The organism is Marisediminitalea sp., from assembly GCF_984433645.1.
This window is the reverse complement of the sequence record NZ_CFIDRX010000015.1, coordinates 1-43,767: the sequence shown is the minus strand read 5'-3', so window position 1 is coordinate 43,767 and position 43,767 is coordinate 1. Positions and strand designations below refer to the sequence as shown.

Genomic DNA, 43,767 nt, shown 5'->3' with positions numbered 1-43,767 from the left:
ATCATCGGAACTTACCTAAGCTGGGCACCATTAATATTTGTTTGTTTCAATTGTCAGATCAGCACCCGATTGTCAGCGAGACGTTGGGCAATTTTATTATTCACCGTCTGCGGGCACAGCAATAAGCAGAAACCTGATACAGCGTGCAAAAGAACTGGCTGTTTTTACGCCTGACGGCCAGCTTTCTCAGCAAAGTAACTTCGATAGAGTGAACACACTGCCCGAATCCAATGTTGCAAGGGCAGCCATTGACTAACTTTATCGGAGCAAAAAATGAAACAAACAACATTGAAAGAGTTGAATACCGAGGCATTACACCAGGTTCAGGGCGGTTTGATCAGCCTGCCAGGCTTTCCTTACAGCCCAAAACCCATGCCTGCGCCAATTGAGCCACTGAAGCTGCCAACGCCATAGGCATCGTGACACACACCGGGTATTCGATTATGAATACCCGGCTGTCGCCCCGGTTAAGAAAAGGTGGCGCTTATACCGACTGAAGCGGGACCAACTTGCCCAACGGATCTTCCAGTGAAGACGGCGGCTCAGTAAAATACACTGGGCCATTGTGGGTCATATACAGGCAGTCTTCCAACCTGACGCCAAACTCTCCCGGAATATAAATACCCGGCTCATTAGAAAAACACATACCTGCGTTTAGTGGCGTGCTCTCGCCGCGAACGAAATTCACACTTTCATGCCCTTCCATACCAATACCGTGTCCGGTGCGATGCGACAACCCCGGTAAAGCATAATCAGGGCCGTATCCTTCGGTAAGGTAATAGGCACGCACTGCGTCGTCCACACTGCCTGCCGGTGCACCGACCTTCGCGGCGGCCAAGGCTACGCGTTGCCCTTCGCGCACCATGTTCCACACCTTTTGTTGCTTCGCATTTGGTTTGCCAAACACAAAGGTACGGCTAATGTCGGCCTGATAACCTTGTACCGCACAACCACAGTCCATCAGCACCACCGAGCCATTACTTATTACCTGCGACTGTTTGGTACCATGTGGATAAGCACTCGCTTCGTTAAACAGTGCCAGGCTCCAGGGGCGTTCGCCGCCCAAGGCTGACATAGCCCTGTTCATCAGGCTCTTCACCTCGCCCTGTGACATGCCTTCCTGCAGTTGGCTATACACAAATGCATAGGCTTTTAAAGTAATCGCATTGGCCCGATGCATTAATGCAAGTTCGTGATTTGTTTTATACATGCGGCAACCGCGCGTAACGGGCTCAGCGCTGACTGCAACCAGCTTGGAATTTGCTTCTGTAATGCCTTGGCTAACAAAAAAGCGAACACTGTGTTCAAACCCTACACGGCCTGCACGAATTCCCCGATCTTTTAAAATAGCCACTACCTGTGCAAACGGGCTTTCATGCTCCTGCCATACGCGCACGTCTTCCCCAACCTGCAAAGACTCACGAATACTGGGCTCTTCAAAGAACGGACACACTACGGCCACGTCACCTTTTCTGGGTATCACGACGGCTGTCAGTCGCTCGCTGCGCCACCATTGAATGCCCGAGAAATACACCATGGCCGCGCCGGGTTCCAGCACAATAGCGTCGATATCCTGCTTTGCCATAATCGCCTGTGCATTGGCGATCCTCGCCAGTCGCTCCTCGCGACTTATGGGAGAGATATCATCCACCATGGACGTCAGGCTTTCCAAACCTGACTTAGCAGAAGTTGGTGAGTTTGCCGACACTGTTGTGGCAAATAATCCGGCTGTCGCCAGGCCGCTGAACTTTATAAAGTCTCTTTTATTCATGTTAAAACCGATGTGAAAAAGTAGATTGTGACGGGATCACGTGCAATGCACGCTGCCGCCCGTTGAAATACCAAACGCCGCTGGCATCAAAAAAGGCATCTTCCTCCAGCATGATACGAACGCTTTTACCCCAGGCTTCCAGTTCAACCGCGTTGTTCAACTCAATGCTGTAAGCACTGTTTATGTGTAATGGGTAATCGCCGTCACCCGGCACGCCGCCTTGTTTGTCCCACATACCAAGCGTAGTGCCGGCCGCATGTCCGTGTAACCCCAACGGATGGGTATAAATTGTAGGTTGAAGCCCTTCGGCTTTGGCCTCAGACAAACTCATGGCCAGTACCTCATTACCCGTTCTGCCTGCCACAAAATTGCCGGTAAAAATATCCTGCAGTCGATTCGCTTTATTCAGCGCATCGGTTAAATACGCCGGCGGTTTGCGTTCGCCAGGTCTCAACACATAAGCGTGTTGCTGTGTATCCGTGTTCAGACCCATATAGGTAATACCGAAATCCACATGCAGTAAATCGCCCGGAATAACCGTTTGTATGCCATATCCGGCAGTAAAGCTGCTTTCGTGATTGAAGGCTTTTTCGTCGCTGCGCTGAATAGACACCGACGGATGAAACCAGGTATCCAGCTTGAGCGACGCCACCTTCTCACGGAACCACCATACAAGGTCATCCGTTGTGGTTACGCCCGGTGTAACCACCTTCTCAGAAAAACCTTCGGCAATGATAGCGTGAGCCACTGCCACCATGGATTTCATTAATTCAACTTCTTCAGGCATGCGCGTTTCCAGCCAGCCAACGGCTAAGGGCTCTGAAGACACAACGCGTTTTTGGTATTTCTCTGACAGCGAGTCCATGAGTTTGCGGTGCTCAGTGAGGGTAATACCATCGGCATGCGCCCAAATAGCCGACTGATTAATAGCAATCTGCTTTGGGTCGTGTTTAGCAACAAATGCGCTTAATGCCTGCCATTGGTCGGGTTGGGCTTTTTTGTCCCAGGCGCGCTCGAATAAATCTCCGACTTTGTACGGTGCGATTGCATAGGTACCTATACTGTTGTCACTCTCGCGGGTGATCACCAGCATGGTAGTGCGCCTGGCGGTTTCCAGCCAGGTCGCCGGCAGCAAGGTTTTGATCACCGGATCTTCATTGTATTCACGGCTGATCAAAATCCACATATCGATCTTGGTGCGCTGCATGAGGTCGGGCAGTAACTGTTTTACCCGTTTCGACAATATATCGTCATAAAGCGCCGCCCTTTCTCTGAGCGGCAGAAGGGTGTTGTAGGGTGTGTCCAATGCCGCCGTTCTGGCGGGCGTGGCAAGCGCACTGCAGGTTGTAAGCAGCAGTGCACCGAACAAACAGGCTAGCTTTTTCATTCTTGTCAGTACCTTGGTCAAACAGACCAAACTACTCTAAGCCGTTACTTTCGCCTGCGCAATGGCACTGGTCTTATGAAATACCTTACCAGCCCATGGCCTGAGTAATGAATTTTTGTTTAATACCTGGAATGGCATCTGCTGTGCGCATACCCACGCCGCGGATCAGTTTTTTCAATGGGTTGTCGCCACCAAATAGCTGCTTGAAGCCTTCCATCGCGGCAATCATTTTTACCGCTTCCGCTTTGCGGGCGCGCTCGAACGGCCGCAAATGACGCGCTAAATAGAAGGGCTTTTCATCACATACTAACTGCTGAATACTGTCTGCCAGGGCAAAGGCATCCTGTAGTCCCAGGTTCGCGCCCTGTCCGGCCAAGGGGTGAATGGTGTGCGCTGCGTCACCAATAATCACCAGCCCGTCGCTAAGCCATTGACGGGCGTAGCGCATGGTTAACGGGAAGTGCATTCGTGCACTTTCCACTGTGATATGCCCTACCTCGCCATTCATGGCAATCTGCAGCCCTTTGGCAAACTCCGCATTGTCCTGCGCTAGCAATGACTGTGCTGTTTCACTGGTTTGCGACCACACAATTGAGCACAGATTCGGGTCTCGTAACGGCAACAGTGCCAACGGTCCACTTGGCGTGAATACCTGTCTCGCGACTTTTTCATGGGGTAATTCAGTGCGCACCGTCGCCACAATGGCGGTGTGGCCGTAATCCTTAAATGTAAGCGGGAAATTCCCATGCTGACGAATGGCTGAATTCGCGCCATCTGCGCCAACCACCAAGCGACAAGACACCACGTCATCGTTATTCAGCATTAACATGGTTTCGGACTTCCCGGCCAGTACTTTGTCGATGCGAACTGACGGCAGCAGAGTCACGTTTTGCTGTGTTTTCACCACCTCAGACAACGCATTCACTAAAGCCTGATTTTCAACAATATGGCCAAGGCTTGGAGCGCCTAAGTCATCGCAATTAAAGGCAATGCGGCCAAAGCTGTCATGATCCCACACTTGCATGTGCGTGTACGGGCTTAGTCGGTTTTCCGGCAGCGCCTGCCAAACCGCAAGTTCGCTCAATGCCTGCTGATTGGCCGCATTGATGGCTGACACCCGCAGTTCCGGTTCATCTGACAGCGGCTTATGAATCGGTGACGTATCTATGACCACAACAGAAACCGGCGCATCTTTAAGCGCTCTGGCTAACGCCAGTCCCACCATGCCAGCGCCTACAATTGCAATATCTGCCTGATACATACGTTTAATCCTGCTCTAATTCTGAAACGGGCGCGTGGCGGGTCCGAATCCCGTCGTTTGTCGCACGAATTGCCCGGCCATTGCGACACAATATTCCATGGCCAGTAATCCCAGATTACGACCAACGACCATGGGCCAGAAATGATTTGAAAACACGGTCACCAGACCGTCGGTTAATCCAATAGTGGCGGCTTTGTCTGCCTGACGTTGTTGCCGGTAGCCATTTAGTACCGCAAAGGCGCCGGGATCCGGCTGCGATTTCAATGCGCTCACCAGGTCCATTACGTCGCGCAGGCCCAGATTAAAACCTTGCCCGGCAATAGGGTGCAGTGCCTGCGCGCCATTGCCTACCACCACAGTGCGGTGGCGCACGCAGTCATCGGTTTGTTGTAACGACAACGGATAAGCATAACGCTCACCCACTTTCACAATGTGCCCGTGTCGAAATCCAATGGCTTGCTGTAACTGCGTTGCAAACTCTCCCTCTTCCCACTCACAGGCCTGCTGTGCGTCATAATGAGGTAACGTCCATACCACAGAAAAGCCGGAACCTGAGTCGTCTCCGGCCGCGCCGGTTGCAAACGGCAGCAACGCCAACGGACCGTGCTCGGTGAACCGTTCATGCGCCCAGTTATTGTGCGGCTGACTCATCTGGATATTGGTAATAATGGCTGTTTGCCCGTAGTCCCGCTGCGTGCGGCTGAATCCCAGGTTAGCGGATACCGGGCTTCGCCCTCCGTCGGCCAGCACCAGCAATTTTGTACTGATTTGCTCACCGTTACTCAGGGTTACTGCCACAGACTTATTCATTTGCGTAGCATCGGTAACCGTGACGTTGTCGATTAAATGAAACCGCGGTTGTGGTTTGGGCAACAGTTGCGTGCCCAACGCCTGGATACTGACTACCCGTCCGAAACTGTCCAACTGATGTTCATGGGCATGTAAATGCGTTTTGCCCAGAAAGCCCTTGTCTGACACCACAATATGCTCAATGGGTGTAGACGGACACATAGGGGTATTGAGATTCACGCCCATGTCAAATAACGCGTCAACAGTACGTTTGGCTAACGCGATCACACGGGCATCAAATCCGGGTGTAGACAAGCTGTCCTGCTGTAACGCGTTGGCGTCAACCAGCGTTACGGTCAGGTCCGTCGACTGAAGAAGTCCGGTTGCCAGTGTGCAGCCAACTGCACCACCACCAACAATAAGGATGTCTGTTGTATCCACCGGTTGTTATTGCTCCATCAGGGCTTCAATGTCTTGAATGGTTTTCGGTACACCGTTGGTGAGCACCTCGTTACCGGTTGCGGTGATCACCAGGTTATCTTCAATGCGTATGCCGGTGCCGCGAAACGATTCTGCTATGTCAGGCTCATTAGGGACATACAATCCCGGTTCAACCGTAATGACCATACCTGGTTCGAGCGGCCGCGGGCTTCCCTGTTGGGTATACTCTCCGACATCATGCACATCTAACCCGAGGTAATGCCCGAGTCCGTGCATAAAGAACCGTCGCCAGCTTTTATTTTCCAGCGCGTCTTCAACTGATTCTTTGAGTAACCCCAATTCGCACAACCCGGTTGTGAGTACTCTCACCACATTTTCAGTAACGCCGGGTAAGGTTGCGCCAGGCACCAACTGGTCAATGGCTAGCTCCTGAGCATCCAGAACCAGTTGATAGAGTGCTGCCTGAGCTTTACTGAATCGACCATTTACCGGAAACGTTCGGGTAATATCCGCAGCATACCCGTTATATTCTGCTCCGGCATCGATCAGGATCAATCTTCCGTCTGCAATGGCATCCTGATTCTCGGTGTAATGCAAAATACAGGCATTTTCTCCACCGCCTACGATGGTGCCATACGCAGGGTACCGCGCACCGGCCATCGCGAACTCGTGATGAATTTCAGCTTCAAGCTGATATTCGAAACACCCCGGGTGAGCAAACGTCATGGCCCGGCAATGAGCGCGTGCTGAAATATCCGCGGCGGTGCGCATGACGGCAATCTCATCACTGGATTTCAGCAACCGCATCTCGTGTATTAACGGCCTGCAATCTACCAGTGTTGCTGGTGCTTTATTTTGTTTAGGGGTGTTGCGAAGCGTTGATAACGCATCAAATATCGCGTCATCTGCCTGAGGATATTCGCCCTGAGGAAAATACAGGTTGTCGTGCTCGGCTAACCACTCTGTTAACACGTCAGCCAGCGATTCAGTGTCATACGCTTCGTCATATCCCAATTCGCAGACAGCCTGCTCCGGCCCCAGTCGACGACCATGCCAAATCTCCATGGTGGGATCTTTCGGCAGGCACACCAGCGCCCGATAGTCGCCGTCAAACCGGCTGTGGTTAGACAACAACAACCAGGCCTGAGGCTCGTTAAATCCGGTTAAGTACCAGAAGTCGCTGTGTTGCCGAAAACCAAATTCGGTGTCTCTGCTGCGGGTCTGCAAATCAGCCCCGGGAATAACACACACGCTGTTTTCAAGGAGTTTTGCCAACAGACGGGTCTGGCGCTGCCGGTATTGCTTGAGGGTAATCATGTGCTGAGCGCCCTAGTGCACCGACGGGGTATCTTGCTGATCGTCCAGTAACGACTGCCCCAACTCGTTAAAGCAAAGCAAAGACGAAATTTTCACGTATTCGATAACTTCAAACAGCGCCTGTTCAGACTCTTCGTCATCGTTCATGGGCTCTTCCATGCGGGCGATATCGGAAAAGTCTTCCAATACTTCACGCACGTCGTCGGAGCAATTGCTGAGTTTTTGCTGGTACAACCCAAACCCCGCCATAAATCCTTGTACCCAGTTGATCAACGCCAGTCCACGATCGTTAATCGGGCTGCTATCGTCGGGCAGCAGTAGCACTAGACCAAACTGACCATCAACGAGTTGCTGACAGGTTTGATTAAATAAATTCTGTAAGCATTCTGCCACCGGCTTATCCAGTGTCTGGCCCTGATTCATGGTGTCCTGCAACACCTCAAGCCATTGCTGCTCACTTAATGACATACCGCCGCACAACATGCCACACATCATGCCGTGGATCTCGGCACCGTCTACTACCATGTCGTGATTGGTCAAACACTGAGTGACCGAATCGAAATCTGCTGTTTTATTCACGCAAAGAATGTCCTGATAATTTTCACAAGATACTACCAAAACCACCGAATTATTGCCAAAATTGCGTGGTGTACAAGTCAGCCAAGGCATTTCCTAACCATTTGGTCAGGTTTTTTACTTTTAGGGGCTGGCAGTTGTGCGTTGTTTACACTATGATCAGGCGCTGAGTGCCATTTTCAGCACTCTTGCAAGGATTCACTTGCAACCCAACGAAGAGGGCGTACACTATGCGCCCTTTCACGACGCATACAACAATGTTTCCTGGGGTGTTTGCCAGTCTATTCATGTCCCTGGCCGATGCTTTAAACCAAGGAAGTTGACATACAGCTATTGTGCAGGCTCGGCGCGTATCGAGAAGCCTACGGTTGTAGAGATGCTTCCGCCCTGAACTTTTCGGTTCACGGGCGAATAATAGACAGCGGCACTCTGGGAAGCGCCATTTATCGACGGATACAATAATGGCAATAATAAACTTTGGTTCGATAAATATTGATCATGTTTATCAGGTAGACCACTTCGTAGCGCCCGGTGAAACACTCGCCTCAAAAGGCTACCAGCAACTGTTAGGTGGCAAAGGCGCGAATCAATCTATAGCGCTCGCGGCCGCAGGCGCTGAAGTCCGCCACGTAGGTAAAATTAATCAGGCCGATGTCAGCTTCAAACAAACGCTGATCAAGCACGAAATTGACTGTCAGTACCTGCAATGCACCGAGACACCATCGGGCCACGCCATTATTCAGGTTACGCCATCGGGTGAAAATGCCATTGTGCTTTTCGGCGGTGCCAATCAGGAAATCAACGATAAAGACGTCATGCGCGCATTGGACAAAACCAAGAGCGCCGACTGGGTACTCACGCAAAATGAAACCAGTTGCCTGGAAGAAACCTTGCGTCAGGCACACGACAAGCACCTGAAAGTCGCCTTCAACCCGGCGCCAATGAGCGAGTCGGTGAAATCCTTGCCTTTTGAGTGTATCGACCTGCTAATCGTTAACGAAGTTGAAGCCGCCGCGCTGTCGGGTCAACAATCACTCGACGACATCGTTACGCATTTCAAAACTCACTGGTCACACGCTGAAGTTATTATTACGCTGGGCAAAGCCGGTGTCATGATGCTGAGAAAGCACGACACCCTGCAGGTCGACGCCTTTGTGGTAGATGCAGTAGATACCACCGCAGCTGGCGACACCTTTATTGGTTATTTCCTGGCAGCGTACAGCAAACACGCTGATGCCAAACAGGCGTTAAAGCGCGCTTGTGCAGCATCTGCAATCTCCGTTACACGCGAAGGCGCAGCACAGTCCATCCCAAAACGAGAAGAAGTGGACCGCTTTTTGGCGAAGCACGGCAGCTAACGAAAACAGAATTTAGGAACCCCTATTCATGACCCACAAAATAATTATCGACACAGATCCGGGCATCGATGATGCAATGGCTATCTTTTTTGCTTTCCAGTCTCCTGATATTGAAGTACTGGGGCTAACGACCGTTTACGGCAATATTCCGGTTAGCATGGCAGCCCGCAATGCACTTACGTTATGCGACGTAGCCGGGCGCCAGGACATTCCGGTAACGGAAGGCGTTGGCATGCCATGGGTGGGACCTGAATCGGGTTATGCCCACTTTGTTCACGGCGATGATGGTTTTGGTAACATTGGTTTTCCGCCTTCAACCCGCGACGTCGATCCGCGCAGTTCAGCCGAATTTATTGTAGAGATGGCGCGCAAGCACCCGGGTGAAATTACGCTGGTCGCCATTGGCCCGCTAGGCAACATCGCGTTAGCACTGCGTCTTGAGCCAAATCTGCCTAAGCTGGTTAAAGGCTTGAGTATTATGGGCGGTGCCGCCTTTGTACCGGGTAACGTGACCCCGGTTGCAGAAGCAAACATCTGGAACGACGCACACGCGGCAGACATCGTATTCTCAGCAGACTGGGAAGTAAAAATGTTTGGTTTGGACGTAACCCTGTTCGCACCCACCGACCCGAAATTTGTGGACGTGCTGGCCGATAAAAACCCCACCATGGGCGGTTTTGTGCAAAAAGCAGCACAATTTTACATTGAGTTTTATTCTCAGGGTCGCGACGAAAAAGTTTGTTATTTCCATGACGCCTTCCCTCTGGCGCACCTGGTACAACCGGATTTGTTCGAATTTACCCAGGGTAACATTCGCGTTTCAACCGACGACCTGAACCGCGGACAAACCATTGTCGCCCCGTTTGGCACTACAGCCAGCCCGCTGTGGACGGAAGCCAAAACCGTTCAAGCAGCCACAGGCGTCGACCACGAGCGTTTGTTCCAGCTGTTCGTTGATACCTACGCCCTGTAATCAATACGCGCTGTGAGTACATTCTCACAGCGCACTCACTTATCGCCCTGTTTCACTATGTCAGAGCCATCGGTAACCAGCAGACAATCACTGCGCAAGTCACTGCGGCAAGCACGTCGCGCACTTTCAGCTGATGCACAGCAACTGGCGGCACAGGCGTTACAGCAGCAATTAAGCGAATATCTGCCATCCCATACAAAGCAACTCGCCGGCTACCTGGCCAGTGACGGCGAAATTAGTCTGTTGCCCACGCTGTCGTGGTGCCATCAACGAGGCATCCTTACTTCACTGCCGGTTATCCACCCGTTTACTGGTAAGCATTTGCTGTTTCAACACTTTACCCACGACACGGCAATGACCCGCAACCGGTTTAATATTGAAGAGCCCGCGCTTGATAGCACTGCGATCATTGAATTAACCGCACATGACTGCTTACTTATGCCGTTAGTGGGCTTTGATGCAAAGGGTAATCGACTTGGCATGGGTGGCGGCTTTTACGACCGCACACTCGCACCATTGCAGCAGCTGCGCGATGGCACACCCAGACCTCTGCTTATTGGCGTTGCCCATGACTGCCAGCAGGTGCCGGTCCTGCCCATTGAGCCCTGGGATATTCCGCTGGACGTGATCATTACCCCCACACAATGCATCGAACTATAAAAAAATCACAATAGTTGTTTAATGATCCTGCAGTTTCGCTAAAATAACGCCTCATTTTCAGGCGGGAACCACTATGGATCAAAATGCGAAGAAGCAGGCCGTAGGCCGTGCAGCCCTAAAATACGTTGAACCAGACACCATCATTGGCGTGGGAACAGGCTCAACAGTCAATCATTTTATCGACGCGCTGGCCGACATTAAACACACCATTACCGGTGCAGTATCCAGTTCTGTTGCCTCAACAGAGCGGTTAAAAGCACTGGGTATTGAAGTGTTCGACTTAAACAGCGTTAACAGCCTGTCGATTTATGTAGACGGTGCCGACGAGGTAACCGAGCACAAGCATATGATCAAAGGCGGTGGTGCAGCGCTGACACAGGAAAAAATTGTGTCTGCGGTAGCCAAAACATTCGTGTGTATTGTCGATGACAGCAAAGAAGTCGGTGTATTGGGCGACTTCCCGCTGCCGGTTGAAGTGATCCCCATGGCCCGCTCTTACGTGGCTCGCGAACTGGTGAAACTGGGCGGCGATCCGGTTTACCGTGAAGGTGTGGTAACCGACAACGGCAACGTGATCCTGGATGTGCACAACCTATCTATTGTGAACCCAAGAGAAATGGAAAAGACCATTAACAATATTGCGGGTGTGGTCACAAACGGGATTTTTGCCCTGCGTGGCGCAGACGTTGTGTTAGTTGCCACCAACGAGGGTGTGGTAACGCGTTAAGCATTCACTATTTAGCCGGGGCCGGCAGTCAATTGCCGGCCTATAAGTTAAATAAATGCATATTATTCCAAACTGAACTATACAAACCGCTTTCACCGCTGGAACAGTTTGTGTTATTTTAACCATATAGACGTCCAGATGTCTCTTAACCCCTGACTGAGAAGCGATGTAATGAGCAAATATTCACTTTCTAAAGACAAGATCCGTATCCTTTTGCTGGAAGGCGTGCACAAAAGTGCCGTTGAAACCCTTGAGGCAAATGGTTACACCAATATTGAATACCTGAAAACGTCTTTGCCTGAAGACGAACTGATTGAGAAAATCAAAGATGTTCACTTTATCGGTATTCGCTCGCGCACGCACATCAGCGAAAAAGTGGTTGAGGCTGCCAGTAAACTGGTTGCGATTGGCTGTTTCTGTATTGGTACCAACCAGGTGGATTTGTCTGCCACTAAAGCACGCGGTATCCCGGTATTTAACGCGCCTTTCTCGAACACGCGTTCAGTAGCTGAGCTGGTATTAGGCCAGTTAATTCTGTTGTTACGTCGCGTACCAGAAAAGAACGCGCTGGCACACCGCGGCGGTTGGGACAAGTCTGCTGTAGGCTCTTACGAAGCGCGTGGTAAAACACTGGGAATTATCGGCTATGGCCACATTGGTACACAGTTGTCGATTCTGGCTGAGCACCTGGGCATGAAAGTCCGTTTCTACGACATCGAAGACAAGCTGGTGTTGGGTAATTCAGAACAAATCAAGACCATGGACGAGCTACTGGCGATGTCTGACGTGGTGTCACTTCACGTTCCGGAAACGCCACAAACCAAGAACATGATTGGCAAAGCACAGTTTGCCGCTATGAAGCCTGGCGCTATCTTCATTAACGCTTCTCGCGGTACTGTTGTTGATATCGATGCATTGGCTGCGGCAATGGCTTCTGGTCACTTAGGTGGTGCGGCGATTGACGTATTCCCGGTAGAGCCTAAGTCAAACAACGAAGAATTCGTGTCACCGCTGCGTGAATTCGACAATGTGATCCTGACTCCACACGTTGGCGGCAGCACACAGGAAGCGCAGCAAAATATCGGTATTGAAGTTGCGGGTAAACTGGCTAAGTACAGTGACAACGGCTCTACCCTGTCTGCGGTTAACTTCCCGGAAGTATCTCTGCCAGAGCACGTTGGCCGTTCTCGCCTGTTACACGTTCACGAAAACCGCCCGGGTGTGTTAACCCAAATCAACCAGGCGTTTGCAGAAAAAGGCATCAACATCGAAGCCCAGTACCTGCAAACCAGTGCCGATATTGGTTACGTGGTTATTGACGTGGAAGCAGACAAAGCCGACGACGCATTGGCTGAGCTGACAGCTATCAGCGGCACCATCAAGACCCGCGTTCTGCACTAAGGCGTCATTCTCTGAATAACAGGCGCTGTAAAGCGCCTGTAAAAAATCCCCGCTGCGTTGCCGCAGCGGGGATTTTTTTATCTGTTCGCAACGAGCGTATATTTCGCTCTGAGTCGTTCTTCTTAGAAGAAGTTGTAAACCAGGGTAACAGCCGTTTCAGTATCCAGGTTTTCAACACCCGGGTTAACGTCGCTGTTGTGGTCAAGGCGCAGTGACACCTTCATCGACAATGAACCACTGATAGTGGCCGTCAAAGCAGACTCTGCACGTGATTTTGTGTTCTCAGAACCCACTTCCGTACTCACGGTTTGAGTGAATTTAGCCGTGTCAGAGATAAACCATTTGTAAGCCAGTGAACCACGAACAATGAAGCTACTGGTGTCTTCGCCGGTTTGAGTTTCAGAGAACGAGTAACCCGGACCAATGCTGTATTCAAACGCAGATTTATCTGTTTTCCATACTTTTTGTGACCAACCGCCAGCGATTGTCGCCTGGTAGTCGAAGTTGCTCAGACGGTCATCTTCATATGAAGAAAACACGAACAAACGGTGATCAGGATTTTCTAACTTGTAGTTACCCTGAGCAGAGGCGAAAAACTTTTGTGCAGAGGTACGTTCTACTTCTACGCCATCTACCGGAACGGTTTCTTTTTTATATAAACCTTCCAACGCGTAATCGTTTGACCAGTTTTCGAATTCCTGCTGCGCAGTAATACCGGCAGTCATTGAAGATGTTTCGGTGTTACCCGTAGTCACAATGAGGCCGAACTCGCCGTCCATTGTAAAAGGCTTGGTTTCATCCTGAGCAACTGCAGATGTAGCAACACCCGCAATAGCAGCGGCAAGTAATAGTTTTTTCATGGGATTTCCTAAATTGACTCAATTCCTGGCAGGCCAGACTGAAAACAGGCCTAGAACGCGCTATGTTAAAGCAAACTAACGCAAAATCAATTAATCAATTTGATAATATTCAGAAAAATCTATATACCACAGCAACTGAGGTTTCTGTATTCAACGCCGTATTGCTATCGGTGGGATTGCTGTTGTGCTGCATAATAAAAGACAGCTTTAGTGCCAGTGACTCAAACAGGTTTGCCGACAACGAGGTTTCTGTTCTGGATTTGATATTGTCTTCTCCGGCTTCGGTACTCACAAACTGTCTGAGCTTCGCGCCGGTCGGCCAGATATAGTGGTATTCGGCAGATGCCCTGACAATAAAACCGTGAATATTCTCGGCCTTCTCCCCAGATTCAAGTTTAGCCAGACTGTAACCCGGTCCAACAGAAAATCGAAAATCGCTGATTTCGTTACGCCAGACCAATTGTGACCAACCACCAGCAATAGACGAGCGGTAATCATAACCATTGAAGCGATCGTCTTCGTAGTCGCCATACACAAACAATCGCTGGTTTTCGACTTTAAGCTTATAGTCAGACTGTACATAGGTATACAGGCGCTGAGCAGTCGTTTTTTTTACCCTGCCTTCTTCGCCATCGACTTCTGATTGCTTGTAAAGGAACTCTACCCAATACTGATTGGCAAAAACATTGGTCTCGTGCTCAGATTTGAGGCTACTTTTTATCGAGGATGCATTGGTATTACCCGACGCAAAAATAACGCCTAACTCGCCATCCAGTGTGAAGCGGTCTTTGGGCTCATCGTCGTATTCTACAAAATCGGCGTGATAGAGTGTTCTGATCAGGTCTTTATCGGCAGCGTTCGCGCTAAAGCTGCTCAATACCAGTGAAACTAATGCACTGACAATTATTCGGTGTACCATTAGAAAGCGTTTTGTTTATTGTTTTATGCCTGTTGGTGCTACATCACAGACACTGCCACTTTATTGGTTTCCTTTTGTGCATAAAGTTTGGCGTTTTGTAGCACTTCTTCGTCAATCGGCAATAAGCGGGTCATATCAGGCGTAATGATATCCAAATCTGCGTATTTATCGCGCTGATAACATGCTGTTGTAAGCCGTATGGAACAGGTTAACAAAGACACGTCTAAGTCGCTAGCCAATTTCACTCTATTGTGGGCAAACTTCACCGGATAATACAGCGGCATGGGTAAACGCCATAATTCCATGATCTCACCGCTACATTCACTAAAGCAAAATCCGAAGTGGGATTGTTGACGTTCCCACGGCAAACCTGGCTGTTCATCCTGCATATAAGCCTGGTATTTCTTCGGATCTTTTTTGGCAACAACCAACTCACTGAGGTTTTGCAGGATCCCCATAACAAAGAACCGGTCACTGCCGCGCACATTCAATTCTTTGCCGAGGTATTTAGCCACCATGCCGGTGAAAACCGACTGTCGCCAGTGTTCATCCAAAATCAAGCACTCGTTGTCGAAGTGTTTAAATGCAATATTCGCGGTTTCGGCCAGCACTAAATTGTACAGCGCTTCCCCACCAATCACGCTAACCGCTTTGGTTATAGAGTCAACCTGTGATGGAAACCGAAACAACGCACTGTTTGCCAATCGAAGGATTTTTGCAGTAAGGGAAGGATCAACACTGATCAACGCGGCAATATCATCCATATCAGAACGAGGATCGTCCAGCACATTGCGCAGCCTCAAACAAATATCAGGCAACGTAAACGAATTGGTCGCGTATTCTATGTATTGATTCATTAATGCTAAAACCTCTCACTTTTCAAATTAGTATATCAGCGAATTTGAAGTTTACCGTGATTTTTAACGCGAAAATTATCGAAAATACTGACGCTTACCACTCACTACAAGCAACTAATCTTCATCCGGGAATAAACTCCCTTGTTGCGTTAGTGCATTGCTGGCAGCATCACTGCCAGTGGACTTTTTACGCTGCGCATAGCGCTTTCTGCGCTGACAGGCGTCCAGAATAACCCGCCGTGTTGCATCGTCAATTTGCAACCAGTACAAACGCTCTTCCCGCGAACGAAAGCAGCCTTTGCAATAGCCTTTGGGCCCGCTTTGGCAAATGCCTATACACGGGCTTTGAAGCGCAAAAAATTCGAGTTGGGCCGGTTGTTGGGAGTCCGCCATAATCGCATACATAAGCTATTAACTATAAACAGCTTAGCATGGCTTTGGTTATCGTTCCTATACTCGCGGTACCGACTAATCGACCAAGGTATATTCAATGGTCGACACCACCCGCACTTTTTTAATATGTGGATGCTGGCTGTCTCGATCAAAAATGGAAAACTGCCCTTGATTAGCACGCTTGATTTTTCCCAGCGTGCTGTTGGAATCCTGAGCAAATTTTTCGGCCACTTCACGGGCATTGACCGTCGCTTCTTCAATCATGGCCGGCTTAACATCGTTTAACCGGGTAAACATAAACTCCGTGCGCGCCTGGTAGCTTTCGGTGCTCAAGGCGACGCCTTTTGCCAGCAATGCCGACATGTGCTTCATAGCTTCGCGAACTTTGAGTACCTCATGAGTAAATACCGTAACCGTTTGTGTGGCACTATAGCGAAACTTAATGCCTTCATTACCACCGTAGCGCTGTGCAAGCTTGTCGGTAATTTCGGGCAAGCCAATACTGATGGCTTCCTCGTCGATTCCTTGCTGAACCAGAAACTGTTTAACCAGCTCACTATTTTGCGCAGTAGATGCGTACAAGGCGGTCAAGTCATTCCCGGCTTCTACAAATTGTACTGGCCAGATGACCTGATCAGCCATATATTCCTGCTCGGACAGTCCCTTAACAACAATGGAACGCTCCCATTGCTTTGCCTCCAGCAGAGCATTACCTGTTAAGCTCCCCAATGCTGCCAACCCAATAACTAAGCCCACCGCCAAAATGGTCGCTGCACCTTTATTCATCTGTTCATTCCTTTTATTTTGGTATTACGCAAATCCTACTACCTGATTCTGACCATAAAGAGGCAGCTTAGTGCAGATCCAATTGCATTTGTATATCGCAGCGACTGTATGGCGACGGTGTGCTGTCAGTCACTTCGGTAAAACCGAGCTTTTCATAAAGATGAATAGCAGGAGTTAATTTGCGGTTGCTTTCCAAAAACAGACGTTTGGCTTTTAGTCGTTTTGCCAGGCTAATGGCTGCCAGACCGAGTTCAAAGCCAAGTCCCCGGCCTTGGTGGGCATCACTGACTGACATTTTTGCCAGCTCAAAGGTATGCTTGGGCATGGAAATAAGGGCAACCGTACCGCATACCGAGCCGTCGGGTGCTAACATCAGCAAAATATGACCACCTTTATTCACTATGTAGTTTTGGGGGTCCAGCAAGGCGGCTCGGTCTGAGTCCTCCATTTCAAAGTGGCGTTCGATCCAGATTTTATTTAGTGTGTAAAAGGCGTTTTCGTCTCCCTGCCGGAAAGGAACCACACGATACCCCTCCGGCAACCTGCCACGCTGTGTCACAAGGTCGATTAAGCTGGTGTTGTTCAGCCCGTTCTCGAGTTTTTCCAGTGCTTTTAGGAAGTCAGGTGACACGTCATTTAACCAAACAGACAACGCCTGCCCAATGTCATTAACCTGCCTGTCCAGCACTGGCATTAAGTCTTTTCCTTGATCACTAAGAGTGAGCGTATTTACCCGTTTATCCGCTTTTGAAGGGACACTTTTTAGCAAACCGGCAGCCTGCATTTGCTTCACGCTTTTACTTATAAATGGATGAGATTGACCTGTCATGCCTGCCAGCTCGGTAATACTCGCCGCACCGTGCTGATTTAGTGCATATAACACCGGAAACCATGCGGGTTCCACTTGTAATTCGTAGTGTTTGTAGACTTCTGCGGCCTGTAGGGACAATCGTTCAGCCAATCGACGAAATCGACTCCCTAAGGCACTGGCGCCAGCTTGCTGCAAAATATCCATGACTTCCCCCAGATAAATATACGTAACTAGTTACGTATATTTATCTGAAAAAACAAAAAGTGCAAGTAATAATATGCGAGACGAAGCAAAAGCCGACTCGCAAGCAATAAAAAACCCCGGCAAGCCGGGGTTTCTTCAATGCGTAATTAGCGTATTACTTTTTCTTCGCTTTTGGGTTAGGCAAGTCAGTAATGCTGCCTTCGAAGATTTCTGACGCCAAACCAATGGATTCGTTCAGCGTTGGGTGAGCGTGAATAGTCAGTGCCACATCTTCTGCATCTGCGCCCATTTCGATAGCCAGGCCAATCTCACCTAACATCTCACCTGCGTTCGTACCCACCATGGCACCACCGATAACACGACCAGTGTCTTTATCGAAGATCATCTTAGTCATACCGTCAGTCGCGTCAGACGCGATAGCACGACCAGACGCCGCCCAAGGGAATACTGCAGTTTCGTAGCTTACGCCCTGCTCTTTCGCTTCTTTCTCAGTTAAACCAACCCAAGCCACTTCTGGCTCAGTGTAAGCAACTGAAGGAATGCAACGCGGATCGAAGAAGTGCTTCTTGCCCGCAATGTTTTCTGCAGCAACGTGGCCTTCGTGAACCGCTTTGTGCGCCAGCATTGGCTGACCAACGATGTCACCGATAGCATAAATGTTTGCTACGTTAGTTTTCATTTGCTTGTCGACGTTAATGAAGCCACGCTCGTCAACGGCTACACCGGCTTTCTCAGCATCGATTAGTTTACCGTTCGGGCGACGACCTACTGCAACCAGTACTTTGTCGTAACGCACTGGCTCTGCAGGTGCATTTTTGCCTTCGAAGGTTACGTAAAGACCATCGTCTTTCGCTTCTACGCCTGTAACCTTCGTTTCCAGCATGATGTTGAACTTCTCTTTGTACGACTTCATGAACACCTTGATGATGTCTTTGTCGGCCGCTGGGATCAGTTGATCCAGGAATTCAACAACGTCAATTTTTGAGCCCAGCGCTTCGTACACTGTACCCATTTCCAGACCGATGATACCACCGCCCAATACCAGCATTTTTTCTGGAATGTCTTTCATTTCCAGTGCGCCGGTTGAGTCGATCACACGCTCGTCCTGAGGAATAAATGGCAAAGATACAGGCTCTGAACCCGCTGCAATAATGGCTTGGTCGAAAGTAATGGTCGTTTTACCGTCTTTACCTTCTACTTCCAGGGTATTTGCACCGGTGAACTTGCCCAGACCCTGAACGTGCTTCACTTTACGCATTTTAGACATGCCAGCCAGACCTTTAGTCAGCTGACCTACAACGCCGTCTTTGTACGCGCGGATTTTATCCAGATCGATTTGAGGCTCGCCAAATGTTACGCCGTGGCTCGCCAGGTGCTTAGCTTCTTTCATTACCTTAGCAACGTGCAGTAATGCTTTTGATGGGATACATCCCACGTTTAAGCACACACCACCAAGGGTTTCTCTTGCATCAACCAAAATCGTTTCGATGCCCAAATCAGCAGCACGGAAAGCTGCTGAGTAGCCGCCTGGTCCGGCGCCTAGTACCACTAACTGCGTTTTAATTTCGCTCATCGTGACCTCAAATCTGTCCTGTTCGTCTTGCGTTGTATAGCGTTTGTAGGGTGAATTCTAACTAGCTGTTGCCAGTTGGTAAAGCCAAAGCCGCGAATTCTTTAAATGTGCATCCCGCGGTTAAAAGCGGGATGCAACAGTGATTTACAAAATTAACTGGCGTAAATCTTCCAGTACGTTTTTCAGGTGTACAGCAAACCTTGCTGCGACCGCGCCGTCAATAACACGATGGTCGTAAGACAATGACAACGGTACTGTTAAACGTGGTTCAAACTCTTTGCCATTCCACTTAGGCTTAATGTCTGACTTAGACACACCCAGTATAGCGACATCAGGCGCATTAACGATTGGCGTGAAGCCAGTACCGCCAATGCCACCAAGGCTAGAGATAGTGAAACAGCTGCCCTGCATGTCAGCCGCTTTCAGCTTGCCGTCACGGGCTTTTTTACTGATTTCCATCAATTCTTCAGACAGCTCGTAAATGCCTTTTTTGTCAACATCACGCACTACCGGCACTACCAGACCTCCGGGAGTGTCCACGGCAATACCAATGTGAATGTACTTCTTCTGGATCAGGGTTTCACCTGATTCACCCAGTGATGTATTGAAGATTGGATAAGCACGCAGTGCGTCAGCCGCCGCTTTCATCATAAACACCAGCGGGGTAATCTTAACGCCCAGCTTACGCTTTTCAGCGATGGCGTTCTGCTCTTTGCGGAACGCTTCCAGGTCAGTGATATCGGCTTCTTCGAATTGCGTTACGTGTGGGATAGTTACCCAGTTGCGATGCAAGTTCGGACCAGAAATCTTCTGGATACGGGTCAGCGGCTTCTCTTCAATTTCACCAAACTTCGAGAAATCGACCTTAGGCTGAGCCAGTACTTGTAAACCACCGTTACCAGAGGCAACTGCACCTGGCGTCGCTTTCGGACGTGACAGCTCGTACTTCACATAAGACTGAATGTCTTCTTTCAGAATACGGTTTTTCGGTCCGGAGCCAGATACTTCTGCCAGGTCTACGCCAAATTCGCGCGCTAAACGGCGAACTGAAGGCGAAGCGTGTACCTTACCCGTTTTAGGCTTGTTGCCTGCAGACGGATGATGCGGCACAGGTGGCGGCTTAGGCTTACCTGGTTCTGGTGCTTTCGCTGCCGGTGCAGGTGCACTTGCTGCTGGCTGAGGTGCAGGTGCTGCCGGCTTGGCTGCGCCTTGCACTTTCAGGATACACACTTTAGAACCCTTTGATACTTTATCGCCGGTATTCACCAACAATTTGGTTACTACACCCGCTTTAGGCGACGGCACGTCCATAGTGGCTTTGTCGGTTTCCAGCGTGATGAGGCCATCTTCAATGGCAACCGTATCGCCTTCGCTAACCAGTACTTCGATAACATCAACGTCGCTGGCGTCACCAATATCCGGTACGGTAACTTCAATTTCTTCATCAGCGGCCGGTGCTGACGCTTCTGCAGCTGGCGCGGCGGCAGGTGCCGGAGCGGCTTCTGCTGCAGGAGCTGATGCTTCAGCAGCACCACCTACTTCCAGTAACAGTACCAGTGAACCTTCACTGACTTTATCACCTTCTTTCACTTTCAGCTCTACCACTTTTCCCGCTTGCGGGCATGGCACATCCATAGTGGCTTTGTCGGTTTCAAGGGTAATCAAACCGTCTTCGGCCTGAACCTCATCGCCAACACTGACCAGAATTTCGATGACGTCTACGTCTGCAGCGTCGCCGATATCCGGTACAGTCACTTCAATAGTCTGTGAAGCACCACTGGCAGCAGGCGCTGGAGCGGGTTCCGCTGCAGCTGCCGGAGCAGCAGGTTCAGCGGCAGCAGGTGCTGCCGGTGCTTCAGGCTCGCTGGCTGCGGGGGCTGCACCAGCACCTGCGACTTCCAGTTTCGCCAACAAGTCACTTTGCTTGATCTTGTCACCAACGTTTACGCACAGCTCTTTTACTGTACCGGCGAAAGGTGCAGGTACATCCATACTGGCCTTGTCGCTCTCTACCGTTACCAGCGCGTCTTCGGCTTCAACGCTGTCGCCAGGCGACACGCAAAGCTCAATGACTTCAACTTCATCTTCACCTAAATCCGGTACGAATACGTCTTTAATGTCTGACATCGTTTCTAGTCTCCCTGAACTTATGCGTACAGTGGGTTGGTTTTTTCCGGGTCAATGCCCAGATCCTGCATAGCTTTATTCAGTGTCTTGCCATCCAGTTCGCCCTGTTTAAACAGCTCATACAAAGCTGCAAACGTTACATACTCTGCATCAACCTCAAAGTGGCGACGCAAGTTCGCGCGGCTGTCTGAACGACCAAAACCATCGGTACCCAGTACACGGTAAGTACCTGGTACATAAGCACGTACCTGCTCACCATAGTTCTTGATGTAATCCGTCGCTGTGATGGTCGGACCGTCAAAACCTTCGCTCAGTACTTCAGTGATGTAAGGTACTTTGGCGTCTGCTTCTGGATGCAGCATGTTAAAGCGGTCACATGTCTGACCGTCACGAGCCAGTTCGTTGAACGACGGCACGGAATAAACCTCTACCGCTACGCCGTAGTCGTCATGCAGTTTAATTGCTGCTGCACGTACCTGCTCCAGGATAGTACCTGAACCCAGCAGTTTAACTTTCTTCTTGCTGTTAGCACGACCAAGGGTTTCCAGCTTGTAGATACCTTTGATGATGCCTTCTTCAACACCCTTAGGCATTTCAGGCTGCTTGTAGTTTTCGTTCATTACAGTCAGGTAATAGAACACGTCTTCCTGCTCTTCGAGCATTCTGCGCAGACCGTCCTGAACAATCACTGCCACTTCGTAGCCGTATGTCGGGTCATAGCTTACACAGTTAGGGATAAGCGCTGCCTGAGTATGGCTGTGGCCATCCTGGTGCTGCAAACCTTCACCGTTTAGTGTTGTACGACCAGCCGTACCACCTACCAGGAAGCCACGAGTCTGACTGTCACCAGCTGCCCAGGCTAAATCGCCCACCCGCTGGAAACCAAACATCGAGTAGTAAATGTAAAACGGTACCATTGGCAGGTCATTGGTGCTGTAAGACGTACCTGCTGACAGCCATGACGCCATAGCGCCCAGCTCGTTAATACCTTCCTGTAGTACCTGACCTTTCTGGTCTTCGCGGTAGTAAGCTACCTGATCAGAATCCTGCGGCTCGTATTTCTGGCCCTGACTTGAGTAGATACCGACCTGACGGAACAAACCTTCCATACCGAAGGTACGGGCTTCATCCGGGATAATAGGTACGATACGCTTACCGATTTGCTTGTCTTTCAACAGTGCAGTCAATACGCGTACAAATGCCATGGTGGTGGAGATTTCACGGTCACCAGAGCCCTTGGTTACCGCTTCAAATGCTTTTAACGCTGGTGCTGGCAGCTCTTCGGTAGACTTAGCCAGACGACGCGGCATGTAACCTTTCAGGGCTTCACGACGCTCGCGAAGATACTTCATTTCAACGCTGTCTTCGTCGAACTTGTAGTAAGGCAGGTCAGCCAGTTTGTCATCTGACACAGGAATATTGAAACGGTCGCGATAATGTTTAATCGCGTCCATGTCCATTTTCTTCACCTGGTGAGCAATGTTCTTACCTTCACCCGCTGCACCCATACCGTAACCTTTAACGGTTTTGGCAAGGATAACCTGTGGACGGCCTTTGGTGTTTACAGCACGGTCGTAAGCAGCGTAAACCTTAACCGGATCGTGACCACCACGGTTCAGGCGCCAGATGTCTTCATCTGACATGTTTGACACCATTTCTTTCACTTCCGGGTACTTGCCGAAGAAGTGTTCACGGGTATAGGCACCGCCTTTGGCTTTAAAGTTCTGGTACTCACCGTCAACCGTTTCGTTCATGATCTGCAGCAATTTACCGGTAGTATCACGCGCTAACAGCGGATCCCAGTAGCGGCCCCAGATCACTTTAATCACTTCCCAACCAGCGCCGCGGAATGTACCTTCCAGTTCCTGAATGATTTTACCGTTACCACGTACCGGACCGTCCAGGCGCTGCAGGTTACAGTTAACAACGAAAGTCAGGTTGTCCAGACCTTCGCGAGACGCCAGGCCGATTGCCCCCAAGCTTTCCGGCTCATCAATTTCACCGTCACCCAGGAAGCACCATACGCGCTGATCAGAACAATCTTTTAAGCCACGGTTAGTCAGGTACTTCAGGAAACGCGCCTGATAAATCGCCTGCATTGGGCCAAGACCCATTGATACCGTAGGGAACTGCCAGAACTCTGGCATTAATTTAGGGTGCGGATAAGAAGACAGGCCTTTGCCGTCCACTTCCTGACGGAAACCGTCTAACTGCTCTTCAGTTAAACGACCTTCGATGTATGCACGTGAATAGATACCCGGCGCTACGTGACCCTGGTACATAATAAAGTCGCCGCCGTCTTTGTCGTTTGGCGCTTTAAAGAAGTGGTTAAAGCCCACATCGTAAAGCATGGCAGAAGAGGCAAAACTTGAGATGTGACCACCCAGTTCCAAATCTTTTTTCGATGCACGTAATACCATCATCAAGGCATTCCAACGCAATGCGTTGCGGATGCTACCTTCAATCGTCTGGTCACCCGGCATTGTTGGCTCTTGCCCAGGCGGGATGGTGTTGATGTACGCGGTCGTCGCGTCATAGGGTAAGTGAGCGCCGTTGCGTCGCGCCTTTTCAATTAATGATTCTAATAAAAAGTGCGCGCGTTCAACCCCTTCTTCTTCCAGTACTGACTCTAACGAGTCCAGCCATTCCTGGGTTTCCTGAGGGTCAACATCTTGGTGCATCATTTCAGTCATGGTGCCGTCCTATAGTTACTGATATAGAAAAACATCCACGCGTACCCGGCGAAGGCCGACGAATGGATGAATACCTAACATTTTTATTGATATGCAACACAGACTGCCCGTTGCATACCCGCTTTACCACTAATACCCGGCCCGAAGGTCAGGTCAAATTTCCAGTCTTCGCAACGCCCGCTGTACGCGGCTGTCGCGTTGATTAATTGCCAGCAACGTTCTCTCGATATAAGCGAGGTGAGCATTACAGGCTTGCCTTGCCGCTTCTGGATCGCGGCTGGCAATTGCTTCAACTATTTCTTTACGCTGGCGGGCTATGTCCTGCCCGGCCTCTTCACTGGCATGTAAAGCCAGCATTTCGAGGTTGCGCTCAATGTTTTCTACCAACATGGTTTGCATGGTGCTCATTACGTGTAATAACACCATGTTATGTGACGCTCTTGCCATAATGACGTAAAAGCGTCCAAGGCATTCCGCCTGCTCCCGCTTACATTCACTGCGGCCGGGCATTGGCATGTTATCAAGCGCCTCGCGCAACGCCGCGTAATCTTCTGGTTGTCCTCGAAGTGCTGCGTAATAAGCTGCCATTCCTTCCAGTGCGTGTCTGAATTCAAGCAAGTCGAACTGAGTTTCAGGACGTCCGCTAATTAGTGCCATCAACGGGTCGGTCATTGCCGCATTCAGCTGACGGCTGACAAACGTGCCACCACCTTGTTTGCGTTCAACCAGGCCACGAGCCTGAAGATTACCAATAGCCTCGCGTAACGACGGACGAGATACCTGGAATTGCTCGGCAAGTTCACGCTCCGGTGGTAGTTTTTGACCGGCTAATAACGATCCGTCCAGAATCATTGATTCCAGTTGTTCCGTGATCACATCAGCAAGTTTTCTACGTCCGGGTTGCATCCAGTCAGCGCTCCGCCAATAATCCTTGTAAGCGCGTAATCGATGATTTTGTAAACAAACTCACATTGCGCTCAAAATTGGTATTACCATTTTACCTATCTATTTAGTGTAGTGCAGATTATCACTCAGGTAAATAGTAAGCATAGATAGAGTTTTATAAAGACTCTTTTACATTTTGCTTAACTTTTGAAATATTTAATAAATATTTGCAATACCAACTGGTCGTACAAGCTGTTTTACCCCGTATAAATCGGTAATAATCCTACACTTAATCACGCTTGATACACCTGGGTACAAAATTTAGCCAGACAGTTTTACATTACCAATTGCATAAAATTGCGGTTTTTATGCAGTCATACCACTATTGAAATAGGATTCGTTTCCCCAATTGTTAAACGAATCCCGTGCTGCATAGGCAAACTTTCTGTTTTGCCTACGCAGTCAGGCTGGTTGGCAATAAATAGAAAATGGCATCAGAAGATACTTGGACGACATTCCGTCGGCAGAAACCGGATGCAAAAACGCCGCTAAGCAAGCGGCGTTTTTAATGGTGTAGGTTAACTACTGCGCTGCGATAGGGTTTTAATCAATTAACCCCAACATGGTTAACACTGCAATGACAGCCAGAATCAGCATAACGTTGCGTTTCGCTAATGTAACCAGCGCTTTGGGTTCACACGCAGGGTCGCGGGACTGTTCGTCATTTAGTTCCACTTCCTCGGCTTTGGACGCCACCTCCGTCAGTAACACCTCTGCAGGCACCGCAGGATGTGTTAAGTATTTCAGCCATACCGGCATTGCACGGGAAAAATGACCGACTAACAACAAACCACAAGCGGTAATGCGGGCCGGGACAAAATCCAGAATATGCATCCAGGTAGCCAGTCTGTCGGCGCGTTCATCGGCACTTTCACAGGTTAAGCGGTACCACTCACGGCTGGTAACGTAAAGAATAGCGCCGGCTGCACCAAACACGGCAAACCAAATAATCACCGCGGCATAGTGCTGGTAGTTCAACCACAGTAAATGCTGACCGAAACTTTTGCCTTGCTGGCTTTCGTCAGTTTCAATATCCAAAGCGGTGCAATGGCCTAGTTGTTCCGTGTATAAATGACAGGCCTCTAAATCGCCTCGCTCTGCTGCCTGCAAGAATGACTTGTACGTATCTCTTAACCTATCGCTGCCTAAACACAGGTACAACAGCACACTTTGTAAAACAAAGCTGATAAACCCACTAAATACCCATTGTGCAATAACAAACGTTATAACAACCGGAAGCGCAACCTGAATAATCAATCTGAGTTGCGCAGATTGTTTATTGATCCACGATTGCGATTGCGCCCAGTCCAGGTATTTCGCCAGGTGGGCCTCAATATGCCAGCCTGGCGTTTTGCGCATCGAGCGCTCTATTGCCAATACTAACAATACACTGATCAATATCATGTTATCGGTCCTGCAGAATTGCAGCCAGCGCTTGTCGGTATGCTGGCCAGTTAAAAGCGACACCCGGGTCAGTTTTTCTGCCGGGTGCGATATCGTTGTGCCCCACTACCCTGCCAAGCGTAATCAGCGGATATTGGTTTAGGATTTCTTTGCTTACCTTTATAAGGCTGTTGTATTGGGCATCTGTATACGGCAACACGTCGGTGCCTTCCATTTCTATGCCTATGGCAAAGTCATTACACTTTTGTCTGCCCTGAAATGACGACACCCCGGCGTGCCACGCCCGATAATTAAAAGGCACGTATTGTTCGACATCGCCGTTGCGACGAATAACGCAATGCGCAGACACCTTCAAATGCGCGATTTCCGGGTACACAGGATGGTCATCGGGGTTGATAGTCCCGGTAAAGAGCTGCTCTATGCCTGGCGTACCAAACTCCCCGGGTGGCAACGAAATATTGTGAATCACTAACAAGCTGACATCTGCCGCATCCGGGCGCTCGTCATAAAACGGCGAGGCTTTGCGTAAAGCCGCGGAATAAGTGATCGCTTCTGATTGATTTTCCATACCTTTATTGTGTAGCGTGTACCCATTCTCAGCAATGTGGGATAGTGTGACAGTGAAGCATTATAATCACAACAAAAATCCGGAGCCGGTATGACCTCTGCTGACAACCAACACAACGGAGCAGCCAAGTGGATGCTGATCCTGGCATGGGTCAGTGCATTTGCATTACTTATATATGTGTTTAGTGACCTGCTGGAAAAGCAAATCAATCCGAATAGTCAGCCGGAAAGTGCCTTTCAGGGCAATCAGATTACTGTGAATCTGGTGCAAAATAAACAAGGTCACTATGTGGTAACTGGCGCCATAAACGATATCCCCGTGGTGTTTCTGGTAGACACCGGCGCCACAGATGTTGCCGTGCCCGCCAGTCTGGCCGGTGAGCTGGGATTAACCAGAGGCAGGGCTGGCTTGGCAAATACAGCCAATGGCACCGTCACGGTATACCAAACAGAGATCAACAAACTCAGCATTGGGCAAATAACCCTGTATAATGTCGACGCCAATATTAACCCAGGCATGCAGTCCGGCCATGTATTACTTGGCATGAGCGCTTTGAAGCAGCTCGAGTTTACCCAGCGTGGAAACACCTTAATACTGCGTACCTTAAACTAAGAAGACAGCTATTGTGAGCCAACAACCTTTACCCTCTCAGGACGAAATCAACAATCAGGTTACCGCTGCATTGGCCGAGGATCTCGGTGGAAATGCCGATGCCAGTGCCGACATTACCGCAAACCTGATCCCTGCCTCTCAACAGGCAACCGCCACAATTATTACCCGCGAAAACTGTGTTGTGTGTGGTGTAGCCTGGGCAAAGGCCGCGTTTACGCTGGTCGACAGCACAATTGAACAGCACTGGATGGTAGAGGACGGCGACAAGGTTGAAGCGAACGCCACTTTCGTTACCTTAAAAGGCTCAGCTCGCGCATTGCTTACCGCAGAACGCACTGCACTAAACTTTTTGCAACTGCTGTCAGCGACGGCAACAGTGACGTCTTATTACGCTAGTCTGCTGGAAAATAGCGAAACACGTATTCTGGATACACGTAAAACACTTCCTGGCCTGCGTCTGGCCCAAAAATACGCAGTCGCTTGCGGCGGCGGTAAAAACCACCGTATTGGTTTATTTGATGCTTTCCTTATAAAGGAAAACCATATCGCCGGTTGCGGCAACATCGCTACAGCCGTTTCCAATGCGCGACAACTGGCACCCGGTAAACCGGTGGAAGTGGAAGTGGAATCACTGGACGAGCTGCAACAAGCAATCGATGCCGGGGCCGACATTGTGATGCTGGACAACTTTACCAACGAACAGATCCAACGCGCAGTTAGCATTAACCAAAAACGCTGTAAACTGGAAGTCTCAGGTAATGTAACGTCTGAGCGTCTGTCAACCCTGTCAACATTGGGTGTCGATTTTATTTCATCGGGTGCATTAACCAAGAACGTGAGTGCCATTGATCTGTCGCTAAGGCTGGTATTGTAAGGCCTCTGGCGACCCTGATATCAGTTGGCAGAGTGTTAGGTATAAACGCATACACCCTACATGGCAGCAAATATAGACATGAGTATAATTTCTAATACTTGTCAGATGCTTAGATGGTTCTATACTGAGAATCAAGTACCGGGGACGTAAGTGACGACGAACCAGGTATCAACTTTAAACTTTATGCAAAATGACTGTTATCGCTTACGCGACCCGGAGATGTGACCATGCAAAATATCAAACTGAATAACAAAGGTTTTACCTTAATCGAATTGATGATCGTTGTAGCTATCATCGGTATTCTGGCTGCGGTAGCCTTACCGGCTTATCAGAACTACACCACTAAAGCGCGTTTCTCTGAAGTAACGCTGGCTACTCAGGCACACAAAACTGGCATCGAAGTCTGTGCACAAACTGAACTGGATTTAACTTCATGTGGTGCTGGTTCAAATGGTGTTCCAGCTAACATTTCAACTGCTAGTGGCCTGGTTAACTCTGTAACCTGGACAGCGGCCTCGTCTACTTCTGGTACTCTGGTTGCCACTGCAATTACAGGTAGCGGTCTGTCTGGCCAGACTTACACGCTGACTGCAACACTTGACGCGGCGACTGGTAAAGTAACCTGGGCAGAGTCTTGTTCTGACGCAGCACTGTGCTAATCAGATGACATAATCAAAAGCCCAGTTTAAGCTGGGCTTTTTGCTTTCTGAACAGGTGGAAATTACATGGCCAAAACAGAATCACTGACAACCTATACCTGGCAGGGTAAAAATCAGAAAGGTCAAACCATCAAAGGCGAGACCAGTGCCAAGTCCATTCAGGAAGCGAAAAACCTGTTACGTCGCCAGGGCATTTCTGCCACCAAAGTCAGAAAACTGTCCAAGCCAATGTTTGGCAAAGGGCGAGAAAAAATAACCGCCGCTGATGTGTGTGTTATTTCGCGTCAGATAGCTACCATGCTAGCCGCCGGCGTTACGCTGATTCAAACCATCGACATGTTGGCAAAGGGTCATGCTAAAGCCGAGATGCGCAAAGTACTCACGCAAATTGGTGATGAGGTAAAAGCCGGTAATCCACTCTCAAAAGCGCTGCGCAAACACCCTAAACACTTCGATGACCTTTACTGCGATTTGGTTGAAACCGGCGAGCACTCAGGTGCACTGGAAACCATTTACGACCGAATTGCTACCTACAAAGAAAAAGCCGAAGCGTTAAAGTCTAAAATTAAGAAAGCCATGTTTTACCCTATCGCGGTATTAGTGGTCGCCTTTATCGTTACAGCTGTACTACTTATTTTCGTTGTGCCTCAGTTTGAAGAGATTTTCTCGAGTTTTGGCGCTGAACTCCCTGCCTTTACCTTATTTGTACTGGCGATTTCGAGGTTCGTGCAGGACTTTGGGGTATTTATCGCCGCCGGCATGGCGGTAGCCGGTTACCTGTTCAAACAATATTACGCCAAGTCCAAAGATCTACGCGACAGTATTGATGCTAAATTACTCAAAGTCCCGGTGATTGGCGAAATCCTGAAAAAAGCGTCAATCGCCCGCTTTACCCGCACACTGGCAACAACGTTTGCGGCCGGTGTACCGCTTATCGGCGCTCTCGAATCAGCCGCTGGCGCATCGGGCAACGCGGTGTATCGCGATGCAATTTTGTTTATTCGAAAAGAAGTCGCAGGTGGTATCCAAATGAATACCGCCATGCGCGGCACCAATGTCTTCCCCGACATGGTGACGCAAATGATTGCCATTGGTGAAGAATCCGGTGCGGTCGACGAAATGCTCAGTAAGATCGCCACCATTTACGAGGCGGAAGTTGATGATATGGTTGACGGGCTAACCAGCTTGCTGGAGCCTATGATCATGGCGGTGCTGGGCGTGGTCATTGGTGGTTTGATCGTTGCGATGTATTTGCCAATCTTCCAAATGGGTATGGTAGTGTAACGCCTGCTAAGGTGTTATTCTTGCGTTAGTTTTTAATCCAGATTTCATACCCGACGAAGCCACATGCAACCTATTATTGATCTGAGTCTTTCTTCGCCCTGGTTCTTCTACAGCATGGTAGGCATTGTCAGCCTGATGATTGGCAGTTTCCTCAATGTGGTCATTCATAGATTACCCATCATGATGGAGCGGGCCTGGAAACAGGAGTATCAGGGGTACTTTCACCCCGACGACAAACCAGAAGTCTTTGAACGCTATAATTTAGTTAAACCCGACAGCACCTGCCCTAAATGCGGACACAAAATCCGTTTTTGGGAGAATATTCCTTTAATCAGCTACGCCATACTCGGCGGGCGTTGTGCCGGCTGTAAAACGTCCATATCTATACGCTATCCGCTGGTAGAGCTGCTTACTGCGGTACTGTCGGTGTGGATTGCTATGCATTTCGGCCCTGGCAAAGCGGCTTTGGCCGGCGTGGTATTAACCTGGTTGCTGGTTGCCATGACCTTTATCGACCTGGACAAAATGCTGCTCCCCGATCAACTCACCCTACCCGCATTATGGTTTGGCTTGTTACTGAGTCTTGATCACGTATTTGTTTCCCCACAGGATGCCATTCTGGGCGCAGCGTTTGGTTATTTGATTCTGTGGAGTATTTACTGGTTATTCAAATTACTTACCGGTAAAGAAGGCATGGGTTACGGTGATTTCAAATTGCTGGCCGCATTGGGTGCATTCACCGGTTGGCAGGGCCTGCTGATTATCGTGTTATTGTCATCGTTTGTGGGTGCTATTTTCGGTGTGGTGATCATGATTAAACAACGTCAGGGTAAAAACCTGGCCATTCCTTATGGTCCGTACCTCGCCATTGCGGGCTGGATAGCCCTGCTCTATCAGCAAGAAATTAAAACTGCGTACTTCAATTGGGTATTCAGCTAAATGGCAGTATCTGCGCAAAGCCGCCCTTTCCTTGTGGGCCTGACTGGCGGCATTGGCTCCGGTAAGACACTGGTAAGCGATACGTTTGCCCGGTTGGGTGTCGACATTGTCGATGCCGATATCATCGCCCGCGACGTGGTTGCCCCGGGCAGTGAAGGCCTCAGCGCACTCGTTGAACATTTTGGTTCAGGTATTGTCACTGCATCAGGAGAACTAAACCGCGCTGCTCTGCGGGAACGCGTATTCAGTAACGAAGAAGAAAAAGCCTGGTTAAATGCTTGCCTGCACCCTCGTATTCGTCATGCAATGCAACAGGCCGCAGCAAACGTTAAGTCGTCGTATGGCATTCTGGCAGTACCATTGTTAATTGAAAATGATCTGACTGGCATGGTCGATAGAGTGACCGTAGTGGACTGCCCGGAAGACATGCAAGTGGCTCGTGCCATGCAGCGTGATGGCAGTAGTGAAACCATTATCAGAAGTATTATTGCCTCACAAGCTACACGAGAACAGCGTCTCGCCGTTGCTGATGACGTGATTGACAACAGCCTTACGCCCGAACATACCTGTGAGCAGGTGAAAGCTTTGCACGCAACGTATCAGGCATTAGCATCGCAATCTAACTAATTACAAAAGCTGAGAACGGGCGACGGTTTGTGCAAATCGCCACAGGGCATGGCGCTTTCTTCCTTTTGATGTTCCAGACTCAGACTCCTGCCCGGCCTTTACTGCACCAAGTGAAAAACTACTTAATAACCCGACTGGGGTTGCCAGCCATTGCGTTGCCGCCGTTATTGCTTCATCACGGCAGTAGTCACTGATTTCCGCTGCTTCTTTGGCGTGCTCCCGCCATTTTTGACGCTCTGTAAGTTCCTTTCGCAACAGATAATTAATCATCTGATACCGCCTCTTGTTTAGATCCGGTCAATACTTCAACAATACTGCTTAGTGACACCAGTGTTAACGCCTTTGATGCTGTTCGCCAGGCTAACCAACACAGTGCGCCGTTAATAAAGAGCAGTCCAAGTGCGATTGCGACCAGCGGAACTGCGAAGTGGTGTAAAGTAGCAGCAAGACTTATGTTAACCAGCAACCAACAACAACATGCCAGTGCAAAGGCTGCCAGTGTTGCCAGTGCGGTAACCAAAATGGATTTTCTGACAAGTCTGGCTTCAGCCTTTACCCACGCCCACTTAACAGACCACTCATATTGCTTGGCATGCAAAGCGTCCGTAGCCAATTCTACAATCTCTTCGACGGTAGGATCCGGAGTGGACGCGGTTTGCTGCGCATCTGCGCAGTCTGTTTTCGTCTCTGTGTAGGCTGACATGTTATCGTTAGCTGGTTGCATAGTGCTTACTTCGATTTTTTCAGCAATGTTGTTACCAACATACCTGCAGCAAACGCAATACCTGCCGTGGCAAGTGGATTTTCCACCGCGTAGTTACGTACTTTTGATTGCTGCCACTTCTGCTTGGCCAACCGTTTTCGGGCGGCCAGATTATCGGCCGTTGCCGATGATGTTTCCCGCATTGACGCTTCCGCGTTACCGGCCTTTTCGGCCAACGTATCGACAGACTCATGCAGCGTTGACTGCAGTTTATCGGTCATGGGATGTGTTGATGTGTCTGCACCATTTGTAGCGCGTTTTGACGTAGCCATAAATCACTCCTTGTAAATGAATTAAGCATCGGTATGGTTATCGCCTGAGCGTTTACCATGTTGTTAACAATGCAATCGTTATTCCAGTCACTAAATAAAACATAATTGATTGAAATACTTAAACTATTTCAAATTTAGATTTATACTCTTTTCCCAATTGGGAAAATAATGCCAGTGGACTTGTAAAAGCTTCACAATCCACTTAGCGCAAATGCTGGCATATTCGTTGGGTTAGCCCACGGATGTATTGGAAAATTTACGGCCGGACTGGTAGTCTGTTGAGATAAACCGGTACTGAGGAATTGAATGGCAAACTTCACAGTGTATGAATTTCCGCTGAAAGAAAAAGTTCGCAATTACCTGCGTATCGAGCAGCTAATGGGGCAACTTAAAGCGGGCGCGTCAGGCCTGGACGCTGGCATGCAGCTGTACTTTTTCGAGCAGTTATTCACGCTGTTAGATTTGTTCGAACGCATCGACATTCGTACCGATATAGTGAAAGACCTGGATATGCACGAAAAGAACCTGGTGCATTGGTCCCAGTTACCTAATATCGACAACGATGCTCTGCAACAAACCCTGCGCACTATTATCACTATTCGCGACAACCTTAAGCAGAGTAAGAAAATCAGTGCGGCCTTAAAAGACGACAAATTTTTAGCCAGCATCCGCCAGCGCTTTGCGATTCCTGGCGCAACCTGCAGTTTCGATTTACCCAACCTGCACTACTGGATGCACCTGCCAATTGCTCAGCGACAGGAAGATGTTAAACAGTGGATTCAATGTTTTGCCCTTACTGAAGAAGCAATCAGTATTACCCTGTCGTTCCTGCGCGAGCGTTCGGTATATTCAACAGAAACCGCAAACAATGGTTTCTATCAGGGTGTCGCCGACGATAAAAACGAACTGATCCGTATTCGTTGCGCAAGTGGTACCGATTTTTATCCGACGTTAAGTGGTAATAAATACCGTTACGCACTCAGGTTTATGTATTTTAATCCGCCGGAGGGGCGTTCGGGCGCAGTAGAACAACATGTACAATTTGATATAGCAGCGTGTTAGCCGTGAAAGTAAAATGTCCAACCTGCCAGACTGATGTGGTCTGGTCTCAAGAAAGTGAATACCGTCCATTTTGCAGTAAAAAATGTCAGTTAATTGACCTTGGTGAATGGGCGTCAGAAGAAAAAGTCATTTCAACGCCAGCGCAAACGCCGTCTCCCGAAGAAATAGACATTGAGGAAATCGAAGCCATGCTCGCCCAACAGCAGGATGACTTTTTTAAACACTAGAGGTTATATGTTGCAGAAGATTGCGATTGTCGGGGGCACCCACGGCAATGAAATGAGCGGAATTCAGTTAGTCAGTAACTGGATAAGACACGGTATTCCAGGTGCATTCAGTGATCTGGACATAGACTGTTTATTTGCCAATACCGCGGCAATGGACGCCAATGTTCGATTTCTGGAAGAAGACTTAAATCGCCAGTTTACTCCACAAAAGCTGTCAGCCTCTCCAACTTGCCTTGAAGCGCGTCTTGCTCAACAGTTGAATGAAACACTGGGCCCGAAAGGTAAGTCCGACTTTGATCTTGTTATCGACATACACAATACAACCAGCAGTATGGGCGCTACGTTAATCATTCTGGAAGCCGACGAATTCCACGTGCAGCTTGCCAGATATGTTAAACACCATATGCCAGAGGCTAACGTATTAGTAGAAGACGAAAAGCCGCCTCAGGAACACCCTTATCTGTGTACGCTTGGCAAACGCGGCCTGATGATTGAAGTAGGCGCGCAACCACAGGGTTTACTTCGCGCAGATGTGTATTCTCTCACCGAAAAAATGGCGGAAGTCATTTTAGCTTTTGTTCAGCTTTACAACCAACAAGCCGTGCCCGCATTGCCGAGCTGTGATGCCTTTCGATTTATCGAAAACATTCAGTATCCACTGGATACGGAAGGCCATAGACTAGCGATGATACACCCGCAATTACAGGACCGGGACTTCGCTGAACTTGACCAGGGCATGCCCATCTTTCAGCACTTCGATGGCAGCACGGAAGTCTGGCACGGTGATACTGTGTATCCGCATTTTATAAACGAAGCCGCCTACCACAAACTTCATGTTGCCTTTGCAACGGCAGTAAAAACACAGCTCTAATCTCAGCAATCTGCAGTGGTAGGACCTCTCTACCACTTCTCCACAAAAACATCAACTTTTCATTAACAATCAAAGCTATTCAAACTTCATCGTACCGAACAAAAAAGCAGCGAAATTAGGTGATTCCCAATAGTTATATAGGTATTAACCCCTGTTTTTATAACTAAATTGAATTTTCTTATAAAAACTATTCTTTAGGCGAATTGTCGACTGCAAAAGAAATGCTAAACTTTATTAAGTAAAGTAAATGTAAATTATCACAATAAATCAAAAATAATAATGTGTGCGTGATTTGCGAATAAGAACTGTTTGTACATAAAAACAGTGGGCAACAACGACAATCTCTGAATGAAGCAATGGCGCTTGTGGGTTACTAACGAAAGATGCGCCTTCATGGATGAAAGTTTGGAGTGTACTACTGAGGTGTAATTCATGATCGTATCTTTAGCCACACACAAGGCTGAAGTCGCTAAGCTTACAGCATTAGCTGATGCGCAGCTTCACATTATTGATTCCATTAAGCAATGCGTTGCTACCATCCAATTTACCCCAAACGGCGATATTTTAGAGACTAATTCGCTGTTCAGACAGGCAATGGGGTACAGCGAAGCAGACCTACAGGGCAAACATCACAGCATGTTTTGCGTTGGCAATTACGCTAATACCCCTGAATACGCTGCACTATGGCAACAACTTCGGGATGGAAGGAGCCAGGCGGGAACGTTTGACCGTCGCAAGGCCAATGGTGAAACTATTTGGTTGGAGGCCACTTACATTCCGGTAAAAGATGCCAACAATCGCGTTACCTCAGTGCTAAAAATTGCTTTTGACGTAACAGCAAAAATTATGGAAACGAGTGCATTAAAGGCAGTAAGTAAAGCGCTCGACACGTCTATGGCCGTTATTGAGTTTGAGCCAGACGGTACCATTATTACCGCGAATACCAATTTTACTAACACCGTCGGTTATTCCCTCGAGCAAATCAGAGGCAAAAAACACGCAATGTTCTGCACCAACGAGTTTGTGGAACAAAACCCAGGCTTCTGGTCTCAACTGGCAAGCGGTCAGCATAAGTCCGGTTTGTTTGAACGCAAGGACTCTCAGGGCAATACGGTTTGGCTCGAAGCTACCTACAACCCAATCAAAGGCCCCGACGGAAACGTGTTCAAAGTGGTTAAGTTTGCCACCAATGTCACCGCACAGGTTGAAGAAAAGAACCTGATTGCACAAGCCGCTGAGCTTGCATTCGCTACCGCAGAAGAAACTGCACAAATTGCGAAACAAGGTGGCGATTTACTACATCAATCGGTAAATGTGTCAGATGCAACTCAGCACGAAGTGGACACCACCAGCGCACTGATGACAAAGCTTCATGAGCAATCCGGCAACATTGAACAGATCGTGTCTACGATCCGCGCCATCGCTGAGCAAACCAACCTGCTGGCCCTAAACGCAGCTATCGAAGCCGCACGTGCGGGTGACCAGGGTCGAGGCTTTGCCGTTGTTGCCGATGAGGTACGTCAGTTAGCCAGTCGTACCAGTGAGTCGACCATCGAGATTGAGTCTGTGGTAAACGAGAACAAACAACTCTCCTCACAGGCCACAGAGCAAATGACGAAGGTGAAAACCAACGTTGAGCAAAATAATGAGCAAATTGCTCAGGTTCAGGAAGTCATGAATGAAATACTGAAAGGCGCTGAAAACGTGTCGCAATCAGTGTCATCCATTGTAACTAAGTAAGCTATTTCACTAAACAAGACAAACTCAGAAAGGCGCTTGATTGTATCAGCGCCTTTTTTATTGCTGTTTGTTTGGGGAAACGCACAACTAACATCTGAGCATGTTAGCGCTCAGTTGTTGCGTTTTCTTCACTGTGTGACTGGATATCGATGAGATTCAGCTGTGCCATTTCCGGAATGGTCATTTGCAATTCAGCTTCCATGGCATCAAGACGCGCAAAATAGTCACAATACCACCTGGCCTTCTGTGCCAGTGTACTTTGGGCTGGCGGGCCATCCACACCGGTTTTTAACGCATAACGCGCTAACTGCTGGTTAATATTGTCCATCGCTTGTTTATCGATAGCCAGTTTGTCGGAATCCATACTGCCTAGGGAAGTAAGAATAGCCCCCGCAGAAGTGGTCAGTGTGGTTGAAATTGGCAAACCGAAATCATCATCCTCAAACTCGTCACTCAAGTTACTGGAGCTGGGGCCAATGTAATAGTTGGCTCTGGCATAACGGAACTTCTTACGCACGCGATGTTTGATTTTGTCGATGGCGACATTCAGCCGCTCATAACTGTCATGGTCACTTCCCACCAGGCTTTCATACATCTGCTGTACCGTGTCCGTTGCCAGATCAATCCCAATGGTGGCCAGCAATGTCACTTGAGGAACCAGCGCATGTAGCCCCTCGGCATACTCTTGCACCAACCCGGCTTGTGCAGGTGTCAGTTTTAACCAATGGCCAGCCACAAACAATTGCTGCTGGTCGTTAATCTGATAAAGAGTCTGGTACTTTTTCAGCACGCGCAGTTGATTGTCGTTAACCACGACGCCGTAATTGAGGTCGACATCACAAGCATAGTGGGCATAGGCAGGCTGAAACGCACTGCTAACGACACTGATGACCAGGAGCCAAAAAGAAATGAAGAAGAATTTCATGCCCTTATTTTGAAACCTGGCAGTAAAATGAAAAGGGGCTTTAGACCAGATCACTAAAAATTCGGTTGAATCCTCGGCGTCTTTACCCGGTAAGGAAAGCGTGATTTTTCGGACAACGACGAAACGCCGAACAACCCGGTTTAGTAGCATTTAAGGGATGTGGCACCCACATTGAATAACAGACAGGAAGGACGAAGATGTCTGATTTACTGGCCAGGACGCTGCATATGCTGACGCTCGAATGCCTCACTCTGAGCTACCTGTAACGCTTCAAGCTGTTTTTTACCCGACGCTATGTCTGTCATGTCGTAGACCATCATACTGATGTTTTCGACTTGCCCAGTGGCAGACACTAGCGGCGACAGAATAATATTCTGATACATGAATTCTTCGCTACCAGTAATAGGCCGGTAGTTTGAAAATTTAAATAAATACGGCCGTTGTTCCCAAATCATAAACGCCCTGGTTTTAAGCCCGAACACCGGCTTGGCTTTTTGCATAAACCAGTCCTGGTCGATATCTGGGAACAAATCAAAGAGGCACTTGTCGCGCACATCTGAAGGAAGTCTGCCGCTGTGACTTTCCATAAAGCCATTCCACATTTTTACGTTAAATTGCTTGTCGAGGACAACGATCCCTACGTCCACGGTTTGCAGCATGTCGATGATCCAATGAAACTCCTGCATTTCACTTACGGCCTGATCACTCATTAAAAGTCCTCCAGTAAATGCGCTAACTTGTAATTCATGACTTCCATGGATGCCTCAGTGAACAGCAGAATCAACTCACACACTACGTTGTAGCCTTCCAGCCCGTATGAGATTTCAATGGCAAGGGTGCGGCGCCATTTAAGCTTGCCGGTATTAATAATATCGGAGATGTTTCGATGCTGCCCCAATACAACGGGTTGCCCTTGCGCAAAAGACACATCTAACTGTTCAGCAATACCGCTCAGGCAGGTTCCAATCAGTATACTGGCCGCATCCATTAACAGCTCAAGTTGTTTCTGGTCATCTACATCGCCCGAAATATTCAGAATCTTTGCTACGTCGCCCAGACTGGAGTCACTTAAAATGCACAAAGCCTCACCCTGTACGCCGGGCCCTACGAAGCCCTGACACACAGCACTTACCCGTTCGTGGGTTTCAATGTCACTGAGCAGCATATGTAGCTCAGTGACTTCAATAAGATTGACATTGGGAATAGGCAAATGCACAAACACATTCAGGGTTCTGGCAAGGTGATCGCCAGCGCGGCCCATCGCGATATTCGTTATCTCCTGATAGCAATCACGAATATCCGGATCCAGCGGCGTAGTATCGACTTCCGGCTCTGGCTCGGCCTCTAACAGGTTGTTTGAGGTCAGAACGTCATGTAGTTCGGCTGCACTCACGGGTTTTCTTATAAACGCCACTGCGCCTAGCGCTTTCACGCGATCATGAGCCTCAGGTTGCACGTCACCTGATATCACCACAACCTTGGTGTTTAACCCCTCTGACTGAATAGCCTGGAGCGTTTGATAGCCGTCCATGACAGGCATATTGAGGTCCAGCAAGAGCAACTGCCCCTTCCCTTCCTTTAGCGCACCTACCGCTTCCTGCCCATCTTTTGCAAAATGGATCGCTACCTCCCAATCCTGAGGTAAACACTTGGCCACCTGTTTGCGGGCAACCAGGGAGTCATCACAAATCAATACAGAATACATGGCTATCCAGAAGTAAAAGCGAACTCGCTGTCATAGACGTTTGGTCTCTTTAACGAATAGCAGTAGTCTGGTAAAAATCAATGTTTATTGCCTGTTTACGCGCAAGTTTCCTTGCATGTGACAACTTTAAGAGTGCAGCAAATGATGCTTGCGAACATAAAGGTTAATCGTTTCCGTGACACGGCATAGACGCCCGTATCGATATCCCAATATTGAGTACTGGCAAAACACGAAAGAATGTTCAGTTGAGATTAGAATAACAGAGGCAACACAACGGCGGTCATCACGCCATTGACACATAGCCCCACGGTTGCGAGTGCCCCCTGAATCTCGCCCATGTGCAGTGCTTTTGCCGTACCTACAGCATGACAAACTGAGCCCAGAGGAACGCCCTGCGCCTCAGGTAAAGTGACATTGAACACCCTGTAAGTTAACGGCGCGGCCAAAGCGCCTACGATACCGGTGATAATCACAAACGCGGCAGCTAACGCGGGTATACCGCCAATAATCGCCCCGGTTTCCATAGCAAGCGGGCTGGTAATAGACTTCACCAGCATGGTCATTTGAATAGCCAGTGGCGCGTCCATGATATACACCATCAGCCAGGCCAACACGGGTGCAATAACGCCTCCAACGGCAACGCTTAACAATAATGGCCAGCCGAGATGTCGTATACGCTGCCACTGATTAAACAGAGGTACCGCTAAAGCGACTGTTGCAGGCCCAAGCAACCAATGCAGTAATCCGGCATATTGATGGTATTGCGCCACCGGGGTATCCGTAATGCCAAGCAACACACCCACAGCGATTGCCGTAAGCGTAAGGGGGTGTATTAATGGATGATTGTTTAACCGACGAAATACCCATACCGCAAAGCTGTAAAAGACCAGGGTGATACCCAGCCAAGCGGCGCTCTGCCAACTCAGTGTATGATTAACAACAGAGAATACTGGTGTCAGCGTTTGTGCTAGAGACGTAACAGCCATTAGCGCGAGTCCTGCACTTTACGCTTCAATATTTGCTGCGCAATCCTGGCAGTAATCCCCATACTCAGCACCGTTGTTATAACCAGCGCCAGTACTATCCCAGTCAGGTTCTGCTTCACTTCAGGCCAAAATGCCATAACCCCCACAACAGCGGGAACAAATAACAGGGTCATATGACCCAGCAATGGTTGCGCAACCTGACCCACCGCGCCTGGTGACCCTTGTCGAAACAACAAGATAACCAGCAACAGCAACATACCGATTAGCGCGCCGGGTAAGGGTACACGGGTAATTTGCACCAACCACTCGCCGGTTAAATAGCAACTCACAATACCAATAAAACCCAATGCGCTACTGATAGCCTTTGGCATAGCTGTCTCATTCAATTAGAAATTCTGACCATCATAACCGCACAAAGTCGGCCGAACCAGAAGACTTGAGTCGTATATACAGGAGATAAACAGTCGTTATGCCTACTTAGGATTGCTATCCAAAAGCGGCAGGCAATGGGGTAAGAGTCGACGACTGATCTTAATACGGCTGCCGTCCTGAAGCTCTACATAATTCACTGTGGGGCTTACCTTATTCAGTCGCTTCACGTGGTGCAAATTAATGATCGCTGAGCGATTTACCCGTACAAAGTGCGCTTTGGGCAAGCGTGTTGCTAACTCAGTCAGCGTTGAACGAACAATCAGGGTTTCTTCCTGCGTATACACGCACATGTAGTCCCCAGCTGCTTCCACGTAACGAATTCGCTGCCAGTCGATGCAATGCCATCCACTGCTACTTCGCAACGAAACCTGCTGTTGTGACGCAGTACTGCGTGTTTTTAACACTGACAGTTCCTGCATGAGCCTGGCCGGCGAACAAGCCCGCTGCCAACTCAGGCGTTTAATAATCCAGTGCCACTTTAAGGCATTCAGGCGCGCGTTGTAGGCTTCAATGAGCCCAGTCATTTGCTGTTGCCGAAGGGAGACTGGTGCGTCGGGTTGGTAAAAACGGTGGATCCCGGTCGCAAACCCGTCAATGGCCTGCTGATTGTTGTACCCGCAAAGTACGCTTAGTGCTGGACGAGGATGGGCAGAAGACAGGCTTTCCAGCTCCTGGCAACCCACAACAATGATTTTGAGACTGGTCTCAGGTTCAGTTTGCTCACCGACAATGGCTACCCGGTCTCGTAACGTCGCCTGACGGTGAAAATGCGACAACAAATCCTGGGTAAATTCACACCGAAATGCTGGCAATGCAAGTTCACGCAAACTACTTGAGAATGCGTTCGCCATTTTACCTTCAGTCATAACGAACGAGATAACCTCGGTTCGCGATTTGTTCAGCACGTAATTACCTTCTGAAAAAAGAGGCTGCCTCCTGACAACCTCAAACCCAGGGAAAGGGAAAAAAAACGTTATCGTTTAGCGGTTAAGCTGCGCTCATCTAAATTGGTGCGTTTCGCGATCAGCGCACCGGTTTCATTTGCCTTGTTGTTCATCGCAAAGCTATACATATCCTGCCCATTGCAGACAAGGCCTTCGGCCAGGGTTCGATAACTTACGCCACTGGCTTTAATGGCCCGATAAAGCGACAGTCGGTTGTTATCTTTAATCGCCTCACACACAGCAACCAATTTCTTTTCCATACTCGCAGACATTGTGCCCGCCTGAGCTGAGCCCGCGGCTGCAATTGAACTGAATACCAAAAGGGTGGCCGCGGCCAGTGGAACAGTAATACGGTGACTAACTTTCATGATCTTATCCTCTGATTAACTCGATGCTGCGCAGGGAAACACAGCAAAAACTTTCCGGTACGCACCTATACAGTAGAGATTGAAAGTGAAAAGGTTGTCTCAGAAACGTTAAAATGCTGCTATTTGAGATTTTGCGACAAACGGGATATAACTGCAGTTAAACGGTCGGATTAACATTAAAGTTAATCGCGCAGGCCACACAATTTGTAACATTCGAAGAAAGGAGTAAATCGCTTCATCACTGCAAATCAAGTGCAGCGAGCTAGCGATTTACGGATTGTCGCTTCGCAATCTGTAAAAAAGGAAAACCCCGTGTTAAGTCATAAACAGTATGAGGATGTTAAGCACCTTATCGCACCCGGTGACATTATCGCCTTTGGCGGCACCAGCTTGTTTTCGCGCTGGACCAAACTGACAACAAGTTCAGTGGTCACGCACACAGCACTGGTAATTGATTCCCCCGACACCCCGACAGACCAGCACTTGAATGACCTCACCATGATAGAAGCGACCTCGATTAAAGGAAAAAAGGGAGTAATGCACAATTATGTTGGGGAGCGCATACGGACCTATAAAGGCGATATCTGGTGGTTGCCACTACACAACGACGCAAAGACTTCGCTTGAACAGAACTGGCTTCAATTCCACGACTTCCTCGCCGACCAGTTAAATAAGTCTTACGATATCTGGCAGCTGTTTGGCGCCGCCATAGACACTTTTGACGACCACAAGTGGTTCAGGTGGCTGACCTATAACCGACGTAAATTCAACCGCTGGTTTTGTTCTGAACTCGTCGCAGAAGGCTTGCGACACGGGGGAGTGCTGAGTGAACTGAATGCCTCTGAAACCACACCGAAAGACGTATGTCAGTTTAATATTTACGACCGTCGCTATGTGCAGCTAAAAGGAACGCCCAAGCCGATACCGCAGTTTAATACGCTGGACCCCGAAGGATGGGGTTTTGTAGAGGGGTTTGAAAAAAGCAGGTTATCGAACGAATAACCTGCAATACACAATTTAAAAAATGCTGTCCTGATGAACGCGAATAAACATAGACGTACCCGCTTTGGAGTAGTCAATTTTGTATTCTTTGCCATTCAGGGTCTGAATAAAAATCAGTGTTTTTTCATCGCCGAACACTTCGCCCGAGGTTACGTCAACCAGCTCCATGTCCATCATTTTTGCTTCGCGTTTGTTATCCGGCACTTTGCCTTCGTATTGTTTTATACCGCGAAAGGTAACAACAATAGGCGGCGCTTCGTCGCCATTGATGATTAATAAGTCAAACTTGCGAATTTTGTGAATAAGCGTATTTCGGCCACTAACCAAATATGGTTTTTCAGTCATTATTATTCTCCAGATGGATTGCCGATGTGAAGAAATTCTCATTAAGTAGCTGAAAGATAGCAGACAACCAATAAATTTGCACTAATCTCGCCAGTGCAAAAAAGCAATTATTTACAACAAACTGATAACATAGCGACAGTCACACCCAAAGCGATGAAAATTCGCTCAGTTAAGCGCACCGGATGCATGACATGGGGTGACAAGGCATAAAAAACTGCTTATACTTGCGCCCGCTTATCGAATGATAACGCGTCGCAACATTTCAAATGGCCCTATAGCTCAGTTGGTTAGAGCATCCGACTCATAATCGGCAGGTCCCCTGTTCAAGT

The 43,767-nt window shown here is 48.9% G+C and carries 46 protein-coding genes, 1 other RNA gene and 1 pseudogene; 19 read left to right on the top strand and 29 right to left on the bottom strand.

What is annotated here, in order from left to right; genetic code table 11:
- Positions 1–273: 273 nt before the first annotated feature.
- Positions 274–414, top strand: a complete 141-nt coding sequence (locus AC4MRN_RS03865; RefSeq protein ID WP_155523176.1) for a hypothetical protein — start codon at positions 274–276, stop codon at positions 412–414.
- A gap of 70 nt (positions 415–484) precedes the next feature.
- Here the strand turns inward: AC4MRN_RS03865 and AC4MRN_RS03860 are convergent, their stop codons facing one another.
- The 6 genes from AC4MRN_RS03860 to AC4MRN_RS03835 form a co-directional block, all read right to left on the bottom strand.
- Entirely contained in the window at positions 485–1,771 is a 1,287-nt protein-coding gene (locus AC4MRN_RS03860; RefSeq protein WP_491202554.1) for a M24 family metallopeptidase, read from the bottom strand.
- Between the two features lies 1 nt (position 1,772).
- Positions 1,773–3,158 carry a M24 family metallopeptidase gene (locus AC4MRN_RS03855; protein ID WP_491202553.1) on the bottom strand — a complete coding sequence of 462 codons (1,386 nt, stop codon included), beginning with the start codon at positions 3,156–3,158 and terminating at the stop codon, positions 1,773–1,775.
- A gap of 85 nt (positions 3,159–3,243) precedes the next feature.
- Positions 3,244–4,419 carry an FAD-dependent monooxygenase gene (locus tag AC4MRN_RS03850; protein ID WP_491202552.1) on the bottom strand — a complete coding sequence of 392 codons (1,176 nt, stop codon included), beginning with the start codon at positions 4,417–4,419 and terminating at the stop codon, positions 3,244–3,246.
- A 15-nt stretch (positions 4,420–4,434) separates the two neighbouring features.
- The gene (gene ubiH, locus AC4MRN_RS03845; protein WP_491202551.1) at positions 4,435–5,649 is read right to left on the bottom strand and encodes a 2-octaprenyl-6-methoxyphenyl hydroxylase; all 1,215 of its coding nucleotides are present in this window, start codon (positions 5,647–5,649) and stop codon (positions 4,435–4,437) included.
- A gap of 6 nt (positions 5,650–5,655) precedes the next feature.
- Positions 5,656–6,966, bottom strand: coding sequence for a Xaa-Pro aminopeptidase (pepP, locus tag AC4MRN_RS03840; RefSeq protein WP_491202550.1), 1,311 nt, complete (start codon positions 6,964–6,966; stop codon positions 5,656–5,658).
- 12 nt (positions 6,967–6,978) lie between these two features.
- A complete protein-coding gene (locus AC4MRN_RS03835) occupies positions 6,979–7,545 on the bottom strand; it encodes a UPF0149 family protein (protein WP_073320981.1) in 567 nt (188 codons plus the stop codon).
- A 255-nt stretch (positions 7,546–7,800) separates the two neighbouring features.
- On the opposite strand from AC4MRN_RS03835, the gene ssrS reads away from it, so the two are divergent.
- The 6 genes from ssrS to serA all read left to right on the top strand — a co-directional run bounded on the left by ssrS (position 7,801) and on the right by serA (position 12,661).
- Positions 7,801–7,982, top strand: a non-coding RNA gene (gene ssrS / locus AC4MRN_RS03830) — 6S RNA.
- A gap of 21 nt (positions 7,983–8,003) precedes the next feature.
- Positions 8,004–8,900: a ribokinase gene (locus tag AC4MRN_RS03825; RefSeq protein ID WP_073319701.1), complete on the top strand. Its 897-nt coding sequence runs from the start codon at positions 8,004–8,006 to the stop codon at positions 8,898–8,900.
- A gap of 28 nt (positions 8,901–8,928) precedes the next feature.
- Positions 8,929–9,873 (top strand): nucleoside hydrolase, encoded by a 945-nt coding sequence (locus AC4MRN_RS03820; RefSeq protein ID WP_073319704.1) that lies wholly within the window; start codon positions 8,929–8,931, stop codon positions 9,871–9,873.
- 12 nt (positions 9,874–9,885) lie between these two features.
- The gene (locus AC4MRN_RS03815) at positions 9,886–10,533 is read left to right on the top strand and encodes a 5-formyltetrahydrofolate cyclo-ligase (protein ID WP_491202549.1); all 648 of its coding nucleotides are present in this window, start codon (positions 9,886–9,888) and stop codon (positions 10,531–10,533) included.
- Positions 10,534–10,606: 73 nt separating this feature from the next.
- The gene (gene rpiA / locus AC4MRN_RS03810) at positions 10,607–11,260 is read left to right on the top strand and encodes a ribose-5-phosphate isomerase RpiA (protein ID WP_073319710.1); all 654 of its coding nucleotides are present in this window, start codon (positions 10,607–10,609) and stop codon (positions 11,258–11,260) included.
- Between the two features lie 171 nt (positions 11,261–11,431).
- Positions 11,432–12,661 (top strand): phosphoglycerate dehydrogenase, encoded by a 1,230-nt coding sequence (serA, locus tag AC4MRN_RS03805; protein ID WP_073319713.1) that lies wholly within the window; start codon positions 11,432–11,434, stop codon positions 12,659–12,661.
- A gap of 122 nt (positions 12,662–12,783) precedes the next feature.
- Here serA and AC4MRN_RS03800 read toward each other — a convergent pair whose 3' ends face one another.
- From AC4MRN_RS03800 to ampD, 12 genes are all read right to left on the bottom strand, one after another.
- Entirely contained in the window at positions 12,784–13,521 is a 738-nt protein-coding gene (locus AC4MRN_RS03800; protein WP_073319716.1) for a DUF481 domain-containing protein, read from the bottom strand.
- Between the two features lie 109 nt (positions 13,522–13,630).
- Entirely contained in the window at positions 13,631–14,440 is an 810-nt protein-coding gene (locus AC4MRN_RS03795; protein WP_491202548.1) for a DUF481 domain-containing protein, read from the bottom strand.
- Between the two features lie 38 nt (positions 14,441–14,478).
- Positions 14,479–15,297 carry an HDOD domain-containing protein gene (locus AC4MRN_RS03790; RefSeq protein ID WP_491202547.1) on the bottom strand — a complete coding sequence of 273 codons (819 nt, stop codon included), beginning with the start codon at positions 15,295–15,297 and terminating at the stop codon, positions 14,479–14,481.
- Between the two features lie 114 nt (positions 15,298–15,411).
- Positions 15,412–15,690: a DUF1289 domain-containing protein gene (locus AC4MRN_RS03785; RefSeq protein WP_073320984.1), complete on the bottom strand. Its 279-nt coding sequence runs from the start codon at positions 15,688–15,690 to the stop codon at positions 15,412–15,414.
- Between the two features lie 75 nt (positions 15,691–15,765).
- Positions 15,766–16,476 (bottom strand): SIMPL domain-containing protein, encoded by a 711-nt coding sequence (locus AC4MRN_RS03780; protein WP_370243038.1) that lies wholly within the window; start codon positions 16,474–16,476, stop codon positions 15,766–15,768.
- A gap of 67 nt (positions 16,477–16,543) precedes the next feature.
- Complete coding sequence (locus AC4MRN_RS03775) at positions 16,544–17,491, bottom strand: bifunctional helix-turn-helix transcriptional regulator/GNAT family N-acetyltransferase (protein ID WP_491202546.1); 948 nt, start codon at positions 17,489–17,491, stop codon at positions 16,544–16,546.
- Between the two features lie 154 nt (positions 17,492–17,645).
- Positions 17,646–19,064 (bottom strand): dihydrolipoyl dehydrogenase, encoded by a 1,419-nt coding sequence (gene lpdA, locus AC4MRN_RS03770; protein WP_073319729.1) that lies wholly within the window; start codon positions 19,062–19,064, stop codon positions 17,646–17,648.
- Between the two features lie 144 nt (positions 19,065–19,208).
- Positions 19,209–21,191, bottom strand: coding sequence for a pyruvate dehydrogenase complex dihydrolipoyllysine-residue acetyltransferase (gene aceF / locus AC4MRN_RS03765; RefSeq protein ID WP_155015630.1), 1,983 nt, complete (start codon positions 21,189–21,191; stop codon positions 19,209–19,211).
- Between the two features lie 20 nt (positions 21,192–21,211).
- Entirely contained in the window at positions 21,212–23,884 is a 2,673-nt protein-coding gene (gene aceE / locus AC4MRN_RS03760) for a pyruvate dehydrogenase (acetyl-transferring), homodimeric type (protein ID WP_073319734.1), read from the bottom strand.
- Between the two features lie 153 nt (positions 23,885–24,037).
- Positions 24,038–24,790: a GntR family transcriptional regulator gene (locus AC4MRN_RS03755; protein ID WP_073319737.1), complete on the bottom strand. Its 753-nt coding sequence runs from the start codon at positions 24,788–24,790 to the stop codon at positions 24,038–24,040.
- Between the two features lie 582 nt (positions 24,791–25,372).
- Positions 25,373–26,233, bottom strand: a complete 861-nt coding sequence (ampE, locus tag AC4MRN_RS03750; RefSeq protein ID WP_255053426.1) for a beta-lactamase regulator AmpE — start codon at positions 26,231–26,233, stop codon at positions 25,373–25,375.
- A 1-nt stretch (position 26,234) separates the two neighbouring features.
- Positions 26,235–26,801 (bottom strand): 1,6-anhydro-N-acetylmuramyl-L-alanine amidase AmpD, encoded by a 567-nt coding sequence (ampD, locus tag AC4MRN_RS03745; RefSeq protein ID WP_073319743.1) that lies wholly within the window; start codon positions 26,799–26,801, stop codon positions 26,235–26,237.
- 90 nt (positions 26,802–26,891) lie between these two features.
- On the opposite strand from ampD, the gene AC4MRN_RS03740 reads away from it, so the two are divergent.
- The 6 genes from AC4MRN_RS03740 (at position 26,892) to coaE (ending at position 31,796) form a co-directional block, all read left to right on the top strand.
- Complete coding sequence (locus AC4MRN_RS03740) at positions 26,892–27,413, top strand: retropepsin-like aspartic protease family protein (RefSeq protein WP_245819125.1); 522 nt, start codon at positions 26,892–26,894, stop codon at positions 27,411–27,413.
- A gap of 13 nt (positions 27,414–27,426) precedes the next feature.
- Positions 27,427–28,287, top strand: a complete 861-nt coding sequence (gene nadC, locus AC4MRN_RS03735) for a carboxylating nicotinate-nucleotide diphosphorylase (RefSeq protein ID WP_491202545.1) — start codon at positions 27,427–27,429, stop codon at positions 28,285–28,287.
- Between the two features lie 227 nt (positions 28,288–28,514).
- On the top strand, positions 28,515–28,946 hold the full coding sequence (locus tag AC4MRN_RS03730) for a pilin (RefSeq protein ID WP_073319748.1): 432 nt from the start codon (positions 28,515–28,517) through the stop codon (positions 28,944–28,946).
- Positions 28,947–29,012: 66 nt separating this feature from the next.
- The gene (locus AC4MRN_RS03725) at positions 29,013–30,230 is read left to right on the top strand and encodes a type II secretion system F family protein (protein WP_073319751.1); all 1,218 of its coding nucleotides are present in this window, start codon (positions 29,013–29,015) and stop codon (positions 30,228–30,230) included.
- Between the two features lie 63 nt (positions 30,231–30,293).
- Entirely contained in the window at positions 30,294–31,169 is an 876-nt protein-coding gene (locus AC4MRN_RS03720) for a prepilin peptidase (RefSeq protein ID WP_073319754.1), read from the top strand.
- Positions 31,170–31,796 carry a dephospho-CoA kinase gene (coaE, locus tag AC4MRN_RS03715; protein WP_491202544.1) on the top strand — a complete coding sequence of 209 codons (627 nt, stop codon included), beginning with the start codon at positions 31,170–31,172 and terminating at the stop codon, positions 31,794–31,796.
- Here the strand turns inward: coaE and AC4MRN_RS03710 are convergent, their stop codons facing one another.
- The 3 genes from AC4MRN_RS03710 to AC4MRN_RS03700 are packed head-to-tail and all read right to left on the bottom strand — an operon-like array spanning position 31,797 to position 32,831.
- Positions 31,797–32,066: a hypothetical protein gene (locus AC4MRN_RS03710; protein ID WP_491202543.1), complete on the bottom strand. Its 270-nt coding sequence runs from the start codon at positions 32,064–32,066 to the stop codon at positions 31,797–31,799.
- Complete coding sequence (locus AC4MRN_RS03705) at positions 32,059–32,520, bottom strand: hypothetical protein (protein ID WP_491202542.1); 462 nt, start codon at positions 32,518–32,520, stop codon at positions 32,059–32,061. Before AC4MRN_RS03705 ends, AC4MRN_RS03710 begins: the two co-directional genes overlap by 8 nt.
- A 5-nt stretch (positions 32,521–32,525) precedes the next feature.
- Positions 32,526–32,831, bottom strand: a complete 306-nt coding sequence (locus AC4MRN_RS03700) for a DUF883 domain-containing protein (RefSeq protein ID WP_491202541.1) — start codon at positions 32,829–32,831, stop codon at positions 32,526–32,528.
- 306 nt (positions 32,832–33,137) lie between these two features.
- On the opposite strand from AC4MRN_RS03700, the gene zapD reads away from it, so the two are divergent.
- The 5 genes and pseudogenes from zapD (at position 33,138) to AC4MRN_RS03675 (ending at position 36,731) form a co-directional block, all read left to right on the top strand.
- The gene (zapD, locus tag AC4MRN_RS03695) at positions 33,138–33,893 is read left to right on the top strand and encodes a cell division protein ZapD (protein WP_073319768.1); all 756 of its coding nucleotides are present in this window, start codon (positions 33,138–33,140) and stop codon (positions 33,891–33,893) included.
- Positions 33,894–33,895: 2 nt separating this feature from the next.
- Positions 33,896–34,120 (top strand): DNA gyrase inhibitor YacG, encoded by a 225-nt coding sequence (gene yacG / locus AC4MRN_RS03690; RefSeq protein WP_073320990.1) that lies wholly within the window; start codon positions 33,896–33,898, stop codon positions 34,118–34,120.
- A gap of 7 nt (positions 34,121–34,127) precedes the next feature.
- On the top strand, positions 34,128–34,991 hold the full coding sequence (locus AC4MRN_RS03685) for an aspartoacylase (RefSeq protein WP_370243020.1): 864 nt from the start codon (positions 34,128–34,130) through the stop codon (positions 34,989–34,991).
- 432 nt (positions 34,992–35,423) lie between these two features.
- Positions 35,424–36,194, top strand: a pseudogene (locus tag AC4MRN_RS03680) (PAS domain-containing protein); the annotation flags it as partial.
- A 111-nt stretch (positions 36,195–36,305) separates the two neighbouring features.
- Complete coding sequence (locus AC4MRN_RS03675) at positions 36,306–36,731, top strand: methyl-accepting chemotaxis protein (RefSeq protein ID WP_370243075.1); 426 nt, start codon at positions 36,306–36,308, stop codon at positions 36,729–36,731.
- Positions 36,732–36,834: 103 nt separating this feature from the next.
- On the opposite strand, the gene AC4MRN_RS03670 is transcribed toward AC4MRN_RS03675, so the two are convergent.
- The 7 genes from AC4MRN_RS03670 to AC4MRN_RS03640 all read right to left on the bottom strand — a co-directional run bounded on the left by AC4MRN_RS03670 (position 36,835) and on the right by AC4MRN_RS03640 (position 42,091).
- Entirely contained in the window at positions 36,835–37,656 is an 822-nt protein-coding gene (locus tag AC4MRN_RS03670) for a DUF2884 family protein (RefSeq protein ID WP_162359936.1), read from the bottom strand.
- Between the two features lie 206 nt (positions 37,657–37,862).
- Positions 37,863–38,366 carry a PAS domain-containing protein gene (locus tag AC4MRN_RS03665; RefSeq protein ID WP_073319777.1) on the bottom strand — a complete coding sequence of 168 codons (504 nt, stop codon included), beginning with the start codon at positions 38,364–38,366 and terminating at the stop codon, positions 37,863–37,865.
- Positions 38,366–39,361 (bottom strand): response regulator, encoded by a 996-nt coding sequence (locus AC4MRN_RS03660; RefSeq protein ID WP_370243016.1) that lies wholly within the window; start codon positions 39,359–39,361, stop codon positions 38,366–38,368. Before AC4MRN_RS03660 ends, AC4MRN_RS03665 begins: the two co-directional genes overlap by 1 nt.
- Before the next feature lie 251 nt (positions 39,362–39,612).
- Complete coding sequence (locus AC4MRN_RS03655; protein WP_084526268.1) at positions 39,613–40,347, bottom strand: LrgB family protein; 735 nt, start codon at positions 40,345–40,347, stop codon at positions 39,613–39,615.
- Positions 40,347–40,718, bottom strand: coding sequence for a CidA/LrgA family protein (locus tag AC4MRN_RS03650; protein WP_491202540.1), 372 nt, complete (start codon positions 40,716–40,718; stop codon positions 40,347–40,349). Before AC4MRN_RS03650 ends, AC4MRN_RS03655 begins: the two co-directional genes overlap by 1 nt.
- Positions 40,719–40,820: 102 nt before the next feature.
- Positions 40,821–41,684, bottom strand: a complete 864-nt coding sequence (locus AC4MRN_RS03645) for a LytR/AlgR family response regulator transcription factor (RefSeq protein WP_491202539.1) — start codon at positions 41,682–41,684, stop codon at positions 40,821–40,823.
- Between the two features lie 68 nt (positions 41,685–41,752).
- Complete coding sequence (locus AC4MRN_RS03640) at positions 41,753–42,091, bottom strand: DUF3718 domain-containing protein (protein WP_073319789.1); 339 nt, start codon at positions 42,089–42,091, stop codon at positions 41,753–41,755.
- A 312-nt stretch (positions 42,092–42,403) separates the two neighbouring features.
- On the opposite strand from AC4MRN_RS03640, the gene AC4MRN_RS03635 reads away from it, so the two are divergent.
- A complete protein-coding gene (locus tag AC4MRN_RS03635; RefSeq protein WP_073319792.1) occupies positions 42,404–43,093 on the top strand; it encodes a hypothetical protein in 690 nt (229 codons plus the stop codon).
- A 15-nt stretch (positions 43,094–43,108) separates the two neighbouring features.
- Here AC4MRN_RS03635 and AC4MRN_RS03630 read toward each other — a convergent pair whose 3' ends face one another.
- Positions 43,109–43,438 carry a hypothetical protein gene (locus tag AC4MRN_RS03630; RefSeq protein WP_155015645.1) on the bottom strand — a complete coding sequence of 110 codons (330 nt, stop codon included), beginning with the start codon at positions 43,436–43,438 and terminating at the stop codon, positions 43,109–43,111.
- Positions 43,439–43,767: the final 329 nt, after the last annotated feature.

What these genes read in the sequence shown, in the direction of transcription:
- AC4MRN_RS03670 (WP_162359936.1), bottom strand. Translation starts at nt 37,656, where the DNA reads ATGAAATTCTTCTTCATTTCTTTTTGGCTCCTGGTCATCAGTGTCGTT.
- AC4MRN_RS03685 (WP_370243020.1), top strand. Translation starts at nt 34,128, where the DNA reads ATGTTGCAGAAGATTGCGATTGTCGGGGGCACCCACGGCAATGAAATG.
- AC4MRN_RS03650 (WP_491202540.1), bottom strand. Translation starts at nt 40,718, where the DNA reads ATGCCAAAGGCTATCAGTAGCGCATTGGGTTTTATTGGTATTGTGAGT.
- AC4MRN_RS03720 (WP_073319754.1), top strand. Translation starts at nt 30,294, where the DNA reads ATGCAACCTATTATTGATCTGAGTCTTTCTTCGCCCTGGTTCTTCTAC.
- AC4MRN_RS03665 (WP_073319777.1), bottom strand. Translation starts at nt 38,366, where the DNA reads ATGAGTGATCAGGCCGTAAGTGAAATGCAGGAGTTTCATTGGATCATC.
- aceF (WP_155015630.1), bottom strand. Translation starts at nt 21,191, where the DNA reads ATGTCAGACATTAAAGACGTATTCGTACCGGATTTAGGTGAAGATGAA.
- AC4MRN_RS03655 (WP_084526268.1), bottom strand. Translation starts at nt 40,347, where the DNA reads ATGGCTGTTACGTCTCTAGCACAAACGCTGACACCAGTATTCTCTGTT.
- AC4MRN_RS03660 (WP_370243016.1), bottom strand. Translation starts at nt 39,361, where the DNA reads ATGTATTCTGTATTGATTTGTGATGACTCCCTGGTTGCCCGCAAACAG.
- ampD (WP_073319743.1), bottom strand. Translation starts at nt 26,801, where the DNA reads ATGGAAAATCAATCAGAAGCGATCACTTATTCCGCGGCTTTACGCAAA.
- ampE (WP_255053426.1), bottom strand. Translation starts at nt 26,233, where the DNA reads ATGATATTGATCAGTGTATTGTTAGTATTGGCAATAGAGCGCTCGATG.
- rpiA (WP_073319710.1), top strand. Translation starts at nt 10,607, where the DNA reads ATGGATCAAAATGCGAAGAAGCAGGCCGTAGGCCGTGCAGCCCTAAAA.
- coaE (WP_491202544.1), top strand. Translation starts at nt 31,170, where the DNA reads ATGGCAGTATCTGCGCAAAGCCGCCCTTTCCTTGTGGGCCTGACTGGC.
- AC4MRN_RS03700 (WP_491202541.1), bottom strand. Translation starts at nt 32,831, where the DNA reads ATGGCTACGTCAAAACGCGCTACAAATGGTGCAGACACATCAACACAT.
- AC4MRN_RS03740 (WP_245819125.1), top strand. Translation starts at nt 26,892, where the DNA reads ATGACCTCTGCTGACAACCAACACAACGGAGCAGCCAAGTGGATGCTG.
- serA (WP_073319713.1), top strand. Translation starts at nt 11,432, where the DNA reads ATGAGCAAATATTCACTTTCTAAAGACAAGATCCGTATCCTTTTGCTG.
- AC4MRN_RS03785 (WP_073320984.1), bottom strand. Translation starts at nt 15,690, where the DNA reads ATGGCGGACTCCCAACAACCGGCCCAACTCGAATTTTTTGCGCTTCAA.
- AC4MRN_RS03730 (WP_073319748.1), top strand. Translation starts at nt 28,515, where the DNA reads ATGCAAAATATCAAACTGAATAACAAAGGTTTTACCTTAATCGAATTG.
- AC4MRN_RS03775 (WP_491202546.1), bottom strand. Translation starts at nt 17,491, where the DNA reads ATGGATATTTTGCAGCAAGCTGGCGCCAGTGCCTTAGGGAGTCGATTT.
- AC4MRN_RS03850 (WP_491202552.1), bottom strand. Translation starts at nt 4,419, where the DNA reads ATGTATCAGGCAGATATTGCAATTGTAGGCGCTGGCATGGTGGGACTG.
- AC4MRN_RS03820 (WP_073319704.1), top strand. Translation starts at nt 8,929, where the DNA reads ATGACCCACAAAATAATTATCGACACAGATCCGGGCATCGATGATGCA.
- AC4MRN_RS03630 (WP_155015645.1), bottom strand. Translation starts at nt 43,438, where the DNA reads ATGACTGAAAAACCATATTTGGTTAGTGGCCGAAATACGCTTATTCAC.
- AC4MRN_RS03710 (WP_491202543.1), bottom strand. Translation starts at nt 32,066, where the DNA reads ATGATTAATTATCTGTTGCGAAAGGAACTTACAGAGCGTCAAAAATGG.
- AC4MRN_RS03865 (WP_155523176.1), top strand. Translation starts at nt 274, where the DNA reads ATGAAACAAACAACATTGAAAGAGTTGAATACCGAGGCATTACACCAG.
- AC4MRN_RS03800 (WP_073319716.1), bottom strand. Translation starts at nt 13,521, where the DNA reads ATGAAAAAACTATTACTTGCCGCTGCTATTGCGGGTGTTGCTACATCT.
- AC4MRN_RS03705 (WP_491202542.1), bottom strand. Translation starts at nt 32,520, where the DNA reads ATGCAACCAGCTAACGATAACATGTCAGCCTACACAGAGACGAAAACA.
- zapD (WP_073319768.1), top strand. Translation starts at nt 33,138, where the DNA reads ATGGCAAACTTCACAGTGTATGAATTTCCGCTGAAAGAAAAAGTTCGC.
- AC4MRN_RS03795 (WP_491202548.1), bottom strand. Translation starts at nt 14,440, where the DNA reads ATGGTACACCGAATAATTGTCAGTGCATTAGTTTCACTGGTATTGAGC.
- AC4MRN_RS03780 (WP_370243038.1), bottom strand. Translation starts at nt 16,476, where the DNA reads ATGAATAAAGGTGCAGCGACCATTTTGGCGGTGGGCTTAGTTATTGGG.
- AC4MRN_RS03790 (WP_491202547.1), bottom strand. Translation starts at nt 15,297, where the DNA reads ATGAATCAATACATAGAATACGCGACCAATTCGTTTACGTTGCCTGAT.
- AC4MRN_RS03855 (WP_491202553.1), bottom strand. Translation starts at nt 3,158, where the DNA reads ATGAAAAAGCTAGCCTGTTTGTTCGGTGCACTGCTGCTTACAACCTGC.
- pepP (WP_491202550.1), bottom strand. Translation starts at nt 6,966, where the DNA reads ATGATTACCCTCAAGCAATACCGGCAGCGCCAGACCCGTCTGTTGGCA.
- aceE (WP_073319734.1), bottom strand. Translation starts at nt 23,884, where the DNA reads ATGACTGAAATGATGCACCAAGATGTTGACCCTCAGGAAACCCAGGAA.
- AC4MRN_RS03640 (WP_073319789.1), bottom strand. Translation starts at nt 42,091, where the DNA reads ATGAAAGTTAGTCACCGTATTACTGTTCCACTGGCCGCGGCCACCCTT.
- lpdA (WP_073319729.1), bottom strand. Translation starts at nt 19,064, where the DNA reads ATGAGCGAAATTAAAACGCAGTTAGTGGTACTAGGCGCCGGACCAGGC.
- AC4MRN_RS03825 (WP_073319701.1), top strand. Translation starts at nt 8,004, where the DNA reads ATGGCAATAATAAACTTTGGTTCGATAAATATTGATCATGTTTATCAG.
- AC4MRN_RS03860 (WP_491202554.1), bottom strand. Translation starts at nt 1,771, where the DNA reads ATGAATAAAAGAGACTTTATAAAGTTCAGCGGCCTGGCGACAGCCGGA.
- AC4MRN_RS03755 (WP_073319737.1), bottom strand. Translation starts at nt 24,790, where the DNA reads ATGCAACCCGGACGTAGAAAACTTGCTGATGTGATCACGGAACAACTG.
- AC4MRN_RS03725 (WP_073319751.1), top strand. Translation starts at nt 29,013, where the DNA reads ATGGCCAAAACAGAATCACTGACAACCTATACCTGGCAGGGTAAAAAT.